Source organism: Mycobacterium sp. 852002-50816_SCH5313054-b (genome assembly GCF_001667185.1).
In the GTDB taxonomy this organism is placed as follows: Bacteria; Actinomycetota; Actinomycetes; order Mycobacteriales; family Mycobacteriaceae; genus Mycobacterium.
Map to the genome: position 1 here is coordinate 1 of NZ_LZIC01000067.1, position 57671 is coordinate 57671.

The 57671-nt window shown below is 67.8% G+C and carries 44 protein-coding genes, 2 tRNA genes and 1 pseudogene (1 of these 47 running past the window's edge); 14 read left to right on the forward strand and 33 right to left on the reverse strand.

The genetic code is table 11. From position 1 onward, the window contains the following. Together A5787_RS14030 and A5787_RS14035 are read right to left on the reverse strand one after the other, a co-directional pair. A partial coding sequence (locus A5787_RS14030) for an AMP-binding protein (protein WP_156763945.1) occupies positions 1-1913 on the reverse strand: 1913 nt, incomplete at its 3' end. Positions 1914-2161: 248 nt separating this feature from the next. Then, entirely contained in the window at positions 2162-2410 is a 249-nt protein-coding gene (locus A5787_RS14035; protein WP_066967680.1) for a hypothetical protein, read from the reverse strand. A gap of 128 nt (positions 2411-2538) precedes the next feature. Here A5787_RS14035 and A5787_RS14040 point away from each other — a divergent pair, with 128 nt between their 5' ends. Further along, on the forward strand, positions 2539-3309 hold the full coding sequence (locus A5787_RS14040; RefSeq protein WP_066967682.1) for an enoyl-CoA hydratase: 771 nt from the start codon (positions 2539-2541) through the stop codon (positions 3307-3309). A gap of 106 nt (positions 3310-3415) precedes the next feature. Here the strand turns inward: A5787_RS14040 and A5787_RS14045 are convergent, their stop codons facing one another. The 12 genes from A5787_RS14045 to A5787_RS14100 all read right to left on the reverse strand — a co-directional run bounded on the left by A5787_RS14045 (position 3416) and on the right by A5787_RS14100 (position 16496). After that, positions 3416-3757 (reverse strand): DUF4189 domain-containing protein, encoded by a 342-nt coding sequence (locus A5787_RS14045; protein ID WP_231993981.1) that lies wholly within the window; start codon positions 3755-3757, stop codon positions 3416-3418. Positions 3758-3943: 186 nt separating this feature from the next. Then, on the reverse strand, positions 3944-5083 hold the full coding sequence (locus A5787_RS14050) for a dihydrolipoamide acetyltransferase family protein (RefSeq protein WP_066967687.1): 1140 nt from the start codon (positions 5081-5083) through the stop codon (positions 3944-3946). After that, on the reverse strand, positions 5080-6111 hold the full coding sequence (gene bkdB, locus A5787_RS14055; RefSeq protein WP_066967693.1) for a 3-methyl-2-oxobutanoate dehydrogenase subunit beta: 1032 nt from the start codon (positions 6109-6111) through the stop codon (positions 5080-5082). Before bkdB ends, A5787_RS14050 begins: the two co-directional genes overlap by 4 nt. Beyond that, positions 6108-7199 (reverse strand): pyruvate dehydrogenase (acetyl-transferring) E1 component subunit alpha, encoded by a 1092-nt coding sequence (gene pdhA / locus A5787_RS14060; RefSeq protein ID WP_066967702.1) that lies wholly within the window; start codon positions 7197-7199, stop codon positions 6108-6110. Before pdhA ends, bkdB begins: the two co-directional genes overlap by 4 nt. A gap of 128 nt (positions 7200-7327) precedes the next feature. Continuing rightward, positions 7328-8149 (reverse strand): CoA ester lyase, encoded by an 822-nt coding sequence (locus A5787_RS14065; protein ID WP_066967705.1) that lies wholly within the window; start codon positions 8147-8149, stop codon positions 7328-7330. Further along, entirely contained in the window at positions 8149-8640 is a 492-nt protein-coding gene (locus A5787_RS14070; RefSeq protein WP_066967707.1) for a MaoC family dehydratase, read from the reverse strand. Before A5787_RS14070 ends, A5787_RS14065 begins: the two co-directional genes overlap by 1 nt. Then, positions 8637-9803, reverse strand: a complete 1167-nt coding sequence (locus A5787_RS14075; protein ID WP_066967709.1) for an acyl-CoA dehydrogenase family protein — start codon at positions 9801-9803, stop codon at positions 8637-8639. The genes A5787_RS14070 and A5787_RS14075 overlap by 4 nt, the downstream gene beginning before the upstream one ends. Continuing rightward, positions 9800-11782 carry an acetyl/propionyl/methylcrotonyl-CoA carboxylase subunit alpha gene (locus tag A5787_RS14080; protein ID WP_066967836.1) on the reverse strand — a complete coding sequence of 661 codons (1983 nt, stop codon included), beginning with the start codon at positions 11780-11782 and terminating at the stop codon, positions 9800-9802. Before A5787_RS14080 ends, A5787_RS14075 begins: the two co-directional genes overlap by 4 nt. A gap of 2 nt (positions 11783-11784) precedes the next feature. After that, entirely contained in the window at positions 11785-13371 is a 1587-nt protein-coding gene (locus A5787_RS14085; protein WP_066967710.1) for a carboxyl transferase domain-containing protein, read from the reverse strand. Further along, positions 13368-14012 carry a 3-oxoacid CoA-transferase subunit B gene (locus A5787_RS14090; protein WP_066967717.1) on the reverse strand — a complete coding sequence of 215 codons (645 nt, stop codon included), beginning with the start codon at positions 14010-14012 and terminating at the stop codon, positions 13368-13370. The genes A5787_RS14085 and A5787_RS14090 overlap by 4 nt, the downstream gene beginning before the upstream one ends. Further along, complete coding sequence (locus tag A5787_RS14095) at positions 14009-14764, reverse strand: CoA transferase subunit A (protein ID WP_066967831.1); 756 nt, start codon at positions 14762-14764, stop codon at positions 14009-14011. The genes A5787_RS14090 and A5787_RS14095 overlap by 4 nt, the downstream gene beginning before the upstream one ends. 91 nt (positions 14765-14855) lie before the next feature. Further along, positions 14856-16496 carry an AMP-binding protein gene (locus tag A5787_RS14100; RefSeq protein ID WP_082977216.1) on the reverse strand — a complete coding sequence of 547 codons (1641 nt, stop codon included), beginning with the start codon at positions 16494-16496 and terminating at the stop codon, positions 14856-14858. 70 nt (positions 16497-16566) lie between these two features. Between A5787_RS14100 and A5787_RS14105 the strand changes: the two genes are divergently transcribed. Further along, on the forward strand, positions 16567-17208 hold the full coding sequence (locus tag A5787_RS14105) for a TetR/AcrR family transcriptional regulator (RefSeq protein ID WP_066967723.1): 642 nt from the start codon (positions 16567-16569) through the stop codon (positions 17206-17208). 69 nt (positions 17209-17277) lie between these two features. Then, the gene (locus tag A5787_RS14110; RefSeq protein ID WP_066967726.1) at positions 17278-18072 is read left to right on the forward strand and encodes an MmpS family transport accessory protein; all 795 of its coding nucleotides are present in this window, start codon (positions 17278-17280) and stop codon (positions 18070-18072) included. A 95-nt stretch (positions 18073-18167) separates the two neighbouring features. Here A5787_RS14110 and A5787_RS14115 read toward each other — a convergent pair whose 3' ends face one another. Further along, positions 18168-19484: an MFS transporter gene (locus A5787_RS14115; RefSeq protein ID WP_066967729.1), complete on the reverse strand. Its 1317-nt coding sequence runs from the start codon at positions 19482-19484 to the stop codon at positions 18168-18170. A 43-nt stretch (positions 19485-19527) separates the two neighbouring features. On the opposite strand from A5787_RS14115, the gene cmrA reads away from it, so the two are divergent. Continuing rightward, positions 19528-20334 (forward strand): mycolate reductase, encoded by an 807-nt coding sequence (gene cmrA, locus A5787_RS14120; protein ID WP_066967732.1) that lies wholly within the window; start codon positions 19528-19530, stop codon positions 20332-20334. A 3-nt stretch (positions 20335-20337) separates the two neighbouring features. Here the strand turns inward: cmrA and A5787_RS14125 are convergent, their stop codons facing one another. Beyond that, entirely contained in the window at positions 20338-21891 is a 1554-nt protein-coding gene (locus A5787_RS14125) for a helicase HerA-like domain-containing protein (RefSeq protein WP_066967735.1), read from the reverse strand. Positions 21892-21992: 101 nt separating this feature from the next. Here A5787_RS14125 and orn point away from each other — a divergent pair, with 101 nt between their 5' ends. Together orn and A5787_RS14135 are read left to right on the forward strand one after the other, a co-directional pair. Then, positions 21993-22640 carry an oligoribonuclease gene (gene orn / locus A5787_RS14130; protein WP_066967738.1) on the forward strand — a complete coding sequence of 216 codons (648 nt, stop codon included), beginning with the start codon at positions 21993-21995 and terminating at the stop codon, positions 22638-22640. Between the two features lie 53 nt (positions 22641-22693). Next, positions 22694-22769 (forward strand) — tRNA-His (locus A5787_RS14135). Here A5787_RS14135 and A5787_RS14140 read toward each other — a convergent pair. The 3 genes from A5787_RS14140 to A5787_RS14150 form a co-directional block, all read right to left on the reverse strand. Beyond that, positions 22758-23084 carry a hypothetical protein gene (locus A5787_RS14140; RefSeq protein ID WP_066967741.1) on the reverse strand — a complete coding sequence of 109 codons (327 nt, stop codon included), beginning with the start codon at positions 23082-23084 and terminating at the stop codon, positions 22758-22760. The two genes, A5787_RS14135 and A5787_RS14140, sit on opposite strands and share 12 nt — an antisense overlap. Before the next feature lie 62 nt (positions 23085-23146). Continuing rightward, complete coding sequence (locus A5787_RS14145; RefSeq protein ID WP_082977213.1) at positions 23147-24346, reverse strand: Ig-like domain-containing protein; 1200 nt, start codon at positions 24344-24346, stop codon at positions 23147-23149. A gap of 120 nt (positions 24347-24466) precedes the next feature. Next, on the reverse strand, positions 24467-25369 hold the full coding sequence (locus A5787_RS14150) for a DMT family transporter (RefSeq protein WP_066967746.1): 903 nt from the start codon (positions 25367-25369) through the stop codon (positions 24467-24469). Positions 25370-25572: 203 nt separating this feature from the next. Between A5787_RS14150 and A5787_RS14155 the strand changes: the two genes are divergently transcribed. Then, complete coding sequence (locus A5787_RS14155) at positions 25573-26820, forward strand: GNAT family N-acetyltransferase (RefSeq protein ID WP_066967749.1); 1248 nt, start codon at positions 25573-25575, stop codon at positions 26818-26820. A 112-nt stretch (positions 26821-26932) separates the two neighbouring features. Beyond that, a tRNA-Lys gene (locus tag A5787_RS14160) sits at positions 26933-27005 on the forward strand. Positions 27006-27079: 74 nt separating this feature from the next. On the opposite strand, the gene A5787_RS14165 is transcribed toward A5787_RS14160, so the two are convergent. Then, on the reverse strand, positions 27080-30013 hold the full coding sequence (locus A5787_RS14165) for an RND family transporter (protein WP_066967752.1): 2934 nt from the start codon (positions 30011-30013) through the stop codon (positions 27080-27082). Further along, entirely contained in the window at positions 30010-30432 is a 423-nt protein-coding gene (locus A5787_RS14170) for an MmpS family transport accessory protein (protein WP_197507132.1), read from the reverse strand. The genes A5787_RS14165 and A5787_RS14170 overlap by 4 nt, the downstream gene beginning before the upstream one ends. Before the next feature lie 943 nt (positions 30433-31375). Here A5787_RS14170 and A5787_RS14175 point away from each other — a divergent pair. Next, positions 31376-33133 carry a DUF3556 domain-containing protein gene (locus tag A5787_RS14175; protein WP_066967755.1) on the forward strand — a complete coding sequence of 586 codons (1758 nt, stop codon included), beginning with the start codon at positions 31376-31378 and terminating at the stop codon, positions 33131-33133. On the opposite strand, the gene A5787_RS14180 is transcribed toward A5787_RS14175, so the two are convergent. Then, positions 33120-33347 carry a DUF3618 domain-containing protein gene (locus A5787_RS14180; RefSeq protein WP_066967758.1) on the reverse strand — a complete coding sequence of 76 codons (228 nt, stop codon included), beginning with the start codon at positions 33345-33347 and terminating at the stop codon, positions 33120-33122. The genes A5787_RS14175 and A5787_RS14180 overlap by 14 nt on opposite strands. Positions 33348-33441: 94 nt before the next feature. On the opposite strand from A5787_RS14180, the gene bcp reads away from it, so the two are divergent. Next, on the forward strand, positions 33442-33927 hold the full coding sequence (gene bcp / locus A5787_RS14185) for a thioredoxin-dependent thiol peroxidase (RefSeq protein WP_066967761.1): 486 nt from the start codon (positions 33442-33444) through the stop codon (positions 33925-33927). Between the two features lie 142 nt (positions 33928-34069). Beyond that, a complete protein-coding gene (locus tag A5787_RS14190) occupies positions 34070-34861 on the forward strand; it encodes a DUF4239 domain-containing protein (protein ID WP_066967764.1) in 792 nt (263 codons plus the stop codon). Here A5787_RS14190 and A5787_RS14195 read toward each other — a convergent pair. The 5 genes and pseudogenes from A5787_RS14195 to A5787_RS14215 all read right to left on the reverse strand — a co-directional run bounded on the left by A5787_RS14195 (position 34856) and on the right by A5787_RS14215 (position 48163). Then, positions 34856-36218 (reverse strand): annotated as a pseudogene (locus tag A5787_RS14195) (dipeptidase). The gene A5787_RS14190 and the pseudogene A5787_RS14195 sit on opposite strands and share 6 nt — an antisense overlap. Before the next feature lie 99 nt (positions 36219-36317). Further along, entirely contained in the window at positions 36318-36710 is a 393-nt protein-coding gene (locus tag A5787_RS14200) for a holo-ACP synthase (protein WP_066967767.1), read from the reverse strand. 85 nt (positions 36711-36795) lie between these two features. After that, a complete protein-coding gene (locus A5787_RS14205) occupies positions 36796-46023 on the reverse strand; it encodes a type I polyketide synthase (protein WP_066967769.1) in 9228 nt (3075 codons plus the stop codon). Between the two features lie 487 nt (positions 46024-46510). After that, on the reverse strand, positions 46511-47230 hold the full coding sequence (locus tag A5787_RS14210) for a glycoside hydrolase domain-containing protein (protein WP_066967772.1): 720 nt from the start codon (positions 47228-47230) through the stop codon (positions 46511-46513). Positions 47231-47290: 60 nt separating this feature from the next. Next, positions 47291-48163: a MerR family transcriptional regulator gene (locus tag A5787_RS14215; RefSeq protein ID WP_066967773.1), complete on the reverse strand. Its 873-nt coding sequence runs from the start codon at positions 48161-48163 to the stop codon at positions 47291-47293. Positions 48164-48203: 40 nt separating this feature from the next. Here A5787_RS14215 and A5787_RS14220 point away from each other — a divergent pair, with 40 nt between their 5' ends. Then, positions 48204-49385 carry an aromatic ring-hydroxylating dioxygenase subunit alpha gene (locus A5787_RS14220; protein WP_066967775.1) on the forward strand — a complete coding sequence of 394 codons (1182 nt, stop codon included), beginning with the start codon at positions 48204-48206 and terminating at the stop codon, positions 49383-49385. A gap of 39 nt (positions 49386-49424) precedes the next feature. On the opposite strand, the gene A5787_RS14225 is transcribed toward A5787_RS14220, so the two are convergent. Further along, complete coding sequence (locus tag A5787_RS14225) at positions 49425-50774, reverse strand: secreted hydrolase (protein ID WP_066967778.1); 1350 nt, start codon at positions 50772-50774, stop codon at positions 49425-49427. Positions 50775-50850: 76 nt separating this feature from the next. Here A5787_RS14225 and A5787_RS14230 point away from each other — a divergent pair, with 76 nt between their 5' ends. Then, positions 50851-52317, forward strand: a complete 1467-nt coding sequence (locus A5787_RS14230; RefSeq protein WP_066967781.1) for an aldehyde dehydrogenase — start codon at positions 50851-50853, stop codon at positions 52315-52317. Positions 52318-52834: 517 nt separating this feature from the next. Here A5787_RS14230 and A5787_RS14235 read toward each other — a convergent pair. The 5 genes from A5787_RS14235 to A5787_RS14255 all read right to left on the reverse strand — a co-directional run bounded on the left by A5787_RS14235 (position 52835) and on the right by A5787_RS14255 (position 57000). After that, positions 52835-53275, reverse strand: a complete 441-nt coding sequence (locus A5787_RS14235; RefSeq protein ID WP_082977215.1) for a MaoC family dehydratase — start codon at positions 53273-53275, stop codon at positions 52835-52837. Further along, entirely contained in the window at positions 53272-53745 is a 474-nt protein-coding gene (locus A5787_RS14240) for a MaoC family dehydratase N-terminal domain-containing protein (protein WP_197507134.1), read from the reverse strand. Before A5787_RS14240 ends, A5787_RS14235 begins: the two co-directional genes overlap by 4 nt. Before the next feature lie 70 nt (positions 53746-53815). Next, positions 53816-54241, reverse strand: a complete 426-nt coding sequence (locus A5787_RS14245) for a nuclear transport factor 2 family protein (protein ID WP_066967790.1) — start codon at positions 54239-54241, stop codon at positions 53816-53818. Positions 54242-54304: 63 nt separating this feature from the next. Beyond that, complete coding sequence (locus tag A5787_RS14250; protein WP_066967791.1) at positions 54305-55873, reverse strand: AMP-binding protein; 1569 nt, start codon at positions 55871-55873, stop codon at positions 54305-54307. Then, complete coding sequence (locus tag A5787_RS14255; RefSeq protein ID WP_156763946.1) at positions 55873-57000, reverse strand: Rieske 2Fe-2S domain-containing protein; 1128 nt, start codon at positions 56998-57000, stop codon at positions 55873-55875. The genes A5787_RS14250 and A5787_RS14255 overlap by 1 nt, the downstream gene beginning before the upstream one ends. Before the next feature lie 96 nt (positions 57001-57096). Here A5787_RS14255 and A5787_RS14260 point away from each other — a divergent pair, with 96 nt between their 5' ends. Further along, positions 57097-57671, forward strand: the beginning of a protein-coding gene (locus A5787_RS14260) for a cytochrome P450 (RefSeq protein ID WP_066967796.1). Its footprint extends 664 nt past the window's final position; the window shows 575 of its 1239 coding nt (coding positions 1-575); it begins with the start codon at positions 57097-57099; the stop codon falls past the right edge of the window.

The window sequence follows — 57671 nt, forward strand, 5'->3', positions numbered from 1 at the left end:
TCGGGATCGATGTCCTGGGGGCTGGAATTGCCCAACACCGTTGCCACCTGCGCGCACACCACGCCCACCAGCAGGTCATGTTGCTGCTGGCTCAGTGTGCGCAGGCGTTGCGCCCAATCCGAGTCGGGCTCGGTGCCCGCGTCGGTGTCCTCGCCCGCGCGCGGCTCCGGCCGGCGGGCCGGCTCGTCCCAGCGGGTGAACTCGTTGCGCAGGTACCGCTGCAGGGAATCTCGCCGCCTCACCTTGCCGCTGGTGGTGAGGGGAATCGAATGAGGCGGCACCAGAACGAGATCCGCCACGCTCAGTTCATGCGACCTCGATATCGCCGCGGTGATCTCGCGCCTGACGGCGTGCAGCCGCTCCGCGGCCTCTTCGGGATCGCCGCTGGCCTTGAATTCGACGATGGTGACCAGCTTTTCGACGCCGTCGTCGTCCGGGACCGCTATCGCCACGACGCGGCCCGCGGTGATTTCCTGGATCGTCGCCTCGATGTCGTCGGGAGCGTGGTTGCGTCCGTAGACGATCAGGAGGTCCTTGATGCGGCCGACGATGAACAGCTCGCCGTCGGAGAAGAAGCCGAGGTCTCCCGTTCTCAGCCACGGCGCTTCGGGCGTGCCGGCCGGCGGATTGACGAGCGTTGCGCCGAAGGTGCGTTCGCTCTCTTCTGGTTTTTGCCAGTAGCCGGAACAGACGTTGTCGCCGTGTACCCAGATCTCGCCGACCGTCCCCGGCGGGCACTCGATACGGGTCTCGGGGTCGACGATGCGCACCGGCTGCGTCTTCGGCATGCCGTAACTGACCAGCGGTATGCCTTCTCCGCTTGCGCACCGCACCGCCTCGCCGGCGGTCAGTGTCTCGGATTCGAAGAACACGGTCTCCGGTGGTCGACCCGTGTCCAGCGTTGCCACCAACAGCGTGGCTTCGGCGAGGCCGTATGAGGGCCGCAACGCCTCGGGGCGAAGGTTGAAGCGGGCGAACCGCTCGGCGAAGCGTCGCAGCGTGGGGGGGTTGACGCGTTCGGCGCCATTGAGGATGTTGCGCACGCCCCCGAGGTCAAGCCCGGCCAGGTCGTCGTCCGACGTTTTCCGTGCCGCCAATTCGAAGGCGATGTTCGGCCCGGCCGAAAACGCGTGCGGGTTGCTGGCCAGCAACTGCATCCAGCGCGCGGGTCGCTGCAGGAACGCCGGCGGGCTGGTGAGCACGCTGCGAAATCCCGCCATGATCGGGAAGGCAATGCTCAGGATCAGGCCCATGTCGTGGAAGAACGGCAGCCACGACACCACCGTGGTGTCCGGCGGAGCGATGCCGTCCTCGTAGTAGGAGGCCATGATCTGTTGGCAGTTGACCTGAATGTTCTTGTGCGAGACGACGACTCCCGCCGGCGTGCGGGTCGAGCCGGAGGTGTATTGCAGATGCGCGACGCTCGGCAGGTTCTCGGCCGCGGCGGCGGTTCCTGGCTCGGAGTCAAGGTCCAGCAGATCGACCTCGATGAGCGACGGCGCGCGCTCGCCGGGCTTCGACTGGATGTACTCGGCGATGTCGCCCGCGACGGGCGAGGTCGTGAGGATGGACGACGGCGACGCGTCCAGCAGGACCGAACTGACCCGCTCGTCGCCGGCGCCCCGCAGCGGAAGCGGCAGCGGGACCGCGATCTGACCGGCCTGCAGCGCGCCGAGGAAGGAGAGCAGGTACTCGAGTCCTTGCGGCGCCAATACCACGGCCCGGTCGCCGTTTGACCCGCAAGTTTGGAGCGCCCGTGCGACGTTCAGGGTTCGCCGATACAGCTGCGACCACGTCAGGCTTTCGGCGACCCCCGCCGGGTCCTGCTCGTAGTCGACGAAGGTAAACGCCGTCTCATCGGGCCGCAGCAGGGCCCGCTCGCGCAGCACAGCGGGGATCGAAGTCTCGAGCACGGCTTGACGATACCGAGGAACGGAGGGAGCGTCGCCGAAACCGGCGATTGGCCGCGATCCGGCGGTAGTCAGACGCGCGTCAGACAAGGCCGGGTGCGTCGAAATAGCTTGCATAGCAACCGCGTTGACTGCAATCTGCGAACCGCACCAAGGACGGTGACACTGAAAACAGGCGTTCCCAGATTTTTCAAGGTCCGGCTGGGTAAACCGCCGGCGTAAGTACGTTTGCCCTGGCAGCCGTGTCGCGCTTAGGAAGCCTGCGCGTACTGCCAGACCGCGCCCTCGCCTGCTGACGTCGCCGGGCCGCACCACATCGTGCGTCCGGCCGCGTCATGGATGGTGGCGTTGGGCACCGCGCACGGGTGGCCCGCAGACGGGGTGTTGACGTAGGCGACACCCATCCCGAGCGCGATGAGGACGGCCGTCGCGGAAGAGACCATCGCCAGTCGGAGGTATCCGAGTTTCCTGTTCGCCTTCTTCTCCGCCGCGGTGCGCATGGCTGCTCCTCGTGTCAGATGCCGGATCGGTGGTCGACTCGAGCATCGGCGGGCGGGCTTGAGGGATTCTCCAGGGATTCTTGGCGGTCGTTCGCGCCGGTCAGCCCGCCAAGTACCCTTAGGTACCGATGACCCAGCCCGATCCCGTCCTGTACAGCGTCGACGCTCGCGTCGCGCTCATCACCGTGAACGACCCCGACCGGCGCAACGCCCTCACCGACGAGATGTCGGCGCTGCTGCGGTCCGCCGTCGAGCGGGCCGAAGCCGATCCCGACGTGCACGCCGTCGTGGTCACGGGCGCCGGCAAGGCTTTTTGCGCCGGCGCCGACCTCAGCGCCCTGGGCGCCGCCGGCGGCGGGGCGGCGGAGTCGGGGCTGCAGCGGCTCTACGACGGCTTCATGGCCGTCGGCAACTGCCGGTTACCGACGATCGCGGCAGTCAACGGCGCGGCCGTCGGCGCGGGCCTGAACCTGGCGCTGGCCGCCGACGTGCGCATCGCCGGGCCGCACGCGTTGTTCGACGCCCGCTTCCAGAAGCTGGGCCTGCATCCCGGCGGGGGCGCGACGTGGATGCTGCAGCGCGCGGTCGGTCCGCAGGTGGCGCGAGCGGCATTGCTGTTCGGGATACGCTTCGACGCCGAATCCGCTGTGCGGCACGGCCTGGCGCTCAGCATCGCCGACGACCCGGTCGCCGCTGCGCTGGAACTGGCCGCGGGGCCGGCCGCGGCTCCCCGCGAGGTGGTGCTGGCGACCAAGGCGACGATGCGGGCCACGATCAACCCGGGAACGCTGGACAGCGAGCAACACGACCTCGCCCTGCGCACCGAGCTCGGGCCGCAGGCGGCCTCCATCCAATCCCCGGAATTCGCAAGCAGATTGGTCGCGGCGCGACGCCGATAGACGACGCTGGGCGCGACACATAACCAGTGGCGAAGACACGCCGGGCGGCGTCGCAGTGGCTTATGTTTCGGCGCACGCGGTCTAGGGCGACTCGATCCGGCCCCCCTTAGCTCGTGGGGTCTCCTGAGCAGTGGGTGTGGTCTTTTTGGACCGTTCCGCCCTTGGCGGTAGCCAGTGCCGCCGCCTCCGCGTCATCGCGTGTTGGACCCCAGCCGCCGTAGTACTTGGTGTTGGCGGCATTCATGGCTATCGCTACGCACCCACCCTGCCCGCTGGCCAGAAGACGACAGTCGCTGATTGTCTTGCGACATGCCGACATCACGGTCTGAATGGCGTCGGACTGGCTGCTTCCTCCGGCGGTGAACCTGATCTGCCCGGTGGAGTCCGAGATCGCCTCCGCAATCCACGGGTCGTCGGCATGAGCGAACGGCGCCGCAGCGAACGCCACGCCGATCGCGATCGCTACCGCTGCGGTTTCTTCATGGCGCTTCCCCGCCCTCTTCCTTCGCGCTGCGTCGTAGTGGCGCAGGTCAACGCACGGAGACGATTGTCCCCCGTCGCGGCTTCCGGCGCGACATCAGCCAGGCGTCCGTCCGCGTTGACGTGCGCGTTTGCGCGAGGAGCCGAGGGCCCGCTAGAGGTCCAGCAGCGCGATCTCGGGAGCCTCGATCAAATCCCTCAGCTTACAAAGGAACCGCGCCACCTGGGCGCCGTCGGCGACGCGGTGGTCGAACACGCACGTCAGCGCCATCGTCGAGCGCACCACAACCTCACCCCCGACGACCACCGGACGCGGCCTGATCGCCCCCATGCCCAGGATGGCCGCTTCCGGGTGGTTGATCACCGGCACGCCGTCGTCCAGGCCGAGCGCCCCGAAGTTCGACACGGTAAAGGTGGAGCCCGTTAGTTCGGCGGGCGTCAGGGTGCCCTCGCGGGCGCCTTTGATCAATTCCGTCGTGCGGCCGGCCAATTCGCGTGTGGTCATCTTCTGCGCATCCACGATCACCGGCACCAGCAGCCCGCGTTCGGTGGCCACACCGAACCCCAGATGCACGCACCGACGGACGTGCAACTCCGGCGCTTCGGGCGAGTCGACCCACGTCGAGTTGAGAATCGTGTTGTGGCTCAGGGCGATAACAAGCAGCCGAAGCGTCAGCACGAACGGCGAGATCTCCCGGTCCCCGGAACCGTCGCTAAGTCGCAGCAGCGCGGTGCAATCCACGTCGACGCCGGCTGCCGCCGCCGGGATCTCCCGGTGGGACAACGCGATCTTCTCCGCCATCCTGGCGTGCACGCCGCGGACCGGCCGAACGTCGTCCGCCGTCCCGTGCGCGGCCGCCAGCACGTCCGCGCGGGTGATCACCTCATCCCCGCTGCGCCGCAGCGCGGCGAGATCGACGGCAAGCTCCTTGGCAAGCTTGCGCACCGGTGGGGCGGCGAGCGGCCGGCCGGTCCGTCGGCTGGCGTCGATGCCCGCGTCGGCGCCATAGCCGACGAGCGTGGGCACCGCGGCCTGGCCGGGTGCGGTGTCGATGCGGACCAGCACCGCGCCGACCTTCAGCACATCGCCTTCAGCGCCGTTGGTTTCGACGATCCGCCCGGCGTACGGGCTCGGGATCTCGACCTCGGCCTTGGCGGTCTCCACCGAACACAACACCTGGTTGAGCTCGACGTCGGCGCCGGCCTCGACATACCAGCACGACACGGTCACCTCTTCGAGCCCTTCGCCGAGGTCGGGAACCCGGAACGACATCACCCGGTCGTCGGTGCTCATGGCATTCCCAACGCGCGTTCGACGCAGTCCAGCAGCCGGTCGGGTCCCGGCAACCACAATCCCTCCAACCGCGCCGGCGGGTAGGGCGTGTCGAAACCGCAGGCGCGCAATACCGGTGCCTCCAGCTCGTAGAACATCTCCTCCTGGATGCGCGCGGCCAGGCCGGCGCCGTAGCCCAGGCTGCGCGGCCCCTCGTGCAGCACCACGCAGCGCCCGGTCCGGTTGATCGAGGCGGCGACGGTGTCGAAGTCCAGCGGAACCAGCGACCGGAGGTCGATGATCTCCAGGCTCCAATCACGCTGGCGCTGCGCCTCTTCCGCGGTGGCGACGGCGGTGTTCACCAGGCTGCCGTACGTCACGACGGTAACGTCGCGGCCGGGCCGGCGCACCATGGCCTGCCCGATGGGCGGTTCGGGCCGGGTGGTGTCGACCTCGCCGCGCCCCTGGTAGCGCCGCTTCGGCTCCAGGTACATCACCGGGTCGGGGCAGGCGATCGAGTGGCGAAGCAGCCAGTAGGCGTCGGCCGGGCTGGACGGCACCACCACCTTCAAGCCGGCGGTATGCGCCCAGTAGGACTCGGTGGAGTCCGAATGATGCTCGGCCGCACCGATTCCGCCGAACGACGGGATCCGGACCGTGACCGGCATGTTGATCTCGCCGCGGGTGCGGGTGCGGTACTTGGCCAGATGGCTGACCACCTGATCGAAGGCCGGGTAGGAGAATCCGTCGAACTGGATCTCGGGCACCGGCACGAAGCCGCGCAGCGCCAGCCCGACCGCGATGCCGATGATGGCGGATTCGGCCAGCGGCGTGTCGAAACACCGCGCCTCGCCGAATGTTTCGGCCAGGCCCTCGGTGACCCGGAACACCCCGCCCTCCACCGAGACATCCTCGCCGAACACCAGGACGCGGTCGTCGGCCGCCATCGCGTCGTGCAGCGCGCGGTTGAGCGCCTGCACCATGGTCAACGGCAGCGCGGCGGGCGCGTCGCGGGCCGGGGCCGCCGGGCGGTCCTCGAGCTGGGTCATTCGAGCCGCCCCAGCTCGGCCAGCAGCTGCTGGCGCTGCGCCTGCAACCCGGGCGTGATCTCGGCGTACACCGTGGTGAACACCTCGTCGACGTCGAAGTCGGGCGCATCAAAGACGGCGTCACGCAATTCGGCCCGCATCCGCGTTGCCCGCGCGGCGATCCGTTGCTCCAGGCGTTCCGACCACAGCCCCTGGCCCCGCAGGTAGGCGCAGTAGCGCGGGATCGGGTCCAGCGCCGCCCACCGGTCCACTTCGTCCTGTGTGCGGTAACGGCTCGGATCGTCGGAGGTGGTGTGCGGACCGAGCCGGTAGGTGACCGCCTCGATCAACGTCGGGCCGCCACCGGCGCGGGCGCGGGCGGCGGCCTCGGCTGTCACCGCGTAGCACGCCAGCACGTCGTTGCCGTCCACCCTGATGCCGGGCATCCCGTAGCCAATCGCCTTGTGCGCGAGGGAAGGCGCGGCGGTCTGTTTGGACACCGGCACCGAGATCGCCCACTGGTTGTTCTGCACATAGAACACGCACGGCGCGACGAACACGGCCGCGAAGTTCAGCGCCTCGTGCACGTCGCCCTCGCTGGTGGCGCCGTCGCCGAGGAAGGCCACCGTCACCGAATCCTCGCCCAGGCGTTGCGCGGCCATCGCCGCGCCGACGGCGTGCAGGGTCTGGGTGCCGATCGGAATCGACATCGGGGCGCAGCATTTCTTGGTGAAATCCAGCCCCCCGTGCCACGTCCCGCGCCACGCCGCCCCGACGTGTCCGGGCGGGATGCCGCGCACCAGATACGCGCCGAGCTCGCGGTATTGGGGAAACAGCCAGTCCGTCTTGCGCAGGCAGGCGGTGGCCCCGACCTGGGCGGCTTCCTGGCCACGGCACGAGGCGAACAGCGCCAGTTGCCCCTGGCGCTTCAGGTTGACGAACTCGGTGTCCAGTTCGCGGGTGACCACCATCATCTCGTACAGCCAGCACAGGGTTTCCGGCGGAAGGCCGCGGCCGTAACGGCTTTCGGAAGTCGGAGTGCCGTCGGCGGCGATGAGTTGCACCGGGTCGAGGTCGACGGTCATCGGCGTCTGAGACATATCCGCCATACCGCCTCCTTGGCGATCGCCGGCTACACGAAAGTCTCCACTCGACGCGAGACTGGCGTATCCCCCATTATGCGCCCAAATACGAAGACACCGCGTTGATCACGGCCGAGGCGCAAGCGTGTCGCGCCCTAGCTGGACGCGGGCTCCCCCGACCGCCGCAGCAACATCGCGGCGTGCTTGAGCACCGGCGAATCGACCATCTGCCCTTCGAAGGCGAACACCCCGCGTTCGGACCGCGCCGCCGCCAACACCCGGCGTGCCCATTCCAGCTTTTCCTCGGTGGGCCGGTACGCCTCGCGCACGACCGGGACCTGGCTGGGGTGGATGCAGACGGTCCCGTCGAACCCCACGGCGACGGCGTCGTCGGCCTCGGCCCGCAGGCCCTCGATGTCGCGGATGTCCAGGTGCACGGCGTCGAGCGCGATGCGGTCGAACGCCGCCGCCGCGAGCAGGGTCGCCGACCGGACGTGCCGGGCGACGTCGCGATAGGTGCGGTCGGCCAGCCGGCTGGAGCTGCCGCCGAGCGTGGCGACCAGGTCCTCGGCGCCCCACATCAGGGCGGCGGTGCCCTCGGCCCCGGCGATCTCGGCGACGAACACGGCGCCGCGCGGGGTCTCGATCAGCGCGACGACGTCGCGGGGCGCGAGCGCGCTCACCTGCGCGGCCGATTCGGTCTTGGAGAGCATCACCGTCGTGTACGCGGTGTCGGCCAGCGCGTCCAGGTCGCGGGCGTGCTCGCCGGTGTCGGCCGCATTGATCCGCACCACGGTCCGCTCGGGATCCAGCGGGGTGTCCCGCAGCGCCTTGCGGGCGGCGGGCTTGTCCGCCTCGGCCACGCCGTCCTCGAGGTCGAGGATCACCACATCGGCGGCCGCGGCGGCCTTGGCGAAACGCTCGGGGCGGTCGGCCGGGCAGAACAGCCAGCCGGGTCCCACGTTACGCAGATCCATCACGGCTCTCCCGCGGGTCGCTTTTGCACCAGCGTGGTCCGCACCGCGCGCGCCACCACGTCGCCGTGCTGGTTGCGGCCGGTGTGCTCGAGGGTGACGATGCCTTCGCCCGGCCGGCTCTTCGACTCGCGCGTGTCCGTGCACACGGTTTCGGCGTACAGGGTGTCGCCGTGGAAGACAGGCTTGGGGAACGACACCTCGGAGAAGCCGAGGTTGGCGACGATGGTGCCGAGCGTCAGCTGCGTCACCGACAAGCCCACCAGCGTGGAGAGGGTGAACATCGAGTTGACCAGCCGCTCGCCCCGAAAGCCGGGCTGCTCGGCGGCCCACGCCGCGTCGAGGTGCAGCGATTGGGTGTTCATCGTCAGCGTGGTGAACAACACGTTGTCGGCCTCGGTGACGGTGCGGCCGGGCCGGTGCAGGTAGGTCGTGCCGACCTCGAACTCCTCAAACCACAAGCCCCGCTGGATAATCGACTTGCGGTCGGTCATGAGAGTCCCAGCGATCGCGCGATGAGCATCAGTTGCACCTCGGTGGTCCCTTCCCCGATCTCCAGGATCTTGCTGTCGCGGTAGTGGCGCGCCACCGGGTACTCGTTCATGAATCCGTAGCCGCCGTGGATCTGGGTGGCGTCGCGGGCGTTGTCCATCGCGGCCTCCGACGAGATCATCTTCGCGATCGCCGCCTCCTTCTTGAAGGGCTTGCCCGCCAACATCTTCGCGGCCGCCTCGTAGTACGCGGTGCGCGCGACGTGGGCCCGGGCCTCCATCCGCGCGATCTTGAAGCTGATCGCCTGGTAGGAGCCGATCGGCTGGCCGAACGACTGGCGTTCCTTGGCGTACTTGACGCTTTCGTCGACGCAGCCCTGCGCCACCCCGGTCGCCAGCGCGGCGATCGCGATGCGGCCCTCATCCAGGATGGACAGGAAGTTCGCGTAGCCGGTGCCGCGGGCACCCAGCAGGTTCTCCTCCGGGACGCGGGCGTCGGCGAAGGTCAGCGGGTGGGTGTCCGATGCGTTCCAGCCGACCTTGTTGTAGACCGGTTCGACGGTGAAACCCGGTGTGCCGCTGGGCACGATGATCGTCGAGATCTCCTTCCTGTCGCCCGCGAGGGTTCCGGTGACCGCGGTGACGGTGACCAGCGACGTGATGTCGGTGCCGGAGTTGGTGATGAATTGCTTGGTGCCGTTGATCACCCACTCGCCGTCGTCGAGGCGGGCGGTGGTGCGGGTGGCGCCCGCGTCCGAACCGGCGCCCGGTTCGGTGAGCCCGAAGCCGGCGAGCGCCCGGCCGGCCGTGAGGTCCGGGAGCCATTTCTGTTTCTGCTCCTCGGTACCGAACCGGTAGATCGGCATCGCGCCGAGGCCGACGCCGGCCTCCAGCGTGATGGCTACTGACTGGTCGACCTTCCCGAGCTCCTCGAGCGCCAGCGCCAGCGCGAAGTAGTCGCCGCCCATGCCGCCGTACTCCTCCGGGAACGGCAGGCCGAACAGGCCCATCTCGGCCATCTTGGCGACGACCTCGTACGGGAACCTGTGCTCCTCATCGTGTTTGGCCGACACCGGCGCGACGACGGTGCGCGCGAAGTCGGCCACCGTGTCGCGAAGGTCCTCGTACTCCTTGGGCAGGGTCCCCGCGGTAATGGATGTCGTCATGTCTCGTCCTTGCTTTCTTCACTCAGCCGGGCCAGCACCTGGTCCACCGTCACTTGGTCGCCGACGGAGACCAGCACCTCCACCCGCCCCGAAACCGGTGCGGCCAGCGAATGTTCCATCTTCATCGCCTCGACGACCACCACCACGTCGCCTTCGGCGACCTCGGCGCCGGATTCGGCCTGCACCGCAATCACGTTGCCGGGCATCGGGCTCACGATCTCGGCTTGCTGCGCCCCGGTCGCGCGGTGAATCTTGTGTTCCTCGGCCTCACGCAGGTGCCAGGTCCCCCGCTCGTCGGCGATCCACAGGTGCTGGTCGGCCTCGGCCCACCAGTATTCGCGGCGCAGCCCGTCCAGCGTCACGCCCATCCGCGTGCCGTCGAGTTCCACACTGGCGGAACCGATCTCGCCGCCGCCGACCTGCACCCTGGCCGCGTCGGGCGGCCCCCACACCGACACCGTCTCGCTGCGCAGCGGCGTCTGCATGTTGGTGCGCACCGGGGCCGCGCCGCCGCCGACCCGCCATCCGGTCGGCGCCGCCCACGGGTTGCCCCGGGCCCTGACAGCCAATGCCCACTGGCGGTAGAGGCCGCCGGCGGCGAGCACGTCGTCGGGCGCCGGGGCCGGCGCGAAGTCCGCCAGCCGCTCGTCCAGCAGCGCGGTGTCCAGGTCGCCGGCGCGCACCCGGTCGTCGGCGAGCAGGAACCGGAGGAATTCGACGTTGGTCTGCACGCCCAGGATCACCGTTTGCCCCAGCGCGCGATCGAGTCTCGCGAGCGCCTCGTCGCGATCGTCCCCGTGGGCGATCACCTTGCTCAGCATCGGGTCGTAGTCGCTGCCCACCAGCGTGCCGGACAGCAGTGACGAGTCCACCCGCACGCCGGCGCCGACCGGTTCGGACACCTGCAGCACCCGGCCGCCGGTGGGCAGGAAGCCGCGTGCCGGGTCCTCGGCGTAGACGCGAGCCTCGATCGCATGGCCGCGCAATTCGATGTCGTCCTGGGCGAACGCGAGCTTTTCTCCGGCCGCGACCCGCAGCTGCCACTCCACCAGGTCCAGGCCGGTGACCGCCTCGGTGACCGGGTGTTCCACCTGCAGGCGGGTGTTCATCTCCATGAAGAAGAATTCGTCGGGACGAGCCGCGGAGACGATGAACTCGACCGTGCCGGCGCCGACGTAGTCGACGCTGTGGGCGGTGTTGCAGGCCGCGGCCCCGATGCGGGCGCGCGTCTCGGCATCGAGCAGCGGCGAGGGCGCCTCCTCGATGACCTTCTGGTGGCGCCGCTGCAGGCTGCACTCGCGCTCGCCCAGGTGGACCACGTTGCCATGGGCGTCGGCGAGCACCTGCACCTCGATGTGCCTGGGCCGCAACACGAACCGCTCCACAAACAGCGTGTCGTCGCCGAACGAGGAGCCGGCCTCGCGTCGGGCGCTGACCAGCGCCTCGCGCAGCCGCGCCGGCTCGTCCACCAGCCGCATGCCCTTGCCGCCGCCGCCGGCCGACGGCTTGATCAGCACCGGGTAGCCGACCTCCTCGGCCGCCCCGACGAGCTCGTCGTCGGTCAACCCCGGCTTGGCCACACCCGGCACCACCGGCACGTCGAAGGCGGCCACGGCGTTCTTGGCGGTGATCTTGTCGCCCATCACCTCGATGGCCCGCGCCGGCGGCCCCAGGAACACGACGCCGGCGCGCTCGCAGGCCGCGGCGAAATGCGCGTTCTCCGAGAGGAACCCGTAGCCCGGGTGGATCGCCTGCGCCCCGGTGCGCACCGCGGCGTCGATCACCTTGCCGATGTCGAGGTAGCTTTCCCGCGCGGCGGCGGGGCCCAGGCGCACGGCCGTGTCGGCCTCGAGCACGTGGCGCGCGGTGGCGTCGGGGTCGCTGTAGACGGCGACCGATCGGATGCCGAGCCGGCGCAGGGTGCGGATCACCCGCACGGCGATTTCGCCGCGGTTGGCCACTAATACGGTGTCGAACATCTTCACATCCGGAATACGCCGTAGGAGACCGGTTCCAGCGGAGCGTGGGCGCACGCCGAAAGAGCAAGTCCCAGAATCGTTCTGGTATCGGCCGGGTCGATGATGCCGTCGTCCCAGAGGCGCGCCGTGGAGTAGTACGGGTTGCCCTGGTCCTCGTATTGCTGGCGGATGGGTGCCTTGAACGCCTCCTCTTCGTCGGCTGACCACGGCTCGCCGGCCGCGGTCAGCTGTTCGCCGCGCACGGTCGCCAGCACCGACGCGGCCTGCTCGCCACCCATCACCGAGATCCGGGCGTTGGGCCACATCCACAGGAAGCGCGGCGAATACGCCCGCCCGCACATCGAATAGTTGCCCGCACCATAGGATCCGCCGATCACGACGGTCAGCTTGGGCACCCGCGCACAGGCCACGGCGGTGACCATCTTGGCGCCATGCTTGGCAATGCCGCCGGCCTCGTAGTCGCGGCCGACCATGAACCCGGCGATGTTCTGCAAAAACAGCAGCGGGATCTTGCGCTTGTCGCACAGCTCGATGAAATGCGCGCCCTTCAAAGCAGATTCGCTGAACAGCACGCCGTTGTTGGCGACGATGCCGACGGGATGGCCGTGGATGCGCGCGAAGGCGGTCACCAGCGTCTTGCCGTAATTGGCCTTGAATTCGCTGAACTCGCTGCCGTCGACCAGTCGCACGATGACCTCGTGCACGTCGTAGGGCACGCGCGGATCGGGCGGCACGATGTCGTAGAGCTCGGACTGCGCGTGCTTGGGCTCGATCGAGGGCTGCACCTCCCATTGGCCGGGCTCACGGGGGCCGAAGGTAGCCGCGATCGAGCGGACGATGCGCAGCGCGTGCTCGTCGTCGTCTGCGAGGTGGTCGGTGACCCCGGAAACGCGTGAATGCAGGTCACCGCCCCCGAGTTCCTCGGCCGAGACGATCTCGCCGGTGGCGGCTTTCACCAGGGGCGGGCCCCCCAGAAAGATGGTGCCCTGCTCGCGGACGATGACGGCCTCGTCGCTCATCGCCGGCACGTAGGCGCCGCCCGCGGTGCACGAGCCGAGAACGGCGGCCACCTGCGGGATTTCCTTGGCGCTCATGGTCGCCTGGTTATAGAAGATGCGCCCGAAGTGCTCGCGGTCGGGGAAGACCTCGTCCTGGCGCGGCAGGAAGGCGCCGCCGGAGTCGACGAGGTAGATGCACGGCAGCCGATTCTGCAGCGCGACCTCCTGCGCGCGCAGGTGTTTCTTGACCGTCATCGGGTAGTAGGTGCCGCCCTTGACGGTCGCGTCGTTCGCGACGATCACGCACTCGCGCCCTGACACCCGGCCGATCCCGGTGATGATCCCGGCCCCCGGCGACTCCTCGTCGTACATCCCGTTGGCGGCCAGCGGGGCCAGCTCCAAAAACGGGCTGCCCGGGTCGAGCAGGCGATCCACCCGTTCGCGGGGTAGCAGCTTGCCGCGGCTGACGTGGCGCTCCCGCGCGCGTTCGTTGCCGCCCAACGCCGCGGCCGCCAGCTTGGCGTTCAGTTCGGCGACCAGCCGCCGATGCTCATCGGCGAACGACGGCGCGGTCCTGACGGCGGTGCTCATGTGTGCCTCCCGGTCAGCGCAAGGGGCGGTTCGGTTTTGGCCAGCACCTCGTCGACGGAGACCTCGGGGGCGGTTTCGACGAGGCGCAGGCCGTCGTCGCACACGTCGATGACGGCGAGGTCGGTGATGATGCGGTCGACACAACCCACGCCGGTCAGCGGAAGGATGCACCGCTCAACGACTTTCGGCGTGCCGTCCCGCGCGGTGTGCTCCATCATCACGATGACCTTACGGGCGCCGTGCACCAGGTCCATCGCGCCGCCCATGCCCTTGACCATCTTTCCCGGGATCATCCAGTTGGCGAGGTCGCCGGTGGCCGAAACCTGCATGGCCCCAAGCACCGCGATGTCGAGGTGCCCGCCGCGAATGATGCCGAACGAGGTCGAGGAGCCGAAGAACGCCGCGCCCGGCATCGTCGTGACGGTCTCCTTGCCCGCGTTGATCAGATCCGCGTCGACGTCCTCGGCCCGCGGATACGGCCCGACACCGAGTATCCCGTTTTCCGAGTGGATGACGACGGTGACGCCGTCGGGGATGTGGTTCGGGATCAGCGTGGGCATGCCGATGCCGAGATTGACGTATTGGCCGTCCTCGAATTCGGCGGCCACCCGGGCGGCCAGGCCCTCCCTGCTCCAGCTCACGGGCGCACCGTGACCTTCTCGATCGGCTTGGCGGGATCAGGCACGTGGACGACCCGGTGCACGAAGACGCCCGGGGTGTGCACCGCGGCCGGATCGATCTCCCCGGGCTCGACGAGGTGTTCGACCTCGGCGATGGTGATCCTGCCCGCCGTCGCGCAGTCGGGATTGAAGTTGGCGGCGGACGCCCGGTAGACGAGGTTGCCGTGCCGGTCGCCCTTCCAGGCGTGCACCAGTGCGAAGTCGGTGCGGATCGCGCGCTCGAGAACGTAGGTCACGCCGTCGAACTCGCGGGTCTCCTTCGCAGGCGACATCACCGCCACCGCCCCGGACCCGTCGTAGCGCCACGGCAGGCCGCCGTCGGCGACCGAGGTGCCGACACCCGCGGGCGTGTAGAACGCCGGGATTCCCGCGCCACCGGCGCGCAGCCGCTCCGCCAGCGTGCCCTGCGGGGTGAGCTCCACTTCCAGTTCACCGGCGAGGAATTGGCGGGCGAACTCCTTGTTGTCACCGACGTACGAGGCGACGGCGCGGCGAATTCGCTTGTGGTGCAACAGTGCTTCCAGCCCGACACCGTAGCCGCCGCAGTTGTTGGACACCGTCTCGAGATCGCGGACGCCGCTGTCGACCAGCGCCGCGATCAGCGCCTCGGGGATGCCGCAGAACCCGAATCCCCCGACCGCCAGGGACGACCCGTCGGTTATGTCGGCCACGGCGTCGGCAGGCGCTGTAGGTGAGGTCACCACCTTGTCCATCGCCGCCGCCGCCTCCAATTTCAGTTAATCTTCATTAACTAAGCCGAGAGTACCATCGCTCGCACCACCGAGTCCAGGGCGCCCACGGCGCTCAGTCCTGGTCACCCAGGTACTCCACGGCCTGCTCGCGCATCTCGGCTTTACGGACCTTGCCGGTGACCGTCATCGGGAATTCGTCGACGATCCGCAGGTAGCGCGGAATCTTGAAGTGCGCGATCCGCCCGGCGCAGAACTCCCGCAGTCCCTCGATGGTCAGTGGCGGCGACGCATCGCGCAGCATGATCACCGCCATGACTTCCTCGCCGTAGCGGGCGTCGGGCACCCCGATCACGTGGGCGTCGACGATGTCGGGGTGGGTGTGCAGGAACTCCTCGATCTCACGCGGGGAGATGTTCTCGCCGCCGCGGACGATCAGATCCTTGATCCGGCCGGTGATCTGGACGTACCCGCGCTCGTCCATGACGGCCAGATCCCCGGTGTGCATCCAGCCGTCGCCGTCGATGACCTCGGCCGTCCGCTCGGGGTCGTTCCAATAGCCGGCCATCACCGAATAGCCCCGCGTGCAGAACTCTCCGGCCAGCCCGCGCGGCACGGTCCGGCCGCCCGGGTCCACCACCTTGACCTCGAGATGCGGACCCACCCGGCCGACGGTGCCGACGCGCCGTTCCACCGGATCGTCGGTGCGCGTTTGGGTGGACACCGGGCTTGTTTCGGTCATCCCGTAACAGATCGAGACGCCCGGCATGTGCATCCGTTCGATCACCTTGCGCATCACCTCGACCGGGCACGGCGAGCCGGCCATGATGCCGGTGCGCAGGCTGCCCAGGTCGTAGTCGTCGAATCCGGGCAGGGCGAGTTCGGCGATGAACATCGTCGGGACGCCGTAGAGGCTGGTGCACCGTTCGGCCTGCACCGCGCGCAGGGCGGCGCCGGGATCGAAGCCCGGCGACGGGATCACCATGCAGGCGCCGTGACTGGTGGCCGCCAGGTTGCCCATCACCATGCCGAAGCAGTGATAGAACGGCACCGGGATGCAGATCCGATCGCGCGCGGTGTACTCGAGCAGCTCGCCCACCAGGTAGCCGTTGTTGAGAATGTTGCGATGGCTCAGCGTCGCCGCCTTCGGGTAACCCGTTGTGCCCGAGGTGTATTGGATGTTGACCGGGTCGCGGCGATCCAGCGCCGCCGCGATCTCCGCCAGCGCCGCCGGGTCGGACTCGCCGCCGGCCAGCTCCTCCCAGCGATCGCTGTCCAGGAGCACCACGTCGCTCAACTCGGGGCAGCGCGGCGCCACCTCGTCCAGCAAGGCGGCATAGTCCGCGTCCTTGAACTGCCGGGCCGCGATCACCATCGCGACACCGGACTGCGTGAGCGCATATTCCAATTCGCGCGCCCGGTAGGCGGGGTTGAGGGTCACCAGGATGGCGCCGATCTCCGCGGTGGCGTACTGGACGAGCACCCACTCCCACCGGTTGGGCGCCCAGATACCGACCCGATCCCCCACCCCGATCCCGGCTCGCGCCAACCCCGTCGCCAGCCGCCGCACGGCGGCCAGCAGTTCCGCGTAATTCCAGCGTCGCCCCGCGGCGACGTCGACGAGCGCGTCGCGCTGCGCGTGCTTCGCGGCGGTGGCCGCCAGGTTGGCCCCGATCGTCGTCTCGAGCAGCCGAGGCTCGCTCGGACCCCGCTCGTACGAAAGGTTTGACACGGCGCCTCCGGCTGGTCCGCTTATCAACCTAAACCACGAACGGCCCGTGCTAAGTTAGTGACGATTAACCGAACGGGTGAGACGGGGGGCGGTCATGACCACGTCCGCGCCAGAGCCCGACGCCCCAAATCGCCGCAGCCGGTTGAAATCCGACCGGCGCCTGCAACTCCTGTCGGCCGCCGAGCGCCTGTTCGCCGAGCGCGGATTCCTGGCGGTGCGCCTGGAAGACATCGGCGCCGCCGCGGGCGTCAGCGGTCCGGCGATCTATCGCCACTTCCCCAACAAGGAGTCGATGCTGGTCGAGTTGCTCGTCGGCATCAGCACCCGCCTGCTCGCCGGCGCCCGGAATGCGCGGGCCCGCAACGCCGACGCGACCGCCGCGCTGGACGAGCTGATCGACTTCCACCTCGACTTCGCGCTGGGCGAACCCGACCTGATCCGCATCCAGGACCGCGATCTGGCGCACCTGCCCGAGTCCGCGGAGAAGCAGGTGCGCAAGGCGCAGCGCCAATATGTCGAGGTCTGGGTGGGTGTGCTGCGCGAGCTCAACCCCAAGCTGGCCGAAGCCGACGCCCGGCTGACGGCCCACGCGATCTTCGGACTGCTCAACTCGACACCGCACAGCATGAAGTCCCCCGACGATGCGCGCGCCAAGCCCGCGGGTGCGGCGCGATCACGTGCGGTCATGCGGGCGATGACGGTTGCCGCGCTGACCGCCGGCAATCGGTGCCCCTGAGTCGCACCCGTTCAGCCGAGTCCCCGCTCAGGCGCCCGGCTTAGGTACCCTGCAACCCATGAGGTGGACATGAACGATCCACGTCGACCCGAGCCGTTTAGTCCCCCTCTACCGGGATCGGGACCGGCCGGGCCGCAGGGTTTGCCATATCCGCCGCCCGCCGACCCGGCATACGCGGATCAGGCGGGACCCTATGCGCCGACCTACGGCGGATACAGCCCCCAGTGGGCGTCCAACCTCAACGACACCAAACAGCTGCCGCCCTACTGGCAGCAGGAGGTGCCCGCGCCGGGCGAAGCGCCGACCGAGGGCCTGACTCCACCGCCGCCTGGCGGCAGGTCACCGCGCTGGCTGTGGTTGGGCGCCGGGGCCGCGGTGCTTTTGGTCGTCGCGCTCGTGATCGCGCTGATCCTGGCCAACGACGCGATCAAGAACCAGACCACGGTCCCGCCGCTGCCCGCGATGCCCGGCTCAAGCGAGGAGCAAACCCCGACACCGACCCCGTCGACGCGGACGACGCCGCCGTCGCGCACCTTCCGGCCGTTGCCGCCGCCGACCGCGTCGGGCCCGCCCACCGAGACGACCGCCCCGGGCGCGATGCAAGACGTCGTCTATAGCGTCACCGGGGAAGGCCGCGCCATCAGCGTCGTCTACATCGGAACCGGCGACGTCGTCCAAACCGAGTTCAACGTCACGCTGCCGTGGACCAAAGAGGTCAGCCTGTCGAAGTCGGCCCTTCACCCTGCAAACGTCACGGTCGTCAACTTCGGCCACAACGTGACGTGCTCGGTCACCGTCGACGGGGTTCAGTTGAGCCAGCGGTCCGGCGTGGGCCTGACGATCTGCGACGCGCGCGGCTCGTGACGATCACGGCTTCCGCTGCGCCGAACGTGCACGTACTGCGAGAAATTGGCGCGAATTTCGCAGTCAGCGCACGCTGGGCGAATTGACGCGCGGGGCTAGGCCTGCGCGGGCAGCTCGACGCGCGCGGGAACCCGAACCACCAACATCGCCAGCAGTCCGGCGATCAACACAATGCAGATCCCGCCGATGCCGGCGCGCACGGCGCCGAACACGTCGACGAAAACGGAGAACAGCCATGGTGCGACGAACGCGACGGCCCGTCCCGTCATCGTGTAGAGACCGAAGGCCACCCCTTCCCCGCCGTACTTCGCCAACTGCAGCAGCAGGGCGCGCGACGATGCGAGCGACGGGCCGACGAACACGGCCAACAGCAGCCCACACGCCCAGAAGGCATGCGCGCCGGATACCACCATCAAGGTGACCGACACGGCGATGAGCGCCGTCAGTGACCCCACGATGACCGGCTTGGATCCGATCCGGTGGTCGACGAACCCACCGATGACCGCGCCCAGCGCGGCCACCACGCTCGCGGCCACGCCGAACACCACCACATCGCCTTGGGAGAGGCCGTACACGTTGACGCCGAGCACGGCGCCGAAGCCGAAGATCGCGGCCAGCCCGTCCCGGAACAGCGCGCTGGCCCCCAGGAAGTAGACCAGGTTGCGGTTGCGGCGCCATTCCGCGCGCACCTCTGCCCACAGCTTGCGATAACCGCCCAGCATGCTCACCGGAGCCGACGACTCGCCGGCGTCCGGCAGCCGGTGGGCGACAAACAGCAACGGCAGCGCCAGCAACGCAAACCACGCCGCGGTCAGCAACATCGCCTCCCGGACATAGAGACCGTCGTGGACGGGCACGTGCAGCAGCCCGCGCACCGGGCCGTTGCCGGAAATGAAACCGAAATAGACCAGGAGCAGCAGGACCACGCTGCCGGTAAAACCTGAGGCCGCACCCAGGCCGGAGATGCGACCCGCCGTCTGCGGTGTCGAGACCTGACGCAGCATCGCGTTGTAGGGAACACCGGCAAGATCACCGCACGCGGCGGTGGCCGACAGCAGCACCAAGCCCGCCCACAGATAGCTGGGGTCGTCGCGGATCAGGAACATCGAGCTGGTCGACGCGACGGCGAGACCGGTCAACACCGTCAGCGCCACCCGCCGACGGTGTGGGGCTTCCACCCATACCCCGACGAGCGGCGCCAGCACCGCGATGGTCAACCCCGCGACGGCGAGCGCGCGACCCAGCCAACTCGCGGGTGACGTGCCACCGGACATGCCCGCGCCGACGGTGCCGGTCAGATAGACCGAGAAGACGAAGGTGGCCACGATCGCGTTCATGCCGAGCGAGCCGCAGTCCCACAGCGCCCACGCCGCCACCTGCGATGGCGCAGGTGCGGCCGGACGCTGACTCATGCCCCGCACTGTATAAGTCCGGCGCGTGTCTACCATTGGCCGCATGCCGGTACCCGCTCCCAGTCCCGACGCGCGCGCCGTTGTCACCGGGGCTTCGCAAAACATCGGCGCGGCGCTGGCCACCGAACTGGCCGCGCGGGGGCACAGCCTGATCGTCACCGCGCGACGCGAGGACCTGCTCAACGACCTGGCCGCGCGGCTGAGCGACAAGTACGGGGTGGCCGTCGACGTGCGGCCCGCCGACCTGGCCGATCCCGCCGAACGGGCGAAACTGTGCGACGAATTGGCCGCCCGCCCCATCTCGATCCTGTGCGCCAACGCGGGTACCGCGACGTTCGGTCCGGTCGCGAGCCTCGACCCGGCGGGCGAAAAGGCCCAGGTGCAGCTGAATGCCGTTGCAGTGCATGACCTTACGCTCGCGGTACTACCGGGCATGGTCGAGCGCAAGGCCGGCGGCATCCTGATTTCCGGTTCGGCGGCTGGCAATTCGCCGATCCCCTACAACGCCACCTACGCGGCCACCAAGGCGTTCGCCAACACGTTCAGCGAGTCGCTGCGTGGTGAGCTGCGTGGCTCGGGCGTGCACGTCACGCTGCTGGCGCCGGGCCCGGTGCGCACCGACCTGCCCGATGACGCCGAACGGTCCCTGGTCGAAAAGCTGGTCCCGGACTTCCTGTGGATCTCGACCGAGCACACCGCCCAGATCTCCCTGGATGCGTTGGAGCGCAACAAGATGCGCGTCGTCCCGGGTTTGACTTCCAAGGCGATGTCGGTGGCCAGCGGGTACGCCCCGCGCGCCATCGTCGCGCCGATCGTGGGCAGCTTCTACAAGAAGCTCGGCGGCGGGTAGGCCCTACTTACGGCGGCGGCCGGTGCCGAAAACCGCTTTCACCGCTTCACGTATCGCCGTATTGATGCCGCTTTTCACGGTCGGGTTGTTCAGCACGTCCTCCCACACGGCGGGGCCCTTTTGTTCCGCCGGCTCGGCCGGCGCCGGCATCGGCGGGGGCACGGAGTCCGCCGGCACCGGCGGATAGTCGGACTGGGCCTGTGGAACTTGCGGTGCGGCCTGGGGCTGCGCCGGTTGTTCAACCGTTCGACCGTACTTCGCCTGCAGCGGACTCGATTTCGCCGCGGCGGTGATCGCGTCGGTGCCGATCGAGGCCATCAGCGACCGGGGCACCCGCATGCGGGTCCACGCGACGGGCGTCGGTGCGCCCTTCTCGGACAGCACGGTGACGACGGCCTCGCCGATCCCCAGCGAGGTCAGCGCCGACTCCAGGTCGTACACATCGGTTTTCGGGTAGGTGCGGACGGTCTTGGACAGCGCCGCCTGGTCGTCGGGCGTGAACGCCCGCAGCGCGTGCTGCACGCGCGCACCCAGCTGGGAGAGCACGTCATTTGGTATATCCGTGGGTAGCTGGGTGCAGAAAAAGACCCCGACGCCTTTGGAGCGGATCAGCTTGACGGTCTGTTCGACCTGATCGAGGAAGGCCTTGGACGCGTCGGCGAACAACAGGTGCGCCTCGTCGAAGAAGAACACCAGCTTGGGCCTGTCGACGTCACCGACCTCGGGCAACCTGGCGTACAGGTCGGCGAGCAGCCACATCAGGAAGGTGGAGAAGATGACGGGACGCACTGACTGACCGCTGAATTCGAGCAGCGAGATAATCCCCTGCCCACCGTCATTGACACGCAAGAGGTCTTGGGGATCGAGCTTCGGCTCACCGAAGAACGTGTCCCCGCCCTCGCCGGCCAGGTTGACCAGCGCCCGCAGAATAACCCCCGCCGTCGTCGACGACACTCCGCCCAGATCCTTGAGATCGGCCTTACCCTCGTCGCTGGCCAAGTGGCTGATGACGGCGCGCAGATCGTTCAAAGTGACCAGCGGATGGTTACCTTGTTGGGCCCAATGAAAGATTAACCCCAGTGTCGATTCCTGAGTGGCGTTGAGCCCCAACACCTTCGACAGCAGGACCGGGCCGAAGCTGGCCACGGTCGCGCGCACCGGCACGCCCACTCCTTCGGTGCCCAGCGACAAGAACTCCACGGGGAACCCCGTCGCCTCCCAGCTGTCGCCGGTGTCTTTCGCGCGCGCGGCGGTCTTGTCGTTGGCCTCCCCGGGCCGGGCCAGGCCGGACAGGTCGCCCTTCACGTCGGCCATCAGCACCGCCACGCCCGCGGCGCTGAGCTGTTCGGCGATCAATTGCAGCGTCTTGGTCTTGCCGGTTCCCGTGGCGCCGGCCACCAGGCCGTGCCGGTTGATGGTCGCCAGCGGGATGCGGATCTGTGCGGTCGGGTCGGCCACGCCGTCGACGACGACCGTGCCCAATTCCAGCGCCTGGCCTTCGACGGCATAGCCGTTCGCGATTCGCTGTGCGGGTGTCGCCGCTGATTCGGTGGTCATCGTGCTCGCCCCTCTTCCCCAGTCGCAACGCTCACACTACTTCCCCAGGCCAGGCGGGGGCAGGGCTCGCGCAGGCCGGACGCCCGCATACGCTGAGCGCTGTGCGCGACGAATTGGTGTGGATCGACTGCGAGATGACCGGGCTCGATCTGAGCTCGGACAAGCTGATCGAGATCGCGGTCCTGGTCACCGACGCCGAGCTGAACGTGCTCGGCGACGGAGTAGACGTGGTGATCCACGCCGACGACGCCGCGCTGTCGTCGATGATCGAGGTTGTCACCGAAATGCACTCGCGCTCGGGGCTGATCGAGGAGGTCAAGGCCTCCACCGTCGACCTGGCGACCGCCGAGGCGATGGTCCTGGACTACATCACCACGTACGTGAAGCAGCCCAAGACCGCCCCGCTGGCGGGCAACTCGATCGCCACCGACCGGTCCTTCATCACCCGCGACATGCCAAAGCTGGACTCCTACCTGCATTACCGGATGATCGACGTCAGCTCGATCAAGGAACTCTGCCGGCGCTGGTACCCGCGGATCTACTACGGCCAGCCGGCCAAGGGCCTCACGCACCGGGCGCTGGCCGACATCCACGAATCCATCCGCGAGCTGCAGTACTACCGGCGGACCGCGTTCGTGCCCCCGCCGGGGCCGTCCACCAGCGAAATCGAGACCGTGGTCGCCGATCTTGAAGGCCCACAGAACGCCACTCGAACAATCGATTCGGACACCGAGGCACCCAACGGCTAGTATCGGTGGTCGCCGCTCGTTGGCCCAGTCATGGATGCCGGCTCGCGGCAATGGTGGCTGTAGTTCAGCTGGTAGAGCACCAGGTTGTGATCCTGGATGTCGCGGGTTCGAGCCCCGTCAGCCACCCCACTGGTCAGCGGACCCTTGGGCCGTCTGTCCCGGCGCCAGAGGCCGTTTCAGGGTGCAGACAATGCTCCACTCGAAATAGTGGTCCCCTCCGCTGTCATATTCCTTGAACCGGCGGGCGACCTGACTGCGTTGCACCGAGGAGCCCACGATCTCCCAGCCCTGTTCGCCGTAGGCCTTCGACTGACGACTCGCCTCGTCGATCACGGACGGCAGGGACTCGTTCGTGTAATGGACGAAACGGGTTTCCCACCGTTGCGGATACCAGTTGCCGTCGGAGGCCAGCCACCACCCCGGCCCGGGCGAAGGAGTGTTCATGGGCGGGCACCCTACGCTATTCAGGTCGCGCTCAAATGAATGAAACGTAACGGGCGTCGTCCCTAGCTGATGTTGGCGTTGCCGGCCTTCCACACCGGCCAGGGGACGTTCCAGTCGCCCAGCCCCTCGGTGCCCGGCAGCGTCGGCCCCACGGTGTGCACGACCTCAACGATGTCGCCGCTCTTGCTGTGGTCGTAATACCACTCCGCGTTGCTGGGACTCACGTTCAGACACCCGTGGCTGGTATTGGTGTGTCCCTGGGCGCCGACCGACCAGGGCGCGGAATGCACGAACACACCGCTATACGAAAGCTGGGTGGCCCATTCGACATCGGTGCGATACCCGTTGGGCGAGTTGACCGGAACGCCGTAGGTCGACGAGTCCATGATGATGTGCTTGAACCGCCCACCCACGATGTAGAAACCGTTTGCCGTCGGGGCGCTGTCCTTGCCCATCGACGTCGGCATGGTCTTGACGACTTCTCCGTTGACCCGGACCGTCACCATCTTGGTGGTGTCGTCAGCGGTGGAGATGACCTCGTCGCCAATGGTGAAGTGCGCCTTGACGTTGTCCTCGCCGAACATCCCGTCGCCCAGATCGGCACCGTAGGTGTTGACCGCCACGTCGACGGCCGTGCCCGACTTCCAGAAATGCTCTGGGCGCCAACGCACCTCGCGATTGTTCAGCCAGTAGAACGCGCCCTCGACGGGCGGATTGGTGGTGATGACGATGGCCTTCTGCGCCGCGGCGCGGTCTGCGATGTTCTCGTCGAAGCGGATCGCCACGGGCTCACCGATGCCGACCACCTCGCCGTCACCGGGGCTGACGTAGGGCATCGTGAGGTGGGCCGGCGAACTGGTCTGGAAGGTCATCTGGCGGGTCGCGGCGCCGCCCAGCCCCAGCGCCTTCACGTTGAGCGTGTAGCGCCGGTTATAGCCCAGCTGCTCGGTCGTCGACCAGCGCAGGCCGTCGGGGCTGAGCTGACCGCCGATCGAGCGCCCGTTCTCGTTGACCAGGGTGACCGACCCGAGCACGCCGTCGGCGACGCTCACCGTCACCGGCGCATCCACGGTGACGCCGACGGCGCCGTCGTTCACCGAGGAGGTCAGCTTGGGAACCAGCAGGTCGGCGAACGGCGTGCCCTTGTCGAAGATGACCTTCGCCGGCGCGGCGGTGTGGCTGCTGCTGCAGGCAACACCGGCGACAGCAAACACGACCATGGCGGCAACCAGCCACGGTCGGCCTCTGCGCAAAGGCGTCATCAAGTGACCTTCCAAATTCGATCGGCATATTGTGGTCACCGCTGACCAGAAACAGTGGAAGCATTGTAATGGGTTTTTGGCCGCCCACAATGCGACATCTGCGGGCCCGCTGTCCGGTGGCTACGCCGGTTGGCCCGCCGGGTCTCGGCGCCGCGCCTCGACCCCAGCACGGGTCGCGACGGCCTCGACGCGCGCGAGCTTGACGGTGGCCGCCGTCGCCACCAACCCGGCCGTCACCAGGGCCATAGAACCGGCGCGACCGGTGTTCAGCGTCTCGCCGAGCACGATGACACCCAGCACCGCGGCCACGACGGGCTGCGACATCTGCAGGGTCGGCATCGACGCGGTCAGGGGCCCCGCCCGGAACGCCGCCTGGCTCCACACCACGCCGCCCACCGCGGCCAGAATGCACGCGTAGAGCTCGGGAGTGCGGGCCACCGCCCAGCCGCCGTGGCCGAGCCGCGCGACGACCTCCTTGGTCAGCACGGCAAAGACCCCCCACAGCGACCCTGAGACGAACGCGAACAACGCGGCGGCCAGGGCGCCTCCCCGCGTGCGGCCGGCTACCGAGCACGCCACCAACAGCGGCGCCAGCACGACGGCCACGGCCACCCAGGTGTCCAGCGATGCGCCGGACCGACCGGCCTGCGGGTTGCCGACGACGACGATCAGGATGACCGCCGCCGTCAGCAGCCCGGCCCAGATCCACTCCCCAGCAGTCACCGTGCGGTGCCACACCCTGGCATTGACGGGCAGCGCGAACAGCAGCGACAGCATCAGCAGCGCCTGCACCAGCAGCACCGAACCCCGCCCCAGCGCGGCCGCCTGCAACGCGACGCTCGCCACCAGAAGCAGCGCGCCCCACCACCACTGCCGGTTGCGCACCAGTTTGGCGAGCAATTCGACGTTGCCGACGGATCCGTCGGTGATGCAGTGGGCCGCCCGTTGCTGCAGCACGTCACCGGTGGCGATGCACAGCGCGGAAGCCAAGGCCAGCGGGGCGGCGACGTATATGCCGGCCATCACGGGGCCCCTACCAGGGGCAATACGGCGACCGGGACGTAGCGACACACCGCGGCGCGGGCAAGCCGTGTGATTCCTCGCAGCATCGCGTATCCCTATACCCGAAAGCGGCGGCTTGAACGCCCCAGGTCGCCGAAGTTTGGCAATCCGACACCCGGGTATCGAAACCGAAACGGCACCTCAGTAGGTGGATTGGATGAACGATGAACACGACGGACGACGCCATCACGATCAGACATCCAACCGAAAATGACTGGCAGGCGGTCTACGAGAATCAGGCCCGCACGTTCGGGGATCCGGTGGACCCGCGCGCCGTGGAAGCCTGGAAACGCCGGGTCGAACTCGAGGACATCCTGGTCGCCGAGGACGTTTCCGACCCGCAGCATCCGGCCCTGGTGGGCACGTCCATCATCTACCGCGCGCGACTCACCGTGCCCGGGGGCGGCAGCCTGCGAGCCGCGTGGCTGACGATGATCGCGGTCGCATCAACGCATCAGGGAACCGGAATATGGGCGCAGCTCAGCGCCCAGGGGCTGGGCAAGCTTTTGGAGCGGGGCTATCCGATCGTCTGTGGCGTCCCGACCCAGACCGCGATGTACGACGGATTCGGCGCCGGCGTGGCGAGCTATGCGCACTGCTACTCCATCGACCGCCGCTTCGCGAAGCTGCGTGACGCGCCGAGCGGCAACCGCGCGCGGGAAGTCAACGCCGACGAGGCAAGGCGCCTCTTGCCCGAGATCTACCAACGATGGTGCGCGGTAACCAATGGCGCGGTGGAACGCGACGACGCTTGGTGGGCCGACTTTTTGGAGGACAGGCCCACGCAGCGCGGCAGCGGATCCGCGCTGAACTTCACGATCCATCCGGACGGCTTCCTGGCGTATCGAGTCATCGGTGCGGGCAAGCACGCGTTCCGACCGCCGTTCGGCTCTGTGATCGTCGAGGACTTCTTCGCCATCACGGACGAGGCTCACACCGAGCTGCTGCAGACCCTCCTGGCTTTGGAGATGTTCGACAACATCGAGATCGACGTCCCAGTCGACGATCCGCTGCCGCTCAAGCTGCGTGACCAACGGACGGCGCACACCACCGGGATGAGCGATTTTCTGTGGGTACGGATCAACGACGTGCCCGAAGTGCTTGGTGCGCGGGTGTACGCGGCCGACACCGACGTAGTGCTCGACGTCACAGACCCGCTCAACCTCGCCGGCGGACGGTTTCTGCTTCAGACCCGCGACGGTACCGGCAAATGCACGCCGCACGAGCCTCACCAAGGTCCCGCGGACGTCGAAATCGGCCTGGCCGAATTGGCAACGCTCTATATGGGTGCACACCCCGCGTCCCAACTGTTGCGAGCCGACCGCATCACCGAGCTGCGCCCGGGCGCGCTACGCGACCTGGATGCCGCGTTCACGACCGAGCGGGCGCCCTACTGCGGGACCCTTTTTTGACGTCCCCGCACAGAAATCGCTCTCCGCTCGCCAGCTATCCTGGAAAACATCGGGATTTCGCTGCGCGGCAGGACGCCTGTTATTGTCGCGTACGCGGTCTCGGCCGTACACGGCGCCGTTAGCTCAGTTGGTAGAGCAGCTGACTCTTAATCAGCGGGTCCGGGGTTCGAAACCCTGACGGCGCACTCGCACTTGAACTGGCGCAGCTCGACGGCGCGCCCCAATCTGTAGATCGGCGTGCGGCGTCCTCTGCAGCGTGCTACGTATGCCGATCCAGCGGGACCGCGTGTCGCGGCTGATGCAGCAGGGCACGAACCAGCGGGCGCGGCCCGACGGACCGAAGCATCTGGCTGGCCGGGCGGACCCGTACCCGCTTCGGCCACCAGAACCAGCGTCCCATCACCGTCATGATCGACGGCGTGATGAGCGATCGCACGACGAAGGTGTCGAACAGGAGGCCGATGCCGATCGTCGTGCCGAATTGGCCGATCGCCCGAAGATCGCTGGTGATCATCGTGGCCATGGTGACGGCGAACACGACACCGGCGGCGGTCACCACCGGGCCGGTCACACCCATGCCGCGGATGAGCCCCGTTTTCAGGCCGGCCCCGATCTCCTCCTCGATCCGGGACACCAGCATCAGGTTGTAGTCGGATCCCACCGCCAAGAGCACGATCAGCGCGAATTCGGTTGCCACCCAGTGCAACTGGAAATCACCAAGGTGCTGCCAGATAAGTGTCGAGAACCCGAAGGCGGCTCCCAGCGACATCACAATGGTGCCGACGATGACACCCGCTGCTACCAGAGCGCGGGTGACGAGCACCATGATGATGAAGATGAGCACGATCGAGGCCACCGCGGCGATCATGAGGTCGTACTTGGCGCCGTTGGCGATGTCGTAAAACGTTGCCGCCGTGCCGCCGAGGTAGATGTCGGCGTTCTCCAGCGAGGTGAGTTTCAGCGCCTCCTTGGCCGCCTTGCGCTCCTGGTCGACGGACGCGATCCCCTCGGTCGTCGCCGGATCCACGGTGTGGGTGATGATGAAGCGAGCCGCCTTGCCGTCCGGCGACACCATCAAGCTCAACCCCAGCTGGAAGTCTGGGTTCTGGAAGATCTCGGGCGGCAGGTAGAAGAGGCTCTCCACCTGAGAGTCGTTGAAGGACTTGCCCATTACGGCATTCGTATCGGTCAGCCGGTCGAACTGGTCGATCAGACTGTCGAACGTGCTGTAGATGGTCAACGTCGTATCCCGGATGGACTTCGAGACAGCGATATTCTCGGGGATAATCGCCAACAATTCGCGCGTGGCCTTGGCGGTGTTGGTGAGGTCGCTGGTGAGTGAGTGGAACTTATCAGCCAGCTGATCGAATCCGTCCAGCGCATCGAAGAGCGATCGTAGCGACCAGCAGATCGGGATGTCGTAGCAGTGCTTCTCCCAGTAGAAGTAACTGCGAATCGGTCTCCAGAAGTCGTCGAAATCCGCGATGTGGTCCCGGATCTCGTCCGTGATGGCCGCCGTCTCGCCTGTGGTTTTCGAGCTGTCGTCCGCGGCGTTCGCGAGCTTCTGGGTCACCTCGTACTGGCGCTCCAATAGGGCGATCTGTGTGTCGAGGAAACCGGTGATCTTCTTTATGTCGGCGACTCGGTCCTTCAGGTAGTTCAGATTGCTGCGGATCGGCGCGGTTTGCACACTGAGCTGGAACGGAATGGATCCATCTTGAATTGGGGGACCAAGGGGTCTGGTGATGCTCTGCACCCGTTCGATGCCGGGCACGTGGAAGATGGCGCTGGCAACCTTGTCCAGGACGAGCATGTCTCTGGGGTTACGTAGATCGTGGTCCGATTCGATCATCAGCAGGTCCGGGTTCAAACGGGCCTGGGTGAAGTGTTGATCGGCCGCGTTGTAGGCCTTTACTGACGAAGCGCTCTGCGGCAGGTAGTACAGGTCGTTGTAGCGCGGGTTGAAGCCCATCAGGCCGATGGCGCCAACGATCGCGAGGATGACGGAAATAGCGAGGATGGGCGCCGGCCACCGCACGATGGCCGTCGCCAGACGGCGCCAGCGTGTGTAGTTGAACTCGCGCTTCGGATCGAACAAGCCGAAGCCGCTTGCGAACACGATCAGCGCCGGCGTCAGCGTGACCCCGGCGGCCACCACTACCAGCAGACCGACTGCGCACGGAAACGCCAGCGAACTGAAGTAGGGCAGCCGAGTGAATTTCAGACAGGCCAGCGCCCCGACGATTGTCAGACCCGAACCGAGCACCACCTTAGTGACACCGGCGAAGGTGTCGTAGTACGCGGCTTCGCGGTCCAGCCCCCGCTCGCGGCCCTCCTGGTAGCGGCCGACCATGAATATCGCGTAGTCGGTGCCTGCCGCGATGGCCAGTGCCGTGAGCAAGTTGACGGCGAATGTCGACAGCCCCATGATGCCGGTGTCGCCCAGCAGCGCCACCACGCCGCGGCCGGTGGCCAGCCCGACGAACAGGATGACCATCGTCAGCAGCACCGTGCCGATAGATCGATAGACGAACATCAGCATGATCGCGATGATGATGATGGTGATGATCGTCATCTTGGCCAGGCTCGCGTCGCCGACAACGATCACGTCGCTGGTCAGGGCTCCCTGACCGGCAACGTAGGCCTTCACTCCCGGTGGCGGCGTCGAATCCGCGACGATCTTGCGAACCGCGGCGACGGACTTGCCGCCGTCGGCCCCGCCCTGGTCACCGCGCAGGTTGACCTGGACGTAGGCGGCTTTGTGATCGTAGCTTTCGACACCCGACGCCGTGAATCGTTGCCCCCAGAAATTCAGCGCGTGCTCAACGTGCTTGTCCTGCTTGAGCTTTGTGACCAGATCGTCGTAATACCGGTGCGCGTCTTGGCCGAGCGGTTTGTCACCGACCAGGGTCACCAGGACGAGGTTGTCGGAGTCGTACTCCTTGAACTTCTCCCCGATGTGCTTCATCCCGGTCACGGAAGGCGCGTCGGATGGCGACAGCGGCACCGAGACCTCCTCGGCAACCTTCTCCAACTGCGGGACGAAGACGTTGACGCCGACCGCGATCAGCAGCCAGAACACGACGATCGGTAGCGCCAGGACGCGGATGGTGCGGGCCAGCCGGGGCTTGCGCTCGACTTCGGTGCGCTGCGCGACCGGGATTTCGTCCGTATCGCTGGTGTCGTCGGTCACGCGGATTTGTCCAAGCAGGAAACCTGGGCGTCACGCGTGTCGACCTGTTGTTGATCGACCAATTTGCCGTCGACGGTGATCCGGCAGCCGATAGACGGGCTGTCACCTTGGGCGACGACGTAGGCGAAGATCCCCGGCATCTCGGCGACGATCGTCGTCGACCACGGCAACGTGGTGAAGCTGGCCTTTTGCGGTAGTGACTCCGCATCCATCCAGTTGACGACGCCCGTCGTCCCGGGCGGTCCCAGGATTTCGTAGACCGCGGTCTTGGCTGCGTACGGGGGCGTCGCATCCCGAGGATCGGGCTTGGGCAGCCCAGGTCCTGGGAAGACGCCGTTGAGTCGGCCCACCGCAATTCCGCCGATGATCAGTGCCACGACGACCACCAGCGGAACCCATGCCCGCTTGAGAAGCGCCAACACCGTCCCCCCGATCAGGATGCGCGACGGGCTCATTGTTTAGGCACCTCTTCGCCCGCGCCACCGCTAGCCAACGCCATCGCCGCCGAGTTCATTCCTTGCGCGGGGCGCCGTCGCCTCGCTGCCGCGCGCCCGCCCGAGCGGCAAGCGCACCCGCCTGCCCCGTTTGCTGGGCGGCGACGTTGCGCCAGGGCGGGTTGCGTGCGCTCGGACAGCACTGGACGACCCTTAACAGAGGAGACGTACGACAGTGTTGTCAGGCGAAAATCCCTCGAAGGCGGCTGTTTGAGAAGGGGCATGAAGCGTTATGCACTACAAGCGGTTTGGCTGCCGAGGCGCTGATTTTCTGTCCGTTGGCCTCATGGCCGCCGGTCGCATTGAGATGGGCCGTGCGATCGTGTCGACCGACGGCGACAGCGAGGAACGAAGAAGCTGAATTAGTTTTGTCAAATAATTGATTCGCTGGCGTGAACCTTTCGCGAGACACCGACTGTTCGCCACCGTTCTGAAACCAGCGAGGATTCGGGGCCATGGCGCGTACGCTGACCACATGGCTACCAAGACCAAGGCCAAGACTTGCGTACATTGCGGCCACACGTTCGATCCCACCGACAGACAGCGTGACCTGTCCGACCCGGACTGGCTCCCGGCCGCATCAATTTATTGTTCGCATGAATGCAGTGACCGTTTCCATTGCGATTTGGCACATTGCTGCTCGAGCCACGTGAAAGAAAAGGCTCATCGCTAAGCCGCCAAAACCCGCAGGATAATCCGCGCTTCCACCAGATCGACTGGCCCGCCACTTTCTGCGACGAAATGGCCATGTGAACCGTACTTCTTAACCAGCGCGCCGGGATTCGAAACCCTGAGGGCGCACCAACCTCATATGCCCCCGCAATAGCGGCCCCTGCAGGTAGTTTCTTCTGCGTCGAAGGAGCTGCACATGGGGTTCATCCGTCCCAACCTGCCCGTCGTCGACGTCGTCGAGTGGGGCAAACGGCCGCGCGCCGAGCGGATCGTGCCGATGGCGCGCCACATCGCCGAGAACGGGTTCGGCACCCCACTGGTGATGCACCTGATGTACGGCGTCAAGATCGCGCTGTACGTCGTCGGCGGCTGGCTTTTCGCATGGTCCACGACGGGCATTGGCGGCTTCACGAACGTCAGCGCGTGGTGGTCCGAGCCGATCGTGTTTCAGAAGGCAGTGCTGTTCACCATGCTGTTCGAAGTCGTCGGCCTCGGTTGCTGTTTCGGGCCGCTGGCCGGGCGCTACTTCCCGCTGATGGGCTCGATCCTGTACTGGCTGCGGCCCGGCACCATCCGGTTACCGCCCTGGCCCGACAGGGTCCCGCTGACCAAGGGCCACGACCGGACCCCGTTCGACGCGTTGCTCTACGGCGCCCTGCTGGTGCTGCTCGTGATCGCGCTCGTCTCGAATGGCACCGGCCCAATTCCCGCGCTGGACACCACAATCGGCGTGCTGCCACGGTGGCAGACCATCGCCATTCTGGCGGTTCTGGCCATGCTCAGCCTGCGCGACAAGGTGATCTTCCTGGCCGCCCGCGGCGAGGTCTACGGGCCGCTGGCGCTGGTGTTCCTGTTCTCCGGAGCGGACATCATCGTCGGGGCCAAGGTGGTCTTCATCGTGATCTGGCTGGGCGCCGCGACCTCCAAGCTCACCCGGCACTTTCCGTTCGTCATCTCCACGATGCTGGCGAACAACCCGTTCATCCCCAGCGGAATTCTCAAGCGCTCGCTGTTCAAGCACTATCCGGATGACTTGCGGCCCAGCGGATTGGCGGGCGTCATCGCCCACTTCTCGACCGCGGTGGAGGGGCTGGTGCCGCTGGTGCTGTTCTTCTGCCACGGCGGCTGGCCGACGGCCATCGCCGCGTTCGTGATGATCGTGTTTCACCTGAACATCCTGCTGGCCTTCCCGATGGGCGTGCCGCTGGAGTGGAACGTGTTCATGATCTTCGGGGTGCTGTCGCTTTTCGTTGCCCACGTGCAGCTGGGGCTGTCGAGCGTCACCAACCCACTGCCCGTGGCCATTCTGTTCGCGGTGCTCGCCGGCACCGTCGTCGTCGGAAACCTGAGTCCGCGCAAGGTTTCCTTCCTGCCGGGCATGCGCTACTACGCCGGCAACTGGGACACCACGCTGTGGTGCGTCAAGCCCTCGGTCGACGACAAATTCCGCACCGGATCCCGCGCGCTCGGGCCGATGCAGCACCTGCAACTCGAGCGCCTCTACGGGTCGAAAGAAGAAACCCTGGTCCCGCTCCACCTCGCGATGGCGTTCCGCGGGATGAACACCCACGGGCGCGCGCTGTTCACCCTCGTGCATCGTGCGCTGGCCGGCTACGACGAGGACGGCTACAACGTCTGCGAGGGCGAGGTCCTCTGCTCGATGGTGCTGGGGTGGAACTTCGGCGACGGGCACATGCACAACGAGTGCCTCGTCGAGGCGCTACAGCAGCGGTGCGGGTTCGAACCGGGCGAGGTGCGGGTGGTGATCCTCGACGCGCAGCCCATCCACCGACAGCGCCAGGAGTACCGGCTCGTCGACGCGGCGACCGGCGAGTTCGAGCGCGGCTACATCGACGTCGACGACATGGTCACCACCCAGCCCTGGGCCGACGACCTTCCCGTGCACGTCGCGAGCGCGGCGGGCGACAGGGCCCCCGAGGTCAGCGGTCCCTGACCCTGCGCACCACCACGATCACCACGACCGACGAGATCCCGACCAGCGAGGCGATCACCACGGGCTTCTTGACGAATTCGACCGCCCGCGCCCTCAGGTCATCGGCGAGGCGGCGAGGGTTGGCGCGCACGGCGAGCGAATCGACGGTGGCCGCCAGCTGGTCGCGTGCGACGTCGATGTCCCGCTTGATGGCCTCGGGGTCCCGGTCCGCCACGTGTCTGTCCTCCCAGTCCGCCTATGCACCTGAGGCACTACCCTAGATCAGCCGGCGATAACCCCAACGCTGCGGTGAACAGAAAGGACCCACGTTGACCGAGACCACGCGGCTCGCCCCGGGCGACAAAGCGCCCTCCTTCAGCCTGCCCGACGCCGACGGCAGCAAGGTGTCGCTGGCCGACTACAAGGGGCGCCGCGTCATCGTGTACTTCTACCCGGCCGCCTCCACCCCCGGATGCACCAAGCAGGCCTGCGACTTTCGCGACAACCTCCGCGACCTCAACGACGCCGGCGTCGACGTGGTGGGCATCTCCCCCGACAAGCCGGAAAAGCTGGCCAAGTTCCGGGACGCCGAGAAGCTGACGTTCCCGCTGCTGTCCGATCCCGACCGCAAGGTGCTGACCGCCTGGGGCGCCTACGGCGAGAAGCAGATGTACGGCAAAACCGTCACCGGCGTGATCCGCTCGACGTTCCTGGTCGACGAGAAGGGCAAGATCGCCGTCGCGCAGTACAACGTCAAGGCCGCACACACGACAACAAAGATCAAGCAGATTCTCGAGCAGGTGGCAACCCACTGAGTGAAGCCGTCACTCGTCTCAGGGGTCAGGCCCGCCGTCGTCACCGCCGGACTTCGTCGATTCAGGCTCCAATGGAGCACAGCCGACTCTACAGTCGAACGGCGCATCCGCTTTGCCGTCGAACCGTTGGGGAGCGCCACTGATGAGTTGGTGGATTGTGAACTACATCCCGTCGTGGGTGCTGCTCACGGGCCTGATCGTGCTCATTGCGGGCGGAGCGGCGCTGCTTCAGAAGTACGTGCGTCGGCGGTTCCCGGTCCTTAAAGGTGACGCGCACAACGACGTCACCAAGTTCACCTACGGCTTCATCGGGTTCGTCTATGCCTTCTTCATCGGATTCGTCGTCTCCTCCATGTGGGGTCAAAACAACGCCGCGGACGGGAACGCACGTGCCGAGGGTGCAGCGGCGGCGCAGATGGCCAGAGACGCAGTCGTTTTCGATGCGCCAGATAGGGACCGCATCCGGCAGAGCCTGCTCACGTATGAGCACGCCGCCATCGCCGAATGGCCCCAGGCCGGGCAGAGTCGATCACCAGATGTCGACACCGCCCTGGCCCGCGTATATCAGGCTTACGAGGGCGTGGCCGCGAGGACGGACAACCAGAAGACTCGGCTCGCGACGTCGTTTTCCAACCTCGACAAGATCAGCCAGGCGCGCACCGTGCGACTACTCACTGCCCGCGAAGACGCCGGACTGCCTTGGCCGTTCTGGGCGGTCATCCTCCTGACGAGCAGTATGGTCCTCGGCACTGTGATCATCTACGGGGTCGAAAAACCCGTCCTGCACTATCCAATGGTGGCCATCGTCGCCGTCATCGTCGCCACCAACCTGTTCCTCGTCGTTGAACTGTCGCACCCCTATGTCGGCGCGGTGTCAACGAGCTCGGACCCATTGCAAGAAGTGGTCGCGGTACTGTCCCAACCGGTTTCATAAACGCGAAACTTCGGCGCGACCTGTCCCTCTAGCCGAGGCCGGCCAGCAGCAGTGCTTCGGCGATCGCCGCGCGCTCCAGCACGCCGAGGTGCAGGCTCTCGTTGATGCTGTGCGCCTGGGTCGCGGGGTCTTCGACGCCGGTGACGAGGATCTTCGCCTGCGGGAAGGCGGCGGCGAACTCGGCGATGAACGGGATCGAGCCGCCCATGCCCATGTCGATCGGCGCGGCGCCCCACGCCTGCCGGAACGCCGCCCGCGCGGCGTCGTACACCGGGCCGCTGGCATCGATGGCGTAGGGCTCGCCGATGTCGCCGCGGGTGACATTGATCTGCGCGCCCCACGGCGCATGCTCTCGCAGATGCGACGTCAACGCGTCCAGGTGTGCGTCGGCGTCGCCGCCCGGCGCGACCCGCATGCTGATCTTGGCGCTGGCCCGCGGGATCAGTGTGTTCGACGCTTTCTCGATGGGCGTGGTGTCGATGCCGATCACGGTGATCGCGGGTTTGGCCCATAGCCGCTGCGGCACCGAGCCCGAGCCGATCTCGGACACGCCGTCCAGCAGGCCAGAGTCGGTGCGCACCCGGTCGGGCGGGTAATCCACCGCGGCCGCGGTACTTTCGTGCAGGCCGGCGACGGCCACGTTGCCGTCGTCGTCGTGCAGGCTGGCCAGCAGCCGCACCAGCACGCTCAGCGCGTCGGGCACCGCGCCGCCCCAGATACCGGAGTGCAGGCCGTGGTCGAGCGTGGCGACCTCGACGACGCAATCGACCAGGCCGCGCAGTGAAACCGTCAGCGCCGGAACGTCGGTGCTCCAGTTGTCCGAGTCGGCGATGACGATGACGTCAGCGGCCAGCGCGTCGCGGTGGGCTTCGAGCAACCGGCCCAGCGACGGCGAGCCCGATTCCTCCTCGCCCTCCACGAACACTGTGACGCCCACCGGCGGCCGGCCGCCATGCGCCCTAAAAGCCGCCAAATGCGTTGCGATGCCGGCCTTGTCGTCGGCGCTGCCACGGCCATAGAGCCGCCCGTCGCGTTCGGTGGGTTCGAAGGGTGGCGACGCCCACTGGCTGGCATCGCCCTCGGGCTGCACGTCGTGATGGGCGTACAGCAGCACAGTCGGCGCGCCGGGCGGCGCCGGATGTCGCGCGATGACCGCCGGGGCCCCGCTGCCCTCACTGACGAGGCGCACATCGCCAAAGCCCGCCTGCGAGAACAGGTCTGCCACCGCCCGCGCGCTGCGGTGCACCTCGTCGCGGCGGGCGGGGTCGGCCCACACCGATTCGATCCGCACCAGGTCCTCGAGATCGCGGCGCACCGACGGCAACACGTCGCGGACGCGCTGTTCCAGATCCCTCATGATCTCGAGGCTAGCCGCGGGCGACGACCCGATGCTCGCGAGCGTCCGCACAATGCCGTCAATCGCCGGCGTGTCGCGTACAAACACGCGCGCTCGCGCTCAAGGCGTCTCCAGAATCGCCACCGCGGCCGCGGTATCCCCCTCGTGCGTCAGCGAGACATGGATCGTCACGTCGGCCAGGTGCTTGGCGATGTCGCCGGTCAACCGCACGCGCGGCCGGCCCCACATGTCGGTGACCACCTCGATGTCGCGGTGGATGTCCTCCGGCAGCATGGGCCGTTGGGCGAACCGCGAACCCGACCACGCCTTGATCACCGCCTCCTTCGCGGCCCATCGGGCGGCCAGGTGACGTGAGGCCGACGAGCTCTTGTCGGAGGCGTCGCGGCGCTCACCCGGCGTGAACGTCTCGGCGAAGACGGTTCCCGGCTGGTCGACCTGCTCGGCGAAATCAGGAATGGAGACGAGATCGATCCCCACTCCGACAATGCCCATGGCTGGCCAGGTTATCGGATGACCGCGCCCGGCGACGATGCGGTCCGCGCAGCGGACCGAGGAGAAGCCGGGCAATAAACCGACGTCATCCGATAAAAGCCTCGTCGTCGCCGAGCCGGGCGGCCGGATTCAGCAGCATCGCCGCCTCCTGGCGCTTCTCCGGCGCGCCATGGCCGAAGCGACGGTCCGGCGGCCGCTGGTACATCGGCGGCCCACCGGCGATGGCCGAAACCAGCCTGCGCTGACCGGCCAGCAGGCGGGCATCCGCGCGGCGCTGGTAGTCGGCGCGCTGATCGGCATCCAGCGCGGCGATGAACGCCTGTGGGTGCACCAGCGCCACCAAGCCGGACACGTGGCCGAACCCGAGGCTCGTGAGCATCCCCGCCTTCAGCGGGAACCTCTCGCCGAGCCGCAGCGTCTCGCGCACCCACACGAAGTGGGCGGAGCCGGCCAGCTCGTCGTCGACGCAGTCCAGGCTGCGGTTGGGCGGAATCACCCCGTCGCGCAGCATCTGGCACAGGCCCATCATCTGGAACACCGCAGCGCCACCCTTGGCGTGACCGGTGAGGCTCTTCTGCGACACCACGAACAGCGGCGCGCCCTCGGAGCGGCCCAGCGAGTCCGCCAGCCGCTCGTGCAGCTCGGTCTCGTTGGGATCGTTGGCCAGCGTCGACGTGTCGTGCTTGGAGATCACCGCGACGTCGTCGGCGCCCACGCCGAGCTTGGCCAGCGAACGCGCCAGCGGCGAGTCCTTGCCGCCGCGGCCCGCGCCCAGCGCCCCCAGGCCCGGCGCCGGGATCGAGGTGTGCACACCGTCACCGAACGACTGCGCGAAGGCCACCACCGCCAGCACCGGCAACCCCATCTTGAGCGCCAGGTCACCACGCGCCAGCAGGATGGTGCCGCCGCCCTGAGCCTCGACGAAGCCGAGCCGGCGCCGGTCGTTGGGCCGCGAGAACTTCGAGTCGTGGATGCCCCGGCCGCGCATCATGCCGGTGTCGGCGGTGGCCGCCATGTCACCGAAGCCGATGATGCCCTCCAGCGTGAGGTCGTCGATGCCGCCGGCGACCACCATTTCGGCCTTGCCGAGCCGGATCTTGTCGACGCCCTCCTCGACCGACACCGCGGCCGTCGCGCACGCGGCAACCGGGTGAATCATCGCGCCGTAACTGCCGATGTAGGACTGAACCACGTGCGCCGCAACGATATTGGGCAGCACCTCCTGGAAGATGTCGTTGGGCTTGTTACGGCCCAACAGGTTCCCGTGGTACATCTTCTGCATCGACGTGCCACCGCCCATGCCGGTGCCCATCGTGTTGGCCACCATGCTCGGGTGGACGTAGCGCATCACCTCGGCCGGGCTGAACCCGGCGGACAGGAAGGCGTCGACGGTCGCCACGATGTTCCACACCGCAAGCCGGTCAATGGAACTCGCCATGTCCGGGCTGATGCCCCACACCGTCGGGTCGAACCCGGTGGGCACCTGGCCGCCGACGACGCGCGACAGCTTGGTCTTTCGCGGCACCCGGATCTCGGTGCCGGCCTTGCGGATGACCTGCCAGTCACCCGAGTCGGGCACCGGCCGGATGATCGTGTGCTCCGGATCGAACTCGGCGAAGGCGCGCGCGTCGGCCTCCGACGACACCACGAACGCGAAGTCCTTCTCCAGGAACACCGACACCAGCAGGGGGGAGCCATGATCGGGGTCGATCGCGCCGTCGTCGACGAATTCGCGGACGCCGCAGCGCTCCACCACGGTGTCGTGGTAGCGCTCGACCAGCTCCGACTCGTCGACCAACTCACCGGATTCGGTGTCGTACCAACCGGGTTGGGGGTCGTCTTCCCAGCGGATCAAGCCGGTGGTCCACGCCAGCTCGAGGACGCCGGCGGCCGACAGCTCGTTGTCAACCTCCATCTCGAACCGGGTGCGCGACGAACCATACGGGCCGAGCTCGGCGCCGCCGACGATCACCACCAGGTCGGCCGGGTCGACGTCGAGGTCGTCCCACTCCGGGGGCGGTGCCGGTTTGAATCCGCGGGGCGGCGACGGCAGCGCCGCGATGGTGCCGTCGGCCGGGCCGTCATCGTCGACCGTCTCGGCCGACATCTCCTCGCGCGCCTTGGCGGCCAACTCGGCCATGTCCAGCTGGGCGTCGCCCAGCCCGCCGGTCAGGTCAGCCTCGATCGGCTTGCTCGCGGCGGCCACCTTGGATTCCACGTCGCACAGGGCCAGCAGCATGGCGGCCATCTCGTCGGTGGAGTAGGTGGTGACACCCGCCTCCTCGACGGCATCGACGATGGCGTCGTTGTGGCCCATCAGGCCGGTGCCGCGGGTCCAGCCGATCAGCGCGTGCGCCAGGCTCACCCGGGCCGCCCACGACGACTCGGCGTGCCAGCGGCTCACCAGCGCGTCCAGCGCCGACTTGGCCTCGCCGTAGGCGCCGTCGCCGCCGAACATGCCGCGATTTGGCGAGCCGGGCAGCACCACGTGCAGCCGCGACGCGATGTCGCGTTCGGCGCCGATCTTCGACAGGCCGCCGATCAGCCGCTGCACGGCCCACAGCAGCACCTTCATCTCCATCTCGGAGCGCGAGCCAGCCTCCGACAGGTCCCCGACCACACGCGGCGCGGCGAACGGGAACAGCAGCGTCGGCGTCTGCGCATCCTTGATGTGAATCGACTGCGGCCCAAGGCTTTCGGATTGCTCGGTGCCGACCCATTCGACCAGAGCGTCGATGTCGGAGTAGGACGCCATGTTGGCCGCCACCACCCACAGGGCGGCCCCGTAGCGGGCGTGGTCGCGGTACAGCCCGCGATAGAACGCCAGCCGCTCGTCGTCGAGCTTCGATGTGGTGGCGATGACGGTGGCACCGCCGTCGAGCAGCCGAGCGACGACCGACGAGGCGATCGAGCCCTTCGAAGCCCCCGTCACCACGGCGGTTTCGCCGCTGTAGGGGCCCGGGTTCGGGTTCTCGGCGCCCGCGGCGATCCGGCCGTACAGCGACGCGTGGATCTGACGGCCGGCGGCCAGCGACTTGCCCTGCCACCAGGTGGCCTGGGTGGCGACGACGTGTCCGGTGCCCTCGAAGCGCTCGGAGAGCCGCGCCCAGTCGGAGTCGATGTCGCCCTCGTCGGTCAGCCACAGCTTGACCAGGTCCTCGCGGGCGCTGGCCCAGCGGTCGTCGAACACGACGGCCTTCTTGGCGTCGAACACCGGCGCCACCAAACGCGGCCAGTCCGCACCCAATTCGCCGGTGACCAGGTCGATGAGCTCGGCATCGGTGGCCGCCGGCGACGCGCTGACCGGAGTGTCGTGGCCCAGCTGACCCAGGATCAGGCGGGCCGCCGAGGCGAGCACGCCGTCGCGACCGGTGATCTGGTCGGTGAATTCGCTGAGCGCGGCCGCGTCGACGGTCGCGCCGCCGCCACCGCCTGCCGACGGCAGCGCCACCGAGATGCCGCGGCGCGCGGCGACCGCGGCGACCGCGGCGTCGATGACCTTGTCCACGGATGCGGCGTCGGCCAGCGCGCCCTCGTGCAGGTGGCCCATCGCGCCCCCGCGAACGCTGGTGCCCTCGCGGGTACCCAGCGCGACTTCGACCGTGACGTGCTTGGCCCAGCCGTCGCCGAGCTCCCAGGCCTTCTTGACCCTCTCTGCGATGGCGGCCGGGCGCTTACCCGACGGGCCCAGCACCGTGCGCAGCTGATCGTTGATCGCGTCGGAAAGCACCGGGCCGTAAGGCTTGTACGTGCGCGCCAGCTTGGTGACCTGTGACCGCAGCCCGGCCAGGTCGGCCTCGGCGGCACCGTCGATGGCGCCCAGATTCAGCTCCGAACCGAGGTCCACCAGCAGCTGGTTGCGCCGCGACGACGCGCCGTCGGTAATGGACTCGATGGAGTCGAGTTCCTCAATCTGGTCGATGCGCATCTTGGCCGACAGCGCGATCAACGCCAGGGTGGCGTCCGCGGCGTCGAACCCGATGTCGTCGGGGCGCGGAGTACCTGACGGAGCTGCGGCGGGAGCCGCAGCGACGGCAGGGACGACATTGGGGTTGAGCGCTCCGTCCGACGCGGCAGCGTCGGAATCGTCGGCCACGTCCTCTTCCGGCTCCGGCTCCGGGTCGGTGTCGGTGGCGAACAGCACGGCGGCGTCGCGCTCGGCATTGAGCACTTCCACTGTGCTGTGGGCGTATTCGGACAGCTTGAGGGTGTTGGTGGCCAGCCCGGCGACGGTCGGCGCCGACTTCACGCCGATCTCGACGAACCGTTCCACACCCAGGCCACCCGCGGCCTCCTCGGTGAAAAGCAGGTCCTGGGTTTCGATCCAGCGCACGGGGCTGGCGAACTGCCACGCCAGCAGCTCGACCAACACCTTGCGGGCCAGCTCGGCCGGCCGCTCGCGACGCCAGGTGTCGTAGTCGGCGAGGATCTCGTCGAGCGGCTCGGCGGGCACCAAATCCCGGATCTCCTGGACGAAGTCGCGATCCAGCGTGAACGGCCGCGGCACCAGATTCGGGATGTAGCGCCCGACGATGATCTCGGGATCCCTGTCGCGCGGCATGACCCGCTCCAGCGCTCGCCGGAACTCGGCCACGCCGACGCGCAGCACCCGCGAGTGGAACGGTACATCGATGCCCGGCACCAGAATGAACGAGCGCCGCCCGCCGCTGAGCTCGCGGCGCCGTTCGACCTCGGCCTCCAGGGCCTCCAGGCCGCGCACCGTGCCGGCGATCGCGTACTGCGAGCCGCGCAGGTTGAAGTTGACGATCTCGAGGAACTCACCGGTGCTCTCGGCGATTCCGGCGACGAATGCGGAAACCTCGTCGTCGGGCAGGTCTATCTGCGAGGGGCGGATCGCGGCAAGCCGGTAGTTGGAGCGACCCAGCTCGTCGCGCGGCACGATGTCGTGCATCTTCGAGCCGCGGTGAAACACCATCTCCAGCAGGGCTTCCAGCTCGTAGATGCCCGTCACGCAGGCCAGCGCGGTGTATTCGCCGACGGAGTGCCCGCAGGCGATGGCTCCCTCGACGAAGGCGCCCTGCTCGCGCATCTCGGCGACCTGCGCGGCGGCCACGGTGGCCATGGCGACCTGGGTGAACTGCGTCAGGTAGAGCACGCCCTCGGGGTGGTTGTAGTGCACGCCACTGGCGATGATGCTGGTCGGGTTGTCACGCACCACGTGCAGCACCGAGAAGCCCAGCGTGTCGCGGGTGAACTTGTCCGCGGCGTCCCAGACCTTGCGGGCCGCCTTGGACCGGGCCCGCACCTCCATGCCCATGCCCTTGTGCTGGATGCCCTGGCCGGGGAAGGCGTAGACCGTATTCGGGGCGGCGAGCCGCGCGGTCGCCGACATGACCAGGTCCGAGCCGACGCGCGCGGCGACCTCCAAAACCTCTGCGCCCTGGTCGATTCCGACGCGGTCCACCCGGAAGTCGACCTCGTCGCCGGGGCGCACCATGCCCAGGAACCGCGCGGTCCAGCCGATCAGCCGGGCGGGCGGGCGGGCCCGACCGTCGGTGGCGGTCGCGGCGTGCTGCGCGGCGGCCGACAGCCACATGCCGTGCACGATCGGCGATTCCAGGCCGGCCAGCAGCGCGGCCGCCCGATCGGTGTGGATGGGGTTGTGGTCACCGGAGACGACCGCGAACGGGCGCATGTCGACCGGCGCCGCCAGCGTGACGTCGCGGCGGCGACGACGCGGGGTGTCGGTCGCGTTCTCGGAGACCGCGCCGCCCGCCCGGACCGGATCGGTGAGCTCGGCGGTGCCGGTGCGCCCGAGGATCGCGAAACGCTCACCGAGCGTCGCGATCACCGAGCCGTCGCTCGAGGTGATCGTCACCGACACCGGCACCACCCGGCCCATGTCGGTGTCGACAGCCCGCGAAGCCGTTGCGGCAACGGTCAATTGGGCCGGCACCGTCGGCAGCTTGCCGGCCACGTGGGCGGCGTGGTCTAGATGCACCAGGCTCAGTAGGCCCTCCACCACCGCGACGCCGGCGTCGGTGACCGCGGAGCCGATTGCCGCGAAAACGGCGGGCCAGCACAGTCCGACCAGCGCGTCGGGCACGGTGGTGAGGCTGGGCGCCAGCGGCTCTCCGAAGGTGGCGGTGACCCCGGTGTGGTCCGCGACCCGCTCGGGGTCCCAGTCCACCGTCAGCGTCGCCGTCCCGTCGGACACCGCGGGCAAGAACTCCGGGCCGTCGACCCCCGCGGCGATCGCGAGGACCGCGCGCATGGCGGTGGTGGCGTCCTCGGTGGAGACCACCGGCGTGCCGCCGTCGGCGGTGTTGGCGGGCAGGCGGAAGGGGATGTCGATCCAGGTGCCCGACAGCGGCACGCTCAGGAAGACGTGCTCGCCATCAACGGCAAGCTGCGCCCCGGTGGAAGAGTGTGTGGCGCGGCGGCTTTCGGGACCGTCGTGCACCAGCCAGTCGGCCGGGTCGGCGATGCGATGCACCGGATTGGTGGTGGTGCGCCCGGCCCACTGCACGTCCGGCGCGTCGAGCACCACGGCCAGCGGCCCGGCCACGTCCGGGCGGCCCAGCCGGCGCGACGTGACGGCCCGCGGCTGGCCGTTGGAGGACAGCACCTCGTCGATGGCGGCCTGTTCGAAGCGGTCCAGCAGCTCGCCGACTGGCTCGTCCAGCCGGGTGATGCCGGCCACCGCGGCCGTGCCCGGGATGATGCAGACCTGGTCGGCGTCGTAGCGGGCGTCGTGAGCCTGCCACAGCGAATCGCTACGCCACCAGCGCCGCACATCCTTGTCGATGACCGGCACGAAGTTGACCGGCTTGCCCAGCGTCTTGCACAGCGTGACGAAGAACGGAACGTCGGCCGGGTGCAACTGCACCGACTCGGCGTCGGGGTAGTGCGCAAGCAGCGTCGCGATCGCCTCGTCGGGGTTTTCCAGCAGGACGGCATCGCCGAACTGTGTCTCGATCGGCCCGAAATCCTGTGCGTGCAAGCGAGCTTCGGCCCGCTGCAGCATCTGTTGGAAGCGGTCGCGCCACGTGTCGGCAAGCCAGGGACTGCCCGGCGCGGCGGTGTCTGCGGTCGAATTCCCCTCCCCGATGGTCAGTTCGACGTAGCGCCGCAACCATTGCAGGTAGGTCATCTCCGCCACGTCGCCGAAGTACGGCTTGGCGGTGTTTGCCATCGCCGCGATGATTTCGTCGCGACGCTCGGCGACCGCGTCGGCGTCACCGGCGACCTCGTCGAGCAGCCGGCCGCACCGTGAGGCGCTGTTGTCGATCTCGTGGATGTCCGCCCCGAGCTGGCTGCGGCTGGAAGCCATGCCGCCCTGGGCTTTTCCGGCGCTGATCCACTGGTCGGTGCCGTTGGTTTCGACCAGCATCCGCTTGACCGACGCCGAGGTGGTGGACTCCAGCGTCGCCATCGCCGCGGTGCCGACCAGGATGCCGTCGATCGGCATCAGCGGGAAGCCGTAGGACTCGGCCCAGCGCCCGGACAGGTAGTCGGCCGCGCGCTCCGGGGTGCCGATGCCGCCGCCGACGCAGACGGTGATGTTGGGACGCGAGCGCAATTCCGAGTAGGTCGCCAGCAGCAGGTCGTCGAGGTCTTCCCAGGAGTGGTGGCCGCCGGCCCGCCCGCCCTCGATGTGCATGATCACCGGCTTGGTCGGCACCTCGGTGGCGATGCGGATGACCGAGCGGATCTGCTCGACGGTGCCGGGCTTAAACACCACGTGGCTGATGCCGACGTCGCCCAGCTCGCCGATCAGCTCGACGGCGTCCTCGAGGTCCGGGATGCCGGCGCTGATCACCAGGCCGTCGATCGCCGCGCCCGACTGGCGCGCCTTCTGCACCAGCCGCTTGCCGCCGACCTGGAGCTTCCACAGGTAAGGGTCGAGGAACAGCGCGTTGAACTGATACGTGCGCCCGGGCTCGAGCAGCGTCGCGAGCTCCTCGACGCGGGCGGCGAAGATCTCCTCGGTGACCTGCCCGCCGCCGGCCAGCTCGGCCCAGTGCCCGGCGTTGGCCGCGGCGGCGACGATCTTGGCGTCGACGGTGGTGGGCGTCATGCCAGCGAGCAGGATCGGCGACCGCCCGGTCAGCCGGGTGAACTTCGTCGAGAGCTTGACCCGGCCGTCGGGCAGCGAGACCACGGTCGGGGCATAGGTGGACCAGGCCCGGGCGACCTCGGGAACGGCGCCGACGGTGAAGAGGTTGCGCTGACCGCCGCGGGTCGCCGCGGGCACGATGCCGATGCCGAGGCCGCGGATCACGGGTGCGGTCAGCCGGGTCAGGATGTCGCCGGGACCCAGGTCGAGGATCCACCGCGCGCCGGCCTGGTGAACGCGCGTGATCTCATCCACCCAGTCGACGCCGTCGACCAGGATCGCCTCGGTCAGCTTGCGGGCCAGCTCGACGTCGAGGCCGACCTTCTCGGCCCAGCCGGCGACGATGTCGATGCCGTCGGCCAGCCGCGGGGTATGGAAGCCCACCTCCACGCGCACCGGGTCGAAGACCGGCGCGAAGACGTCGCCGCCGCGGACCTTGTTCTTGCGGTCGGCCTCCTCCTTCTCGGAGATCTGCCGGCAGTACAGCTCGAAGCGCGAGAGCTGCTCGGGGGTACCGGTGATGACCACGGACCGCCGGCCGTTGCGGATGGACAGCACCGGGGGCAGCACGGTGCGCACGTCCTGCGCGAACTCGTCGAGCAGCCGGCGAATCCGTTCCGGGTCGGCGTTGGTCACCGAAACCATCGGCGGGCGGTCGCCCAGCACCGAGATCCCGCGCCGGCGGGCCACCAGGGTCCCCGCCGCCCCGATCAGCTGCGCCAACGCCAGCAGTTCAACATCGCGGGCTCCCGCGGCCCGGAACGCCTCGACGGCCAACACGCCTTGCGAATGCCCGACGACGGCCACCGGGGGCATCGCGGCCCAGTCCATGCCCTGCCGGGACAGGGCGCGCGCCGCGGCGATCTGCGTGAGTAGCACGCCCGGTATCGACACCGCGGCCGACGTGAGGTGCTTGTCCGACGGGACGGGATCCTCGGCGGCCAGCGCGCGCACCCAGGTCAGCGGTTCGAAGCCGATCGGGCGCACCACGACCAGTTCTCTTGCCACCGGTTCGAGCAGCAGCTCCACCTCGCCGACCAACGTCGCCAGGTCGGATTCGATCCCGGCCGACGACACCAGCTCCTCCAGGGTCTCCAGCCACGCGCTGCCCTGGCCCCCGAACGCGATGGCGTAGGCCTCGCCGGCCGTCAGGCGGTCGACCAGAGCATCGGTGTGGTGCGGGCCCGTCCCGTCGCGGTCGGCGGACACCCGGTCGTGCTCGTGGATCGTCACCTTCTGTATCTCCCCTGTATGCGTCTTTACGTCTCGGTCGTTCGGCCAGTCCCGACGGAGGGGCCTGCTTCTTTCACGTCGATTCCCCGTCGAATCACAGCCGGAGGACGGCTGGCCGGTGTGACGTCGGCGGCGCCCCGATGGAGCGGGCGGACGGCACCGGCTGTACTAAGAGTGTCATAAGGATCAGTGCCCTTTTTGCATGTCGATCGGTTACTGGTGAGTTCTACGCGCGGGTAACCGTGTCCTGGGTAACACCCCGTTGAACCGCCCGCGCGAGCGCCGCGAACAAACCTGCTGCATGCAGGTGGTTACGGTCGAGTAGCTATAACTGCGCTGTTCAAGGCACGATTGTTATGTAATCGTTATGTTAAAAAAATCGGGTCGCTTAGCCGCCGCTGACGCCGCGTCAGCCGCGCGACGCGGACCCGCCACACCCGAAAATGAGCGAACGAGTGTTTGCTGGATGTCGGGGCGGTTGCGGGCCCTAGGCCCACTGCCCGAATTGGGGTTTGAGGATTTCGTTGATGTCCACCCCGACCCCACCGACGCTGCGCTTGTCGATCTCGACCTGGTGCAGGCTCGCGGCGGGATGGGTGAAACCCTTCGGCGAGCCCCAGTTGTGCTGCCAGAAGTATGAACCCAGGCCGTCGTGCAGCGCCCAATCGATGGTTTTCGAGTTGGCGTACACGCCGGTGCGCTGGTGTCCGATCACCGACTCCCAGGATCGCAGGTAGGGAACGACCTGCTGTTTGTACTGGTCGTAGGACGGGTCGTCATCGATTGACGCGTAGATCGGGGCGTTCGCCGGACCGCCGGCCGCGGCGTGCAACTGCATACCCCGCTGCGCGTGTTGCAGCCCGGCACCAGCGCCGCCCAGCCAGTCGGCGGTGCTGCCCTTGCCGTACTGGTAACACGAAACGATCTTGAGCCCGTTGCTGCTCAAGTCGTGGGCCTCGGAGACCTGGATCGGCTTGCCGAGCATCCAGTTGCCCCCGGGTCGGCGGTCCGAGACGTACCGGATCGATCCGACGGCCCCGGCGGCCCGGATCTGGCTGGCCGGGATGACGCCGGCCGCGTAGTCCAGCAAGGTGCCCAACGACGCCGACGCCGGCGCGGCGCGCAGCGACGCAGCCGCGACGCCCAGCCCTACCAGAGCAGGCGTGGCGGCCGCGAATTTGAGCACGTCACGGCGCGAGACCGACACATGCCACAGAGTACGACACAAACAACAAATGACACATTAGCCACAGGGATCACATGTGCATCACATTGCCGCATCGGCGGGCAGCACGATGACGCTGACGGCCTGCAGGCCGCGACGGGCGGTCTGCCGGGCGATCTCGTCAAGGAATCGGGCGGCCGCCGGGCTGATCGAGCCGGCCCAGGCCCGAAAGCCCTGGACGATCACCGGGTCGTGCGTCAACAACGGTTGCACGCCGCGCAGCACGGCGACCACGTCGTCGGGCAACGGGTCGGCCAGTTGCTGGTCGATCCAGCTCCGCGCGAGTTCGGTTGCGGCCGACTCGCGCTCGTCCAGCGCAACCACGTCGCCCGCGAGTTTGCGCAGTCGGTCGAACAGAACTCGATGACCCGGCGTCTCGGCCAGCCGCTCCAACAACGTGCTGGCCGCCGGCGGTAGCGCCATCTGCCCGAACAACGCGGGAACCGGCAGCTCCCATTCGTCGAACAGGTCGGCATACATCGCGGTGACGGGCGCGGAGAGCGGGGCGGTGAGCCTGCCGATGACACCGATGCTGTCGCGATGCCGGGTCGCCAGCGCACGCAGCAGGTGTTCGTCAACGTCGGCGGCGCCGGTATCGGTGGCCGCATCGATGGCGCCGATCAGCTGATCCAGCCGGTCGCGCTCGCGCACCAGCAGCGTGCGGTGCTCGTCCAGCAGGTCGGCCAGGGTGGTCTGGCCGCCGTCGAGCAATCGCTGAATGTCGTTGATGCCGACGCCGAGGCTTCTCATCAGGTCGATGCGCAACAGCTCGAGCACCTGTTCGACGTCGAAGACCCGATAGCCGTTGCTCAGATACTCGGCGCGCAGCAACCCGATTTTGTCGTAGTGGCGGATGCGGCCCGACGCGATCCCGGTCAGGGCCGTGACGTCGCCGATGAGCAACTGCTCAGCCACGGCTTGACCTTACAACCGTCGCAAGGTCTGTACTGGGCGAATGGATCGCGATCAGCTCATCGATCTGACGCGGCGCGCCTTGAAGCTGGCCCGCGACAAGGCGACCGATCTCGCACCGGGCGTGCACCTGGTCGACGCGGCCGATTACACGTCAATCGAGCGCCACGACCGGGACCGCGCGATGCTGATGGCCAGTCCCCAGCTGGTCGGCTACGTTTCGGAGCTGCCCAGCCCGGGCGCGTACTGCACCAAGACGGTGCTGGGCCGATCGATCCTGCTGACCCGCACAGCCGAGGGGTCGGTCAAGGCGTTCGAAAACGTGTGCCTGCATCGCCAGTCGCAGGTGGTCACGGGTTGTGGCAGCGCGAAGCGATTCACCTGCCCCTACCACGCGTGGACGTACGACAACAACGGGCGCTTGGTGGCACTTCCGGGACATGAGGGGTTCCCGGAGGTGACCGTCAAGTCCGACGGTTTGACCGAGCTGCCGGCCGCCGAATATGCGGGGTTCCTTTGGGTGGCATCGGATCCCGGCGCGCACCTCGACGTCGCCACGCACCTCGGGCCGCTGGCCGACGAGCTCGACTCGTGGGGCATCGGCCGGTGGTCCCCGCTGGGCGAGAAAGAGCTCGACTGCCCGATCAACTGGAAGCTGGCGGTCGACACCTTCTCGGAGAACTATCATTTCGCCACCGTGCACCGACAGACCTTTGCCACCATCGCCCGCAGCAACTGCACGGTATTCGACGCGTACGGCCCGCATCACCGGTTGATCTTCCCGCTCAACACGATCCTCGAACTCGACAACGTTCCCGAGGAGCGGTGGGACCCGCTCCACAACATGGTCGTGATCTATGCGCTGTTCCCCAACATCGTGTTATCGGTGACCATCGCCAACGGCGAGCTGTTCCGGATCTACCCCGGCGACCGCCCGGGCAGGTCGGTCACCGTGCACCAGAACTCCACCCCGCTGGACCTCTCCGACGACTCGGTGGCCGCCGGCGCTCAGGCTGTTTTCGAGTACGCGCACGCCACGGTCCGCGACGAGGACTACCGGCTGGTCGAGGGCCTGCAAGCCAATCTCGAATCGGGCGCCCGCGATCACCTGGTGTTCGGGCGCAACGAGCCGGGACTGCAGCATCGCCACATCAGCTGGGCCCGGGCGGTTGCCGAGGAACCGCACCGCGCCGGGACTGTAAATTCGCAGGAAAAGTTCGAGTAGAAGCCTGCGAAGTTTCAGTTTCGGCGAGCTGCTTTGCCCTCAATCCCCCGACGACAGCACGGCGATCAGGTCCTCGAGAACGGTTGCCAGCGCCGCGTTTTCGAGAGGATGCGTCACCCCGGCTAATAGCGACACCGCCTCGCTGCGACGGCCGGCGGCGACGAATTCCACCACCCGATCGACCGTCGCCTGCAGCTGCGGGGCGGGTGGGTCGACGTTTGCGACGGTGGTGGCCAGCACCTCGACCAGCTCCCAATCCCGGTAGAGCGCCAGCGAGCGCTCGTTGAACGCAAAACCGGAGACGGGTTTGCCCCAGAGTGTTCCGTGGTAGCGGTAGGGGCCTTCCATGTATTCAATCGGCAGGCCGTGCGCCGGGGCCGGCACCATCGGCTCCCCCACGATGTCCAATTGCAAAGTGGCGCAGGTGATCCGGTGGCGGTCGGGCATGTATCGGGCCGGGGCCACCGGCCGCATCAGCGGTCGCACCGCCTCCGGCCAGCGAACGTAGCTGCTGATCGTGACCTCGACGTCCTCGGCGCACTGCGGCGGTATCGCCGGGTCGGGATGACTCGTCGTGACACCCGTAAACGGCTGCAGCGCATTGCCGTTCGTGCGGTCGAACTGGCGCCAGATGCTCAAGTCCACGCCGTTGTCGAAGTTGATGGTGCGCCACTCGTGAGACCTGGCCCGCGGGTCGCCGCCCGATCCCCCGCCCCCGGCGTACTTCGGGAACCACTGCCGATCAACGTGCCCGCCACCGCCGAAGACCTGCTCGACGACATCCCCCCAGCGCAGGGTTCCGGTCATCGTCAGTCCGGTCTGGAAATACGAGTACGTCTCGCTTTGGCCGAAGCAGACGATCTTCCCGTTGTAGGTCGCCGCGCCCACCGGTGTCGGTGCGCGCGTTGGGGTTACGGCCAGATCCAGGCGCATGGGACGGCCGGTGTGGTCCTCGCCGACGAGGCTGACCCGGTAGGTGAAGGGCAGCAGCTTCCCCTCGGCGTCGAGGCACGTGGTCCATGACGCGGTGCCCGCGCCGCTGTGGTAGCTGATGTCGAGATGACCCGGCGCCATGTCGAGCTTGCGCCGCGCTCCCGGTTCCATGTTGGCCGGCGGCATGTCGTAATCCGTATAGGTGCCGTAGTCGCCGGTATCCAGGTCGAACAGCGCCATCGTGTAGAAGTCCGCGACCATCGTGCCGCCCGGCCGGTTCTTGTTGAAGATGGTCAGGAAGGCAAATGACCGGTCGCTGTCGGTCGCGTCGAGCCGGCCGGCGATGAACCAGGTGTCCGATTCCTGGTCGGGATGCTCGCCTTCGGCCGCGGGGAAATCCAGTTGGGAATCCCCGGGCACCAACTGGAACGGGTAACTGCGCCAATCGCTGGTCATGTCAGGCCTCGCTGCTTTTTTGGCTATGTTAGCGTAAATAGCGAAAATCCCGGTCGCGGCCCCGAGGAAGTGCCCGATGCCAGAAAATTCCGCCCATCGCTCCTACGACGAGCTCTTCATCGGGGGGCAGTGGCGCAAGCCCGCCAACCCACAGCAGCTCGCGGTGATCTCGCCGCACTCCGAAGATCCGGTCGGCCACGTCCAGGTGGCCGGGCCCGAGGACGTCGACGCCGCCGTCGCCGCCGCGCGGCACGCTTTCGACCACGGCCCCTGGCCGCGCATGACGCCCGTCGAGCGAATGGCCAAGGTGGAACAGCTCGCCGCGATCTACGGCGGCCATATGGACGAGATGGCCGACCTGATCACCGACGAGATGGGATCCCCGCGCAGTTTCAGCCGGCTCGGCCAAGGCGCGGCCGCGGCGTCGCTGATACACCTCGCGCTGGCGGCCGCCCGCGATTTCCCGTGGACCGAGCGCCGCCAGGGCGTGCTCGGCGAGGTGCACCTGAGCAGGGCCCCGGTCGGGGTGGTCGGCGCGATCGTGCCGTGGAACGTGCCGCAATTCCTGATCATGCCCAAGCTGATCCCGGCCCTGATCGCGGGCTGCACGGTCATCGTCAAGCCCGCGCCCGAAACTCCTTTGGACGCTTTGTGGTTGGCGGAGATGATCGAGCAGATCGACCTGCCCGAAGGAGTGGTCTCCGTGCTCCCCGGCGGCACCGACGTGGGCGAGGCGCTGGTGCGCCATCCGGGCGTGGACAAGATCGCATTCACGGGATCCAGCGCCGTCGGGCGCCGAATCGCCACGCTCTGCGGCGAGCAGCTGAAGCGCTACAGCCTCGAACTGGGCGGCAAGTCTGCGGCGATCATTCTCGACGACGCCGACATCGCCAAGACGGCGGCCGGGCTGAAATCCGCCGGCCTGATGAACAACGGGCAGGCCTGCGTTGCCCAGACCCGCATTCTGGTGAGCGATCGCCGCCACGACGAGGTCGTCGACGCGCTGGCCGAGATGATGTCGGCGCTGAACGTCGGCGACCCGGCCGACGAGGCGACCGACATCGGACCCCTTGTCGCCCAACGGCAACAGCGCCGGGTCCAGGAGTACATCAAGTCCGGCCGCAGCGAAGGCGCCCGCGTCGTTCTCGGCGGCGACGACAGCCCGTCGGACCGCGGCTGGTACGTGCGGCCGACGCTGTTCGCCGATGCCACCAACGACATGCGCATCGCCCGGGAGGAGATCTTCGGTCCCGTCCTGACCGTGCTGCGCTATCGCGACGAAGAGGACGCGATCCGGATCGCCAACGAAAGCGACTACGGCCTGGCCGGTTCGGTGTGGACTTCCGACATCGCGCACGGCCTTCAGATCGCGGCCGGCGTTCGCACCGGCACCTACGGCATCAACATGTACACACTCGACATCGGCGCGCCGTTCGGCGGCTTCAAGCAGTCCGGCATCGGGCGCGAGTTCGGTCCGGAGGGCCTGCACGAGTACGTCGAGCTGCAGACGTTGGTGTGCAAGGGGAAGTTGCCGCCGCTGTAGCGGCTCCGATCTCCACGCCGGGTCGCGGCCGAGCAGCGCGAGAAGCCTTGCCTGAACGTCGACGTCGTCGCTCACCGCGATGGGGGCTTTGAACATTCCCGAGGCGACCAAGCTCTGCGGATCGGACGGCAAGGGGGCGCAAAACTGCTCACACCACCCGGGGTCCAGCCGGTCGTCGGCGCCGACCGCGCGGGCGAGGTCCCAGGTGTGCACCAAGACATCGCGCGTCAGATTCGGCACCAGCCGGTACGCATCCAGTTGGGCGGCTCTGCCGAGTTCGAACGCCGCTGTCAGCGCCTCATAAGTCAGCCGCCGCCGCGCAAGTGGGTCTTCTCGCGGCCGGTCGGGCTTCAAACCTAAGGGGCGCAACAGAAGTACGTCATGGAAGCCGATGACATGCTCGAGCACTCCCCGGGCATCCCACTCGTCGCGCGGCGACCGACGATCCCAGTTGCCCTCCGCCGATCGAACCGCCTCGCCGAACCGTCGGCACACGGCCAGGTGCCGTTGGACCGCGTCAACCACTTTCGGGCATCTGCAGGGTGAGCTCGACCGGACAACACAGGGCGCCATGCTGATTGGTCACCTGGATTTCGATGTCGACCAGGCAGCGAGGCGGGTCCACCGAGGTGTCGCGCCGCTTGGCCACCGCCCGCCCACGTCCGATCATGGTGTCACCGGCGTAGACCGATCCGGCCAGCCGCATCGAACGGCGCACCACGCGGCTGCTCGGGCCCGCCCAGTCGGTCGCAACGCGGTCAGCGAATCCGGCCAGGTGCATGGTGTTGACGTAAATCGTCGGGTTGCCCTGGCTTTGGGCGTAGGTGGGATCGAAATGGCCGGGGAAGTAGTCCCAGGTCGCACCCGCGTTTTCCACGACCCGCTGGTAGCTGATGTGGTCGACGACCTCGGGCAGGTCGACGGGAACCTCGATCGCGTTCCAGTCCAGGTCGCTCACGATGGCGGCCCAGGCGTGAAGCGGAACAAGGTATTTCGGCAGGTGGCCACCACGGCGCCGTCTTGACGCCGATAGGTCTCCAGCGTCTCGACGAAATGGCCGACCCCCAGCCGCGTCCGCTTTTCCGGCGACACCGACACCAGTTCCTCCACGACGGTGAGCAGATCTCCTTCGACGATGGGCTGTAGAAATTCGACCTCGTTGGCCGCGTTGATGAACGTGGTGCCCGGCAACGGCACACGCAGCACGGCCGACGCCACCGGCGGCCTACCGGCCGGCTCCCACGGCGGCGGAATCAGCCAACCCATCAACAGGGCCGGCGGAGCGAGCAACCCTCCCCATCGCTGTCGCGCGAACTCGGCGTCCCAATACGAACGATTACCGTCGTGGACCATCGCGGCGAACAGTTGGATGCGCGCGCCGCTGACCGGGGTCGCCGCGGTGCGCGGTTCGCCCTTCGCGCCGACCATCCGCAGCGCGTCTTCATAGCTGCCGAAGGCCAGCTGGTAGCTGAGGTCCGGATCCACGTAGCGGTGTCGCTCACATGACGAGCGGGTGCCGGCTCGGGACCGAATCCCAGGCGAGCACACGGGAAGTGAAGTACCAGCCGCCGCGCTCGTAGATCAGCGTGTCCCGGAAGGTCCCGGTGGCCCGGAGCGTGGTGTCGCCATACATGGCGGCGAACAGCACCGCGACGCAACGCTGGCTGGCGTTGACGCCGTCGATGTGGATCTCGTGGTCGAGGGTGACTAGGCGCTGCCCGTCGCCGCCGTCGAAGGCCGCGCGCAGATCGGTGAACAGATCGCCTTGGCGGGTGTAGCTGGCGCCTGAATGGCGGAAGGTGGCGATCCAGCGATCGCGGTCGCCGTCGGAGTAGGCCCGGTTGTGCCGGGCACTCAGGTCCAGGATGCCAGCGCGCCCCGTCGCGGCGTGAAGGAACTGCTCTTGCTGATAGGTCAGGGTCATCGTGGCTCTCCAGCCTCCGTCCGAAATTGACGCGAAAATTGCCTCAAGTAACACTAACTTAACTTAGCGACTGACGATATAACCATGTTCTTCGCGATCCCAAGTGGCCTCATTTACGCCACGTGCGCGCAACAAATCTTTACGTATTCGTCCAATCACGTTCTTCGGAAGTTCATTGATCGTCTCCACGAATCGCGGCACGCAGAAGTACGGCATCCTGGCGGCGCAGAAGTCGAGCAGCTCCGCGCAATCCAGTGTGGCGCCGGGGCGCAACGTCACGAACAAGAGGATGTCGTCCTCGCCCAACTCGCTGAGGACCCCGACCGCAGCGGCTTCGGCCACCGCCGGGTGACGCAAGGCGACGGCCTCCACTTCGACCGAGGAAACATTTTCCCCGCGGCGACGCAGCGAGTCTTTGACGCGGTCCACATATGTCAAATTCTGTTCGGCATCGAGTCGGCCCAAATCGCCGGTGCGAAACCACTCCGGGTGCGGGTCCACCCGCAAACCCTGACTTACGTAGCCTTCGCTCATCACGTGCGGGTGTCTGGGCCGGCAGGCGATCTCACCCACGGTTCCGGTCGGCAAGGGATCGCCGCGCTCGTCGACGATGCGCACGTCGAAATGGGGATTCGGCCGTCCCGACGTCCCGGGCACCCCGTCGTCGGAAACGCCTTTGACGGCGATCGGAAAGGCCTCCGTCATCCCGTACATCGTGACGATCCGGCAGCCATAACGCTTTTCGATCTCGCGGTAGGACTTCGCGTCGATGGGCGCGGCCGAGATGAACCGCAACGGCAGCTGCGCGTCACGCGGGTCGGCTGGCAGATTCTGCAGCATCGACACCATCGCGCCCGCGCCGGCGAAACCGACGGCGCCGCGGGCGCGGATGTCATCCCAGACCTTGCCGGGGTGAAAGGCCTTGGCCAACACGGTCGTTCCACCGACCAGCATCGGGGCCAGCACGCTGGGCGCCGCACTGAGGTGAAACAGCGGCATCGCCGTCCACAGCGTCTCCCCCGGACCGAATTCCCAGGCCGACGCGGCGGTCGCGGCCACACAGAACAGGTAATGCCAGGTCGTGGCAACGGCTTTCGACGGCCCGGTGGTGCCCGAGGTGTAGAACAGCACTCCCACGTCCGTCAGGGCGGCGGGGCTGTCGGTCACCGGAACGTCGGCGTCGAGGTGCAACGTGGCGGTCAGCGAATCATCCTGGACCACAACGCCGGTCACCGTATCCAGCTGCTCCACCGCCTCGTCGACGCGCGGCCGCCGCTCGGCATCGGTGAGGATCACCTTGGCCCGCGACAGCCGCAGCGCATGCAGCAGGAACTCGCCCTTGTTGGCCGCGTTCACCGCCGCGCTCACCGCGCCGATGCGCGCGGCGCCCAGCCAGAAGTACACCCATTCAGGGCAGGTGGCGGTGAACAACGCCACGCAGTCGCCGCGGCCGACGCCCAGGCCGGCCAGCATGTGCGCCGCCGCGCGAGAGCGCTGCCGCATCTGCTCGAACGTCACGTCCACGCCGGCGATCGACATCATCACCCGGTCGGGGTGCTCCTCGGCCCGCCGGTCCAGCACGGCCGGCACGGTGAAGCTGTCGACCCCGAAGTCGGCGGGCCCCGGCGGCATCAGGCTTTCGCGGCCGCCGGGTCGGGCTCACCGTCGGCGGTGTAGCCGAAGTCCGAAGGGGAAGTCCGCTCGCCCGGGTAGAAGCGGTGCGCCCAGCGGCGAAGCGCCGCGTAGTCGTGCGCCTCTTCGGGCGCCAGGTTCGGCTTCTCGAGGTATTTCATGTTCTCCCAGGTGAAGAAGTCCTGCTTGATGACCTCTTGCTGCAGCGCCAGGAACTTGGCGGCGCGGCCGGTGGGCACGTCGCCGGTGTCGCCGGGCTCGCGAATGGAAGCCTGCGTGTAGAAGTAGTCGGTGTAGTCCTCGTCGACGGGCGTCTGCCCCGTCACCTGGACGGTGGCCACCAGCTCGCTCGGGAAGCGAACCAGCCCGAGGCCCAACGAGTAGTTGTCGTAGATGATCTTGGCGTCGACCGGCCCGTTCGGCGTCAACCAGGTCGACGCGCGCCCGCCGCCGAAATGCGCGTTGACGGTGGCGTGCAGGTGGTAGCCGGACACCTCGAACGACGATGTGGTGGCGGGGTTGGCGGCCTTGTGCACGTATTGAACGTGGTAGGGGTCGGCGGCGTTCTCGATGATCATCTGCGGGTGCACCTTGACCCGGTTGAGCATCTGGGTGTGCGGGTGCAGCGGGTAGTACTCGTTGGTTTCCAGCTCGGGCAGCACCGGCGGCTGCCAGTACGGCGCCCGGCCGTGCCGCTCGTGCCAGACGAGGATGAACCCGTACCACTCCATGCTCGGGTAGGTGCGGACCCGGACGTTGTTCTTGCAGCCGATCTTGCTGTACGGGATCAGGGCATTGCTGCCGTCCCCGCGCCATTGCCAGCCGTGCCACGGGCAGACGATGTTCTCGCCCTCCACGGTACCGCCGACGCCCAAGTTGGCGCCGAGATGCTGGCAGTAGGCGTCCAGCACGTGCGCCTGGCCGGACTCGGTGCGGAACAGCACCAGCTCCTCGCCGAAGTAGTGCGCGCGCTTGACCTGGCCGGCGGCCAGGTCGGAGGAGAAGGCGACGATGAACCAGCCCGTCGGGAACCGGTAGGTCGACAGCGCGATGCCGGCCTGCCCGAACTCGCGTTCCGAGGGATCGGCGGCCGAATCCGATGCCGAGTCTGAAATTGTGTCGGTCACAAGCGCTCCAAGTTCGACGACTGGGTCTATTTTTACTATCTTAAGCATAGAACGTCAACGCGGCACCGAACAGGTCCTGCAGAGCGGGGTTTGAATATGACGGCTGCGGCAGTGGATCTATCCGATTTCACCCTGTGGCACAACGGTTTTCCCGACGAGCTGTTCGCCGAGCTGCGGCAAACCCGGCCCCTTTTCCGCCACGACCTGACGCCCGGGGTGGCAGAGACGGTGCAGCGCGACTTCTGGGTGGCCACCAAGCACCGGCACACGGTCCGGCTGCACCGTGACACCGATTCCTTCACCGCCGTGGACGGCCCGCTCATCCAGCCGGTCGGGATGTTCTCGTCGTATCCGACGATCATCAACATGGACCCGCCGGGACTGAACAAGCGCCGCAAGCTGATCTCCGGCGCGTTCAACCCGCGCGCGGTGGGCAAGCTCGAGGACGGCATCCGGGCACGCGCCGCGGCGATGATCGACCGGCTGCTCGAACGCGGCGGCGGCGACTGGATCGATGACGTCGCCGACGCCCTGCCGATGACGGTCATCGGCGACATCATCGGCATACCGGAGGAGGACCGGCCGCGGATCTTCGATTCCCTGGACCGCATTCTGAAGGCCAATTCGCCCGGGGCGCGACTGAACCGGCAGGACTACACCGACCTCTACGC

What these genes read in the sequence shown, in the direction of transcription:
- A5787_RS14145 (WP_082977213.1), bottom strand. Translation starts at nt 24,346, where the DNA reads ATGACGCCTTTGCGCAGAGGCCGACCGTGGCTGGTTGCCGCCATGGTC.
- A5787_RS14080 (WP_066967836.1), bottom strand. Translation starts at nt 11,782, where the DNA reads ATGTTCGACACCGTATTAGTGGCCAACCGCGGCGAAATCGCCGTGCGG.
- A5787_RS14070 (WP_066967707.1), bottom strand. Translation starts at nt 8,640, where the DNA reads ATGACCGACCGCAAGTCGATTATCCAGCGGGGCTTGTGGTTTGAGGAG.
- A5787_RS14225 (WP_066967778.1), bottom strand. Translation starts at nt 50,774, where the DNA reads ATGACCAGCGATTGGCGCAGTTACCCGTTCCAGTTGGTGCCCGGGGAT.
- A5787_RS14065 (WP_066967705.1), bottom strand. Translation starts at nt 8,149, where the DNA reads ATGGATCTGCGTAACGTGGGACCCGGCTGGCTGTTCTGCCCGGCCGAC.
- A5787_RS14190 (WP_066967764.1), top strand. Translation starts at nt 34,070, where the DNA reads ATGAGTTGGTGGATTGTGAACTACATCCCGTCGTGGGTGCTGCTCACG.
- A5787_RS14240 (WP_197507134.1), bottom strand. Translation starts at nt 53,745, where the DNA reads ATGGTCGGCGCGAAGGGCGAACCGCGCACCGCGGCGACCCCGGTCAGC.
- A5787_RS14105 (WP_066967723.1), top strand. Translation starts at nt 16,567, where the DNA reads ATGACCACGTCCGCGCCAGAGCCCGACGCCCCAAATCGCCGCAGCCGG.
- A5787_RS14150 (WP_066967746.1), bottom strand. Translation starts at nt 25,369, where the DNA reads ATGGCCGGCATATACGTCGCCGCCCCGCTGGCCTTGGCTTCCGCGCTG.
- A5787_RS14115 (WP_066967729.1), bottom strand. Translation starts at nt 19,484, where the DNA reads ATGAGTCAGCGTCCGGCCGCACCTGCGCCATCGCAGGTGGCGGCGTGG.
- A5787_RS14230 (WP_066967781.1), top strand. Translation starts at nt 50,851, where the DNA reads ATGCCAGAAAATTCCGCCCATCGCTCCTACGACGAGCTCTTCATCGGG.
- A5787_RS14110 (WP_066967726.1), top strand. Translation starts at nt 17,278, where the DNA reads ATGAACGATCCACGTCGACCCGAGCCGTTTAGTCCCCCTCTACCGGGA.
- bkdB (WP_066967693.1), bottom strand. Translation starts at nt 6,111, where the DNA reads ATGACCCAGCTCGAGGACCGCCCGGCGGCCCCGGCCCGCGACGCGCCC.
- A5787_RS14245 (WP_066967790.1), bottom strand. Translation starts at nt 54,241, where the DNA reads ATGACCCTGACCTATCAGCAAGAGCAGTTCCTTCACGCCGCGACGGGG.
- A5787_RS14200 (WP_066967767.1), bottom strand. Translation starts at nt 36,710, where the DNA reads ATGGGCATTGTCGGAGTGGGGATCGATCTCGTCTCCATTCCTGATTTC.
- A5787_RS14155 (WP_066967749.1), top strand. Translation starts at nt 25,573, where the DNA reads ATGAACACGACGGACGACGCCATCACGATCAGACATCCAACCGAAAAT.
- cmrA (WP_066967732.1), top strand. Translation starts at nt 19,528, where the DNA reads ATGCCGGTACCCGCTCCCAGTCCCGACGCGCGCGCCGTTGTCACCGGG.
- A5787_RS14035 (WP_066967680.1), bottom strand. Translation starts at nt 2,410, where the DNA reads ATGCGCACCGCGGCGGAGAAGAAGGCGAACAGGAAACTCGGATACCTC.
- A5787_RS14085 (WP_066967710.1), bottom strand. Translation starts at nt 13,371, where the DNA reads ATGAGCACCGCCGTCAGGACCGCGCCGTCGTTCGCCGATGAGCATCGG.
- A5787_RS14040 (WP_066967682.1), top strand. Translation starts at nt 2,539, where the DNA reads ATGACCCAGCCCGATCCCGTCCTGTACAGCGTCGACGCTCGCGTCGCG.
- A5787_RS14050 (WP_066967687.1), bottom strand. Translation starts at nt 5,083, where the DNA reads ATGAGCACCGACGACCGGGTGATGTCGTTCCGGGTTCCCGACCTCGGC.
- A5787_RS14125 (WP_066967735.1), bottom strand. Translation starts at nt 21,891, where the DNA reads ATGACCACCGAATCAGCGGCGACACCCGCACAGCGAATCGCGAACGGC.
- pdhA (WP_066967702.1), bottom strand. Translation starts at nt 7,199, where the DNA reads ATGGCGGATATGTCTCAGACGCCGATGACCGTCGACCTCGACCCGGTG.
- A5787_RS14250 (WP_066967791.1), bottom strand. Translation starts at nt 55,873, where the DNA reads ATGCCGCCGGGGCCCGCCGACTTCGGGGTCGACAGCTTCACCGTGCCG.
- A5787_RS14220 (WP_066967775.1), top strand. Translation starts at nt 48,204, where the DNA reads ATGGATCGCGATCAGCTCATCGATCTGACGCGGCGCGCCTTGAAGCTG.
- A5787_RS14175 (WP_066967755.1), top strand. Translation starts at nt 31,376, where the DNA reads ATGGGGTTCATCCGTCCCAACCTGCCCGTCGTCGACGTCGTCGAGTGG.
- A5787_RS14095 (WP_066967831.1), bottom strand. Translation starts at nt 14,764, where the DNA reads ATGGACAAGGTGGTGACCTCACCTACAGCGCCTGCCGACGCCGTGGCC.
- A5787_RS14075 (WP_066967709.1), bottom strand. Translation starts at nt 9,803, where the DNA reads ATGACGACATCCATTACCGCGGGGACCCTGCCCAAGGAGTACGAGGAC.
- A5787_RS14140 (WP_066967741.1), bottom strand. Translation starts at nt 23,084, where the DNA reads ATGAACACTCCTTCGCCCGGGCCGGGGTGGTGGCTGGCCTCCGACGGC.